This is a genomic window from Halopseudomonas maritima (assembly GCF_021545785.1).
GTDB lineage: Bacteria > Pseudomonadota > Gammaproteobacteria > Pseudomonadales > Pseudomonadaceae > Halopseudomonas > Halopseudomonas maritima.
Genome location: NZ_CP079801.1, coordinates 2,937,445 through 2,995,115 on the forward strand (window position 1 = coordinate 2,937,445; position 57,671 = coordinate 2,995,115).

A 57,671-nucleotide genomic window follows, 5' to 3' on the forward strand; every position below is an offset into this window, starting at 1 on the left:
GCGATCTGGAGTTCTACACCATGGACTACAAGGCTCAGCGCTTCTTCCCGATGACCGAAGACCTGACTCTGCGCCTGCATACTGACCTGGGCTTCGGTCGCGGGCTGGGTGGTACTGACCAGATGCCGTTCTATGAGCACTACTACGCCGGTGGTATCGGCTCGGTTCGTGGTTTCGAGGACGGTACCCTGGGTCCAAAAAGTACGCCTAACGCGGCTGACCCTGACCAGGAATCGCTGCCCTTCGGCGGTAACATCAAAATCACCGGTGGCGCTGAAGTGGTATTCCCGGCGCCTTTCGTAAAGGATCAGCGCTCTCTGCGTACTGCTCTGTTCTTCGATGTGGGTAACGTATACGATACCCAGTGCACGCGGAAGGTGACCGTTGAAGGCGACGCCAACCCCGGTTGTGGCGAAGTCGACCTTGGTGAACTGCGTTACAGCGTCGGTGTTGGTCTGTCCTGGCTGACCGCGTTGGGCCCGCTGGGCTTCAGCCTGGCCATGCCGCTCAACAGCGATTCGGGCGATGACACCCAGGTGTTCCAGTTCACCCTTGGTCAGTCGTTCTGACGTCAATCAAACAATATCGAGCAATCGTAATCAGGAGTAGCAGAGTGGGTAAGTTTACGCGCGTGGCTGTTATGTCAATGCTGGTCATGGCCAGCTTCCAGGTTTCCGCCGAAATGAAAATCGCTGTTCTTGATTATCAGATGGCGTTGCTGGAATCAGACGCGGCCAAGAAATACTCTGTTGATGCCGAGTCGCAGTTTGGCTCCCAGCTGCAGCGAGTAAAGAACCTTGAGGCCGAAGCCAAGCGTCTGCAGGAGCGCCTGCAGCGTGACGGGCAACAGCTGGCCCAGAGTGAAGCTGAAAAGCTGGATCTGGAGTTTCGTCAAAAGGCCCGCGAGTATCAGCTGGCTTCCCGCGAGCTGAACGAAGCCAAGGCCCAGTCTGATCGTCAGATGCTGGAAACGCTGAAGCCCAAGCTGGACGCTGCTGTTGAGGCTGTACTTAATGCAGGTAACTATGACCTGGTGCTGGACCGTGGCGGCGTAGTTGAAGTCAAGCCGCAGTTCGATATTACCCGTCAGGTTATCGAGCGCCTGAATAGCAGCCGCTGATGAGCGTTGATCAATCTCTGTCCCTTGCGCGCCTGGCTGAAGAGCTCGGCGCGCAGCTCGTTGGGGATCCGGAAATCCAGATCGTCGGCCTGTCGACGCTGCAGGACGCCGAACCCGGTCAGTTGACCTTTCTTGCCAATGCCCAGTACCGCAAATACCTGGCTGATAGTCGCGCCAGTGCCGTCTTGCTGACAGCGCAGGACGCCGATGGTTATGCCGGCAATGCGTTGATCGTTCCTGATCCTTACCTGGCGTACGCGCGGCTGTCTCACCGCTTTGATCGCAAACCACGCGCCGACGCGGGCGTGCATCCAAGTGCTGTGGTGGCTGACAGTGCCAGGGTTGATGCCACAGCCAGCATTGGCCCCGGTGCGGTTGTTGAGGCCGATGCAGTGATTGGTGCTGGTGTCAGCGTTGGCGCGCAGTGTTTTGTTGGGGCGCGCTCCTGTATCGGGGATGGCGGCTGGCTGGCGCCTCGAGTGACCCTGTATCACGACGTCAGTATCGGTGAACGGGTGGTCATTCAGTCAGGTGCGGTGATCGGTTCCGAGGGGTTTGGTTTTGCCAGTCAGAGCGGCACTTGGCAGAAGATTGCCCAGATTGGCGGCGTGCGCATTGGTGACGACGTTGAAATCGGCGCCAACACGACCATCGACCGCGGCGCGCTGGCAGATACTGTCATTGGAAACGGCGTCAAGCTGGACAACCAGATTCAGATTGCGCACAACGTCCAGATTGGCGATCACACTGCCATGGCGGCCTGTGTCGGTATCTCCGGTAGTACGCGCATCGGCCGGCATTGCATGATTGCCGGTGGCGTGGGCATGGTCGGGCATATTGAGGTGTGCGATAACGTCTTCGTCAGTGGCATGACCATGGTGACCCGCTCCATTACCGAGCCAGGGGCATACTCCTCCGGTACTGCGATGCAGCCAGCCGGCGAGTGGAAGAAAAGCGCCGCGCGTATTCGTCAGCTCGACGGCATGGCCAAACGTCTCCAGCAGTTGGAGAAACAGATCGAACAGGTGACTCAGGCGGCTTCTGATTCATCAAACGCCTGACCGGCGCCCGTATGGGCGCCTTTATTATTTTCTGCAAGGCCAGCGATACATGGATATCAACGAAATCAAAGAATACCTGCCGCACCGTTACCCTTTCCTGTTGGTGGACCGAGTGCTGGAGCTGGATCTTGAAGGCAAGCGCATTCGAGCCTACAAGAATGTCTCGGTCAACGAGCCCTTTTTCAACGGCCACTTTCCGCAGCACCCGATCATGCCTGGTGTGCTGATCATCGAGGCCATGGCGCAGGCGGCTGGCTTGCTGGGCTTTAAGATGATGGGTGTAAAGCCCTCTGAAGGCACGCTCTATTATTTTGTTGGTTCCGACAAGTTGCGTTTCCGCCAGCCGGTTGTGCCTGGCGACCAACTGCAGCTGGAAGCGACTTACCTGAGCGATAAGCGCGGCATCTGGAAATTTGCCTGCCGTGCTACCGTGGATGGTAAAGAGGCTTGCTCGGCCGAAATTATTTGTGCGGAACGCAAGATATGAGTCGTATTCACCCTCTGGCGATTGTTGACCCCGCAGCGCGGCTGGCCGACGACGTTGAGGTCGGTCCCTGGAGCCTGATCGGTGCGGACGTCGAGATTGGCGCCGGCAGTCGTATTGCCTCGCATGTGGTCATCAAGGGGCCCACTACCATCGGGCGCAACAACCGGATTTTCCAGTTTGCCTCGGTGGGTGAGGAGTGTCAGGACAAGAAGTACAACGGCGAGCCGACCCGACTGGTGATTGGCGACAATAACGTCATCCGTGAAGGCTGTACCCTGCATCGTGGTACGGTGCAGGACGAGGGTGTCACCCGTATTGGTAGCAACAATTTGCTGATGGCCTATGTTCATGTAGCGCACGACTGTGTGGTCGGCGACAACATCATCATGGCCAACAACGCGACCATTGCCGGCCATGTGCATATTGGTGATGGCGCCATTCTCGGTGGCTACACCACCGTGCACCAGTTCTGTCACATCGGCTCCTTTGCGATGAGCGCAGCCAATAGCGCCGTGTTCAAGGACATTCCAGCTTTTGTGATGGTGGGCGGTAACCCTGCCAGCGCCCACGGCATGAACTTCGAGGGCATGCGCCGTCGTGGCTACTCGCCCGAGCTGGTCAGCGCCCTGCGCCGTGCCTACAAGGTGGTTTACCGCCAAGGTCTGACAACCGCCCAGGCTATGTCCGAGCTGGCCGAGGCCGCCGCACAGTTCCCCGAAGTAGCGCTGTACTGCGCCTCAATCAACGAGTCGACCCGCGGCATCACGCGCTGACATGGCCGATACAGCTGTGCGCTCCGATAAACCCCTGTGTATCGCGCTGGTTGCTGGTGAAGCCTCCGGCGATACGCTCGGTGCCGGGTTGATCGCTGCACTGAAACAACGCTTCCCCAATGCACGTTTTATCGGTATCGGTGGTCCGCGTATGCTGGCCGAAGGTATGCAGACCCGCGTACCGATGGAGCGTCTGGCGGTGATGGGCCTGATTGAGGTGCTGGGTCGTCTGCGCGAGCTGCTGCGTATCCGTCGCGAGCTGGTGGACTACCTCAAGCAGGAACAGCCAGACGTTTTTATTGGCATTGATGCGCCGGATTTCACCCTGGGGGTTGAGCAGCGCCTGCGCGATGTGGGTATTCCCACCGTGCATTACGTCAGTCCGTCGGTGTGGGCATGGCGTGAAAAGCGGGTGCTGGGTATCGCCCAGTCTACCGACTTGATGCTGACCCTGTTCCCCTTTGAGGAAGAGGTGTATCGCCGCCACGGTGTGGCTGTGCGCTGTGTCGGCCACACGCTGGCTGACCGCATTGCGCTGGAGCCGGACCGGGCCGCTGCGCGCCAATCTCTGGGGTTGCAGCAAGACGCACGTATTCTCGCGCTGCTGCCCGGCAGCCGCAACGGCGAGCTGCGTAAGCTGGGGCGCGTCTTTCTTGAGACCGCTGCCTGGTGTCTTGAGCGCCAGCCGGAGCTGCAGTTCATCATGCCGTGCGCCAGTCCCGAGCGCCGGCAGCAGATGGAGACGATTCTGGCCGAGACCGGCCTTGAGCTGCCACTGACGCTCTATGATGGCCAGGCGCACGAGGTGCTGGCAGCCTGCGACGCCGTATTGATCGCCTCCGGCACCGCGACGCTCGAAGCCATGCTGTTCAAACGTCCGATGGTGGTGGCCTACCGCATGGCCGGGCTGACCTTCCGTATTCTCAAGCGCCTGGTCAAAGTGGGGCACGTGTCGTTGCCCAACTTGCTGGCCGGCCGTGAAGTGGCGCCCGAGTTTCTGCAGGATGCAGCCACTGCCGAGGCTATGGGGCCGGCGCTGCTGGAGCGGCTGTTGCCAACGGCCGAGCGGGTGGAAACCGAACAGACGTTCCTTGAACTGCACCAGATGCTGCGCCGTGATGCCGACCACAGCGCTGCCGAGGCCATTGCCGAGCTGTTAGGCGCGCGAGGTAAGCTGTGAGCCAGCTACTCATGGACTGGGCAACGCCGGCTGACGACGAGCTGGTGGCGGGGGTCGATGAGGTGGGCCGCGGCCCGCTGTGCGGCGCAGTTGTTACCGCCGCAGTTATCCTTGACCCGACCCGGCCGATTGAGGGGCTAAACGACTCCAAGAAGCTCACCGAGGCGCGTCGCGAGACGTTGTTTCCGCTGATTCAGGAGCGCGCACTGGCCTGGTGTATCGCCCGCGCCGAGGTAGACGAAATCGACCGTCTGAATATTTTGCACGCCACCATGCTGGCGATGCAGCGGGCGGTGGCCGGCCTGGATGTACAGCCGACCCTGGTGCTGGTCGATGGCAACCGCTGCCCGGTATTGCCGATGCGCAGTGAGCCGGTGGTCAAGGGTGACAGTCGTGTGCCGGCCATCGCCGCTGCCTCCATTCTTGCCAAGGTTGCTCGCGACCGCGAGATGCTAGAGCTGGATCAGCAGTACCCCGGCTATGGCATTGCCGGCCACAAGGGCTATCCCACGCCAGTTCACCTGGCCGCGCTGCGCGAGCTGGGCGCGACCCCCATTCACCGCCGTTCATTCGGCCCAGTGCGCAAGGCGCTGGAACAGTAACCCAGTTCTGCCTGCTGCGACTGGCCGCAGCAGTCCCCCGTCGCTACAATTCTCTGCCTGACATTCCGCCATCTGAAACAGGATTTCCATGTCACCTTCTTTCATTCACCTGCGTGTCCACAGTGAATATTCCCTGGTCGATGGGCTGGTCAAGGTTAAGCCCTTGATCAAGGCCGTCGGCGAGGCGGGCATGCCGGCGGTGGCGATCACCGACCAGAACAATATGTGCAGTCTGGTCAAGTTCTACAAAACCGCGACTGGCGCCGGTATCAAGCCGATCTCCGGGGTCGATCTGTGGCTGACCGATGCCGAGGATGACAGCGTCCTGACCCGTATCAGCCTGCTGGCGATGGACCCTAAGGGTTACCGCAACCTGACTGAGCTGGTGTCCCGCGGCTTTACCGAAGGCCAGCGCAACGGCTTGGTGACTGTTCGTCGTGAGTGGGTAGCCGAGGCCAGTGAGGGCGTGATTGCGCTGTCCGCGGCGAAGGAGGGCGAGGTGGGGCTGGCGTTGCTGTCCTCCAGCCCTGCGCGGGCTGATGATCTGCTGGCGTATTGGATGGGCGTGTTCCCCGGGCGTTTCTATCTGGAGCTGCAGCGCACCAGCCGGGTCAATGATGAGGAGCACGTGCACGCGGCGGTCGCGCTGGCGGCACGTAGCTGCTGTCCGGTGGTAGCGACCAATGACGTGCGCTTTCTCAAACGCAGCGATTTTGAGGCCCATGAGACACGTGTCTGTATCGGCGAAGGGCGCGCGCTGGATGATCCGCGCCGGGTCCGTCAGTACAGCGAAGAGCAGTACCTGAAAACGGCGGACGAGATGGCAGAGCTGTTCTCTGACATCCCCGAAGCGCTGGAAAACAGCGTCGAGATTGCCAAGCGCTGCAATATCGATGTGCAGCTGGGCAAATACTTCCTGCCGGACTTTCCGGTGCCTGAGGGGATGACCGAAGCCGAGTTCTTCAAGAAGGTCTCCTTTGAGGGGCTGGAGGAGCGCCTCAAGGTCATTCTGCCGCCGGGTACGCCGGACTACGACGCCAAGCGTCAGGTCTATATCGACCGTCTGAACTTCGAGCTCGATATCATCAATCAGATGGGCTTTCCCGGCTACTTCCTGATCGTGATGGACTTTATCAAGTGGGCCAAGGGCAACGGCGTGCCGGTTGGGCCGGGCCGGGGTTCCGGGGCGGGCTCGCTGGTGGCGTATTCGCTGCTGATTACCGACCTTGATCCGCTGGCCTATGACCTGCTGTTCGAGCGCTTCCTTAACCCCGAGCGTGTTTCCATGCCCGACTTTGACGTCGACTTTTGCATGGAAGGGCGCGACCGCGTTATTGACTACGTGGCGGATGCCTACGGCCGTAACGCGGTATCGCAGATCATCACCTTCGGTACCATGGCCGCCAAGGCGGTCGTGCGCGATGTAGCGCGGGTGCAGGGCAAGTCCTACGGTCTGGCCGACAAACTGTCGAAGATGATCCCGTTTGAGGTCGGCATGACGCTGACCAAGGCCTTCGAGCAGGAAGAGATGCTGCGCGACTTTCTTGCCAACGACGAGGAAGGCCAGGAAATCTGGGACATGGCCCTCAAGCTTGAGGGTATTACCCGTAACGTCGGTAAGCACGCCGGCGGTGTGGTTATCGCCCCGACCAAGCTGACCGACTTTGCGCCGCTGTACTGCGATGAGTCTGGTGGTGGTCTGGTTACCCAGTTCGACAAGGACGACGTTGAAGCGGCGGGCCTGGTGAAGTTTGACTTCCTCGGCCTGCGTACGCTGACCATCATCAAATGGGCGATGGAAACCATCCATCGCAAACAGCGTGAAGAGGGTGCGAGCGACGAAGAGCTGGTCAATATTGACCTGATCCCGCTGGACGATGCGCCGACCTACGCAATGCTGCAGAAGGCGGAAACCACGGCCGTTTTCCAGCTTGAATCGCGCGGCATGAAAGAGCTGATCAAGAAGCTCAAGCCCGACTGCCTGGAAGATATGATTGCATTGGTGGCCCTGTTCCGTCCGGGCCCGCTGCAGTCAGGCATGGTTGACGACTTCATTAACCGTAAGCACGGCCGCGAAGAAATTTCCTACCCGCACCCCAACTACCAGTACCCGGGTCTGGAGCCGGTGCTCAAGCCCACCTACGGCATCATCCTGTATCAGGAACAGGTCATGCAGATTGCCCAGGTGATGGCGGGCTACACGCTGGGCGGCGCGGATATGCTGCGCCGGGCGATGGGTAAGAAGAAGCCGGAAGAGATGGCCAAGCAGCGCGGCGGCTTCATCGAAGGCTGCGCCAACAACGGTATCGATGCGGATCTGGCTGGTAACATCTTTGACCTGGTAGAAAAATTTGCCGGTTACGGCTTCAACAAGTCGCACTCGGCAGCCTACGGTCTGGTGTCCTACCAGACTGCCTGGCTGAAGGCGCATTACCCGGCGCCTTTCATGGCGGCGGTGCTCTCGGCGGATATGCACAACACCGACAAGGTGGTGACGCTGATCGAAGAGTGTCGCAGCATGAAGCTGCGTATTCAGCCGCCGGACGTGAACGTCTCCGAGTACAAGTTCACCGTGGATGACGCCGGTGATGTGGTGTACGGCCTTGGTGCCATCAAGGGTGTCGGTGAAGGCCCGGTGGAGACCATCGTCGAGACGCGTCAGGCCGGTGGCCGCTTCAATGACCTGTTTGATTTTTGCGCCCGGGTAGACCTTAAGCGCATCAACAAGCGGGTGATGGAAGCGCTGATTCGCAGTGGCGCGCTGGATCGTCTTGGTCCCTTCTTTGCTGAAGAGCCGCAGGCCTACCAGAAACAGATTGATCGCAACCGCGCGGCCTTGATGTCGGCCATGGAAGAGGCGATTGCCTCGGCCGAGCAGACCGCCCGCAGCGCCGATTCCGGTCACGATGACCTGTTTGGCGATTTGCTCGGGCCATCTGCCGAGCGGGATGTTTACGAGGCCTACCGCACTGTGCGCGAGTGGAGCTTCAAGGAGCGCCTGCGGGGTGAGAAGGACACCCTGGGGCTGTATCTGACCGGTCACCCGATTGACGAGTACGAGCGTGAAATTCGCCGCTTTGCTCGCCAGCGTATTCTCGATTTGAAGCCTTCGCGTGATAGCCAGACCATTGCCGGCCTGGTGTTTGATCTGCGTGTAATGAAGAACAAACGCGGCGACAAGGTGGGCTTTGTCACCCTGGATGATCGCTCGGCGCGGATTGAAGTATCGCTGTTCTCCGAAGCCTATCTGGCGGCCCAGGCGCTGCTGCAGAAGGACGCCTTGCTGGTGGTTGAGGGCGAGGTGGCGGTGGATGACTTTTCCGGTGGCATGCGGGTGCGTGCCAAGCGCGTGATGAGTTTGGAAGACGCACGCACTGGTTTGCTGGACAGTGTGCGTATCAACATCGACAGCGCGCAGCACGGCGAAGATGCGCTCAACCGCATGGCCGGTCTGCTCAAGCAGTACCGTGGCGGTTGCCCGGTGACTATTGAGTACCAACGCGCTGACGCGGCAGCCTTGCTGCGCCTGGGGGATGACTGGAAGGTAGAGCCGGCTGACGACCTGTTGCAGGGGCTGCGTGACCAGTTGGGCAAAGACAGCGTCTCCTTGCACTATAGATAGCGCAAAGCCGGATGCTCGACGGGCGCCCGGCAATCCCGTAAGGTTATTTGCGACACTTTTTTGGATGCCCACGTTGGGCGCAAGCGGATGATGGATGCCTATGAGCAACAGCCAGAAATACTTGGAGTTTGAACAGCCGATCGCCGACCTGCAGGCCAAAATCGAAGAGCTGCGTCTGGTCGGCAGTGACAACGCGCTGAACATCACCGAAGAAATCAGCCGGCTGCAGGAGAAGAGCAAGTCCCTGACCGAGAGCATCTTCGGCAACCTGAGCAGCTGGCAGGTCGCGCAAATGTCGCGCCACCCGCAGCGCCCCTACACGCTGGATTACATTCGCCACATCTTTACCGACTTTGAAGAGCTGCACGGTGATCGCCACTTTGCTGACGACGCCGCTATTGTGGGCGGTATTGCTCGTCTGGACGGCCGCGCGGTCATGGTCATTGGTCACCAGAAAGGCCGTGACGTAAAGGAAAAGGTGCGCCGCAACTTCGGCATGCCCAAGCCTGAAGGCTACCGCAAGGCCTGCCGCCTGATGGAGATGGCCGAGCGCTTCAAAATGCCGATCGTCACCTTCATCGACACCCCCGGCGCCTACCCGGGTATTGACGCTGAAGAGCGCGGCCAGAGCGAAGCCATTGCCTGGAACCTGCAGGTGATGTCGCGTCTGAAGACACCGATCATCGCTACCGTTATCGGTGAAGGCGGTTCCGGCGGTGCGCTGGCCATCGGTGTTTGCGACCACCTGATGATGCTGCAGTACTCTACCTACTCGGTTATTTCGCCTGAAGGCTGTGCGTCGATTCTCTGGAAGAGCGCCGAGAAAGCCGCCGACGCGGCTGCCGCCATGGGTATCACCGCTGAGCGTCTGAAAGAGCTTGGCCTGGTGGATACGCTGATCCCCGAGCCACTGGGCGGCGCACAGCGCGCACCTCAGGAAACGGCCGAGCGCATCAAACAGCAGTTGCTGACCCAGCTGGCCAAGCTGGATGCCCATTCCAGTGATGAGCTGCTCGACGCCCGCTATCAGCGTCTGATGTCCTTCGGTATTCAGTGAACCCGCAGGGGCTGCTGGCGCAGCTCGGCCCCTGCATGGGCGCCCCGGCCTGGTGGCTGGGGTTGTCCGGCGGCCTGGATTCGATGGTTCTGCTGGAGCTGCTCAGCCAGGCCCGCCAACTCTCTGCTATTCCCCCGCTTCACGCCATTCATGTTCATCACGGATTGCATCCCGAGGCTGACGCCTGGGCGGCGCACTGCCAGCGTGCCTGCGATGCGCGCGGTGTGCCGCTGACGGTGGTGCGTGTGCAGGTGGGGCAGGGTGCGAGTATCGAGGAGGCGGCGCGTGATGCCCGCTACGCGGCTTTTGCTGAGGTGCTGGCACCCGGCGCCGAGTTGCTGCTGGCGCATCACCGCGATGATCAACTGGAAACGGTGATGTTTCGGCTGATGCGCGGCACCGGTGTGCGCGGGTTAAGCGGCATGCCAGCGCGCCGTGCGCTGGGTGCTGGCTGGCTGTCGCGCCCGCTGCTCGGCTGGCGGCGCAGTGAGCTGGAGGCTTGGGCTCGGCAGCGGGGGCTGGACTGGATTGAAGACCCGGCCAATGCCGATGAGCGCTTTGCGCGCACAGCCCTGCGCCACCGGGTTTTGCCGGGGTTGCGCCACGAGTGGCCGCAGCTGGATCGCAGCCTGTTGCGACTGGCCGAGCATGCCGAGGAGGCTAGCGCCTTGCTGGATGAGCTGGCGCTGGATGATCTGCAGCTGGTGGTAGATGTCAGTGCTGATCCGTGGCTGGCCTGCTGGTCGAGGCTGTTGCTGGCTCCGCTACTGAGCTTGTCGGCCGCTAGGCAACGAAATCTGCTACGCAGCTGGCTGCGCCAGCAGGCGGTGCGCATGCCGGATCAACGTCAGTTGCTGCAGATACAGCAGCAACTGGCTGCCGGCGCTGATGCGCAGCCGCAGCTGACACTCGATGGCTGCGCTCTGTACCGTTCGTCAGATCGTCTTTGGCTGGTTCCGGCGCAGTGGGCGCCGGCGCGCAGCGAGCAGGCTTTGTTGCCGCTGCGCGGGGAGCTGGCGCTGACGGGTAACGGCGCGCTGTCTTGTCGACCGCAGGCGGGTGGTTTACGTGACCCGGGCTCCGCGGGTTGGCAGGTGCGTTATCGTCAGGGCGGGGAGCAGATCAAACTGGCCGGGCGGCCGACTCAGTCAGTAAAACAGCTGCTGCAGGAGGCTCATATTCCTGTCTGGCTGCGCCCGTCAGTACCGTTGCTATACTCTGGCGGCGAGCTGGTGTCGGTGGCTGGGCGCTGGAACGCGGAGCGGGCTTTGGTCGAGGGTGCAGGCAATGGTTTTACGGTCAGTTGGAAGCCGGTTTCGGATTGAGCAAGCGGGGGCTGTCTGGTATCCTGACTTCCCATCTTGTCGAGACTTTGGCTGGCCGTTCAGGTCGCCGCTGACTCCCTTCGAATTCCTCGCGGTGCAAGCCGCTTAACTGTTCAATCTATGGGTTTTTCATGACGCGCTACATCTTCGTCACGGGTGGTGTTGTTTCTTCTTTGGGCAAGGGCATTGCATCGGCATCCCTCGCGGCGATCCTCGAGGCACGCGGTTTGAAGGTCACCATGCTCAAGCTGGATCCTTATATCAACGTGGATCCGGGCACCATGAGCCCCTTCCAGCACGGCGAAGTCTTTGTAACCCACGATGGCGCCGAGACTGACCTTGATCTGGGCCATTACGAGCGTTTCGTCAACGCCACCATGAGCCAGAACAACAACTTCACCACCGGCCGCGTCTACGCCGACGTGCTGCGTAAAGAACGCCGCGGTGATTATCTGGGCGCGACCATTCAGGTCATCCCGCATATCACCGACGAGATCAAGAGCCGCATCATCAAGGGTGCTGGCGATGCCGACGTGGCGCTGGTCGAGATCGGCGGTACCGTGGGTGACATCGAATCCCAGCCGTTCCTTGAGGCTATCCGCCAGCTGCGAGTAGAAGTGGGTGCCAAGCGCGCCATGCTGATGCACCTGACACTGGTGCCCTACATTGCTACCGCTGGCGAGACCAAGACCAAGCCGACCCAGCACTCGGTGAAGGAGCTGCGCTCCATCGGCCTGCAGCCTGACGTGCTGATCTGCCGCTCCGACCATCCGATCGATCTGTCCTCACGCCGCAAGATCGCGCTGTTCACCAACGTGGAAGAGCGTGCGGTTATCGGTCTGGAAGACGTTGATACCATTTATCGCATTCCCTCCGTACTGCACGCCCAGGGCCTGGACGACTTCGTTGTCGAGCGCTTTGGTCTGGAGTGCGGTTCGGCTGATCTGGCCGAATGGGAGCGCGTGGTCGATGCCAAGCTCAACCCTGAGCACGAAGTCACCATCGCTATGGTCGGCAAGTACATGGAGCTGCTGGATGCCTACAAGTCGCTGATCGAAGCGCTCAGCCATGCCGGTATTCAGGCGCGCACCAAGGTTAATGTGCGTTATATCGACTCCGAAGACATCGAGCAGCAGGGCCTGTCGCTGCTGGACGGCGTAGACGCCGTGCTGGTGCCGGGCGGCTTCGGCTCCCGTGGTGTTGAAGGCAAGATTGCCGCGGTGCGTTACGCCCGCGAGAACAAGATTCCCTACCTGGGCATCTGCCTGGGCATGCAGGTGGCCGTCATCGAGTACGCCCGCAACGTGCTGGGCTGGAACGATGCCAACTCCACCGAGTTCGACAAGACCTCCGGTCACCCGGTTGTCGGTCTGATCACCGAGTGGCAGGACGCATCCGGTGAAACCGAGCTGCGCACGGAGGCCTCTGATCTGGGCGGCACCATGCGTCTGGGCGCTCAGGAGTGCTCGCTGGAGCCGGGTTCCAAGGCCCACGCCTGCTACGGCAAGGACGTGATCGTCGAGCGTCACCGTCACCGCTACGAGGTCAACAACAACCTGCTGCCCGATCTGCAGGCCGGCGGGCTGCAAATCTCCGGTCGCTCCGGTGACGGCGCGCTGGTCGAGGTGGTCGAAGTGGGTGATCACCCGTGGTTTGTGGCGTGTCAGTTCCACCCGGAATTTACCTCCACGCCCCGGTACGGCCACCCGCTGTTCAGCGGCTTTATCGGTGCGGCGCTCAAGCAGCGCGGCTAAGCCCAGACAAACGTCCAGACAAGAGGCTGGTTCATGACACAGAAAATCGTGCGCGTTGGCGATATCGAAATGGCCAACGACAAACCTTTCGTGCTGTTCGGCGGGATGAACGTACTGGAGTCCCGTGATCTGGCCATGCAGATCTGTGAACGCTACGTCGAAGTGACCGAGCAGCTGGGTATCCCCTATGTGTTCAAGGCCAGCTTCGACAAGGCCAACCGTTCCTCGATCAACTCCTTCCGTGGCCCCGGCCTGGACGAGGGGCTGAAGATCTTTGAAGAGGTTAAGCGCACCTTCAACGTGCCGGTGATCACCGATGTGCACGAGCCCCATCAGGCTGCGCCGGTTGCCGAAGTCTGTGACATTATCCAGCTGCCGGCCTTCCTGTCCCGGCAGACTGATCTGGTTGTGGCCATGGCCAAGACCAATGCCGTGATCAACATCAAGAAGGCCCAGTTCCTCGCGCCGCAGGAAATGAAGCACATCCTCACCAAGTGTGAAGAGGCGGGCAATGACCGTCTGGTGCTGTGCGAGCGCGGTTCCTCCTTCGGCTATAACAACCTGGTCGTCGACATGCTCGGCTTCGGCATCATGAAGCAGTTCGAGTACCCGGTATTCTTCGACGTGACCCACGCCCTGCAGATGCCGGGTGGCCGCAGTGACTCGGCCGGCGGTCGTCGTGCCCAGGTTACCGATCTGGCCAAGGCAGGCATGAGCCAGGGCTTGGCCGGTCTCTTCCTTGAAGCACACCCTGATCCTGACAACGCCAAGTGCGATGGCCCCTGTGCCCTGCGCCTGGACAAGCTGGAGCCGTTCCTTGCCCAGTTGAAGTCGCTTGATGAGCTGATCAAGAGCTTCCCGACGCTGGAAACGGCTTGAGCCGCTACCGCTTTCACCCGATTGACTCGACATACGGAGCTAGCAAGTAAAGATGGCAAAAATCATTGATATCAAGGGACGTGAGGTTCTGGACTCGCGCGGCAATCCGACCGTTGAAGCGGACGTGATTCTGGAAGGCGGCATCATGGGCAGCGCCTGCGCACCCTCCGGCGCCTCCACCGGTTCGCGCGAAGCGCTGGAGCTGCGTGATGGCGACAAGAGCCGTTATCTGGGCAAGGGCGTGCTCAAGGCTGTTGCCAATATCAATGGCCCCATCCGCGAGCTGCTGGTTGGTCGTGATGCGACTGCTCAGGCTGAGCTGGACCGCGCCATGATCGAGCTGGACGGTACCGAGAACAAGGCTACGCTGGGCGCCAACGCCATCCTGGCTGTTTCCCTGGCTGCTGCCAAGGCCGCTGCTCAGGCCAAGGGCGTGCCGCTGTACGCGCACATTGCCGATCTGAACGGCACCCCCGGCGTTTACTCCATGCCGGTGCCGATGATGAACATCATCAACGGTGGTGAGCACGCCGACAACAACGTCGACATTCAGGAGTTCATGGTTCAGCCGGTTGGCGCCAAGAACTTCGCCGACGCGCTGCGTATGGGCGCTGAAATTTTCCACCACCTCAAAGCGGTTCTGAAGGCCCGTGGCCTGAACACTGCCGTGGGTGATGAAGGTGGCTTTGCGCCGAACCTTGCGTCCAACGAAGACGCACTGGCCGCCATCGCCGAAGCCGTTGCCAACGCCGGTTACACCCTGGGTGACGACGTTACGCTGGCACTGGACTGCGCTTCCTCCGAGTTCTACAAGGACGGCAACTACGATCTGGCTGGCGAAGGCAAGGTATTCGATGCTGCCGGTTTTGCTGACTATCTGGCGGGCCTGACCCAGCGCTACCCGATCATCTCCATCGAAGATGGCATGGACGAGTCCGACTGGGCTGGCTGGAAAGTCCTGACCGACAAGATTGGCGAGAAGGTACAGCTGGTTGGCGACGATCTGTTTGTGACCAACACCAAGATTCTCAAGCGCGGTATCGACGAGCAGATCGGCAACTCCATCCTGATCAAGTTCAACCAGATCGGCTCGCTCACCGAGACCCTGGAAGCGATCCAGATGGCCAAGGCTGCCGGCTTTACTGCCGTCATCTCGCACCGTTCTGGCGAGACCGAAGACAGCACCATCGCCGACCTGGCTGTGGGTACCGCTGCCGGTCAGATCAAGACGGGTTCGCTGTGCCGTTCCGACCGCGTTTCCAAGTACAACCAGCTGCTGCGTATCGAAGAGCAACTGGCTGGCAAGGCGCCCTACAAGGGTCGCGCCGAGTTCCGCGGCTGATCGCTCTGGCGGGTTACGCGCACGCGTACCCGCCGTTCCTCAACGGGAGCACCCGGCTTGAAATGGCTCTGGCTGATTACGCTGTCACTGTTGGCGGCACTGCAATACCGGCTTTGGGTTGGTGAGGGCAGTCTTGCCCATGTGTCGCAGCTCAAGCAGCAGATCGCCGCGCAAGCGCGCGAGAACGAGCAACTGCTGGAGCGTAACCGCGTGCTGACCGCTGAGGTCATCGAACTCAAGCAGGGGCTTGAGACCGTTGAAGAGCGTGCCCGCCGTGAGCTGGGTATGGTCAAAGAGGGTGAAACCCTGTTCCAATTGAGCGAGCCATGAGCGCCGCTACACCTGATTTCTGGGTAGTTCTGCCCGCCGCCGGCGTCGGCGCGCGCATGCAGGCAGATCGCCCCAAGCAATACCTTCTCTGGGGTCAACGCACCCTGATTGAACACACACTGGCCTGCTTCCTGGACCAACCGGGGCTGCGCGGGTTGGTGGTTTCCCTGTCTGCTGATGATGGCTGGTGGCCAACGCTGCCCTGCGCCCGGGATGGGCGTATTGCCCGTGCTGTCGGTGGGCGCGAGCGCGCCGATTCGGTGCTCAACGGCCTTATCGCACTGCGTGAGCTGGGTGCGGCCGATGACGATTGGGTGCTGGTGCACGATGCGGCCCGCCCCAATCTCACCGATGGCGACCTGCACAAGCTGCTGAGTACGCTGGCAAGTGATCCGGTCGGCGGCTTGCTGGCGGTACCGGTGCGCGACACCCTCAAGCAGATCGGCCCAGATGGGCGGGTTACGGCAACGCCGGACCGCAGCCAGTTCTGGCAGGCCTATACCCCGCAGATGTTTCGTCTCGGCCCCTTGCAGCAGGCGCTTAGCGCCGCGCTGGCAGCGGGTGCGCTGATTACCGATGAGGCTTCTGCCATGGAGTGGGCGGGGCAGGCGCCGTTGTTGGTTGAGGGGCGGGCTGATAATTTGAAGATTACTCGTCCTGAGGATCTGGAGTGGTTGCGTCAGCGGGATTGCTGATCCTGCTTGCCAGCGATTGAGCTGGCTTCCTTGCGTGGTATCGACGCCTTTCGGGCACAGCATGCTGTGCCCCTACGCCAATCTCGCGAATCTGCGCTGGCCCCCTCGCAGGGACGCGATATATCGCGTCCGCACCCTCGCTCTACTCCGTGCATAACCGATGCACGGCCACGGCATGCCGTGGCCCTACGCCCGCAGGCGTCGGCACCGCCTGCGACCTCCTGTGCCACGTATGCCCAAAGAACACCCACCCGTAGGGACGCGACATGTCGCGTCCGCAATAGACAATACCGCGTGCAGGCCACTCCTAGCGCCGTGATCGCAGACCGTTGGTCGTGCCTGTCTGTTTGCAATTGACCGATACCATGTGAATAAATATGCTGTACGTATATACAGTGTTTTGCTGAGGTTTTCATGGGCGCGGTGGTTGCACTTGATCGGTTGCTGGAGACGCGTCGTGTCTGGCGTGGGCGGCAGCGGAGTGAGCCGGTGGCTGAGCAGCCGACCGGGCATGCGGCGCTGGATGCGTTGTTGCCCGGTGGTGGCTGGCAGCTGGCGGCGCTGAACGAGATTCTGCTGGGCGCGCCCGGCAGTGGCGAATTGCAGTTGCTCTGGCCGCTGCTGGCGCGCTTGACCCAGGCGGGGGAGCGGGTGGTGCTGGTGGGGGCGCCGGCGATTCCCTTTGCGCCGGCCTGGCAGGCGGCGGGGGTGATGCTGGCACAGGTGTCGCTGCTGCAGGTCAGTGGTGCTGAGCGGCTATGGGCGGCAGAGCAGTGTCTGCGCTCGGGCAGCTGCGGCGCTGTGCTGTGCTGGCCGGAGCAGGTTGATGACCGCGCCCTGCGGCGCTTGCAGGTGGCGGCTGACAGCGGCCAGACCCTGGCTTTTGTGCTGCGTGATCGGCGCGCTGCAGACAACCCGTCGCCAGCGCCCTTGAGGCTGCTGCAGGAGCGCCAGCCCAGGCAGTGGCGGGTGCTCAAGTGCCGGGGCGGGGTGGCGCCGGTGCGGTCTGTGCCGGTTTCGCTGTGAGGCTGCCATGCGCTGGCTTTGCATTCTCTTTCCCCAGTTGGCACTGGATGCGGTGCTACGCAGCCGTGACGATCCAACGGCGCCGTTGGCGCTGCTCAGCGGGCCGCCGCAGCGGCGTGTGTTGCAGGCAGTCAATGAGTCGGCGCGTGCACAGGGACTACGTTCGGGGCAGAGTCTGACCCAGGCACGGACGCTGCTGGAATCCTTTGATACGGTTGAACACGACCCGGCGCAGACCGAGTATTGGCAGCAGTTTTTGGCCAGTTGGGCCTATGGTTTCAGCGGCCATGTGAGTTTGGATTTCCCGCGCACTCTGTTGCTGGAGGTGGCCTCCAGCCTGCGTCTGTTCGGCCCCTGGCCTGAGCTTGAACAACGCCTGCGCGCCGAGCTGCAGGCGCTGGGCTTTCAGCACCGGCTGGTGCTGGCGCCCAACCCCTTGGCAGCGCGGGTGCTGGCCAACGTGGCAGACGGTTTGGCGGTAGACGAGCTGGCGCTACCGGCCGAGCTGCAGCGTTTGCCGGTGGCGCGCAGTGGCCTGCCGGGCGAGCTAATTGAGAGCTTGCAGCGCATGGGCTTGCGCCGCCTGCAGCAGGTGCTGGAGCTACCGCGTGACGGGCTGGCCAAGCGTTTTCCGCCGCAGTTGCTGGCACATCTTGATCAGTTGCAGGGGCATCATCCGCTGGCGCTGAGTTGTTATCAGCCACCGGATCATTTTCGCCAGCGCATCGAGTTCAACTTTGATGTCGAGTCGAATACCTCGCTGCTGTTTCCGTTACGGCGTTTGATTGGCGATCTGGCGACCTTTCTGGCCGGGCGGGACTGTGGCGTGCAGCGCTTTGTGCTGCAACTGGAGCACCGCCGCCAGCCGGCCAGTGAGGTGTCGGTCGGTTTGTTGGGCGCAGAGCGTGACGGCGAGCGGCTGTTTGAATTGGCGCGGGGGCGGCTGGAGCGGTTGGAGCTTGCCGCACCGGTGCAGGCGCTGACCCTGCTGGCCGAGGACTTGCCGCGCTTTGTACCGGCCGCAGCAGAGCTGTTCAGTAACCGGCCACAGCAGTCGCAGAACTGGCTGCAGGTCTGTGAGCGACTGCGCGCGCGCCTGGGCGACAAGGTAGTGCAGCCGCTGGCGGCGGTGGATGAACACCGCCCCGAGCGCAGTTGGTTGGCGCAGGAGCGGGGTGACGCCGCCGCGCGTCCGGCCGGGCCGCGCCCCGGCTGGCTGCTGGCCGAACCGGTACTGCTCAATGATCTGTTCCCGCGGGTGCTGGCCGGGCCGGAGCGGATTGAGTCCGGCTGGTGGGATGGCGACGACGTGCGGCGTGACTACTACCTGATTGAAACCCGCGACGGGCGCCGGGCCTGGGCTTTTCATGCTGCCGGGCACCCCGGCCCGTTCTGGGTGCATGGGTGGTTTGCATGAGCACGGGCTACGCCGAGCTGCATTGTCTCTCCAACTTCAGCTTTCAGCGCGGGGCGTCCAGTGCGCAGGAGCTGTTTGCCCGCGCCCGCCAGCACGGCTATGACGCCTTGGCGATTACCGACGAGGCCAGCCTGGCCGGGATCGTCCGTGCCTGGCAGGCGGCGCATGAGTGCGGCCTGAAGCTGATTGTCGGCAGTGAAATTCAGCTGGAGCACGGCCCCAAACTGGTATTGCTGGTCGAGAGTCTGACTGGCTATCAGCGCCTCTGCCGCTTGCTGACCCTGGCCCGCCGCCGAGCTGAAAAGGGCGAGTACTGTCTGCGGCTTGAGGATTTGGCCGACGGACTCGACGGTTTGCTGGGCCTTTGGCTGCCGCGCCACGGCCAGGATGAGGAGCACGGTCGGCAATTGCAGCAGCTGTTGCCAGGCCGGCTTTGGCTGACGGTCGAGCTGCACCGTGGGCCGGATGATGCGTGCAAGCTGGATCAGTTGCAGGGGCTGGCCGCGCGGCTCGGCTTGCCCAGCGTTGCGGCGGGAGATGTGCACATGCATGTGCGCGGACGGCGCGCACTGCAGGACACGCTGACCGCGCTGCGTCATCACTGCACGGTCATGGAAGCGGGTAGCCGGCTGTTTGCCAATGGCGAGCGCCATTTGCGCAGCCTGTCGGCGCTGGCGGCGATCTATCCGCCTGCGTTGCTTGAGGAAAGCCGCCGTATCGCCGCGCGTTGTCAGTTCGACATGAGTGAGCTGCGCTACCAGTATCCGCGTGAGCTGGTGCCGGAGGGGCATACGTCGTCCAGCTGGTTACGTGAGCTGACCTGGCGCGGTGCGGCCTGGCGTTGGCCAAACGGCGTCAGTGACAAGGTGCGAACGCAGCTGGAGCACGAGCTGGCGCTGATTGCCGAGAAGGCCTACGACAGCTACTTTCTGACCGTGCAGGACATCGTCGCCTTTGCCCGCGAGCAGCAGATTCTCTGTCAGGGGCGCGGGTCTGCCGCCAACTCTGCCGTATGTTTTGCACTCGGCATTACCGAGCTTGATCCGTCGCGCAGCAACCTGCTGTTTGAACGCTTTATATCCCGTGAGCGTGACGAGCCACCGGATATCGATGTGGACTTTGAGCACGAGCGGCGTGAGGAGGTCATCCAGTACATCTTTCGCCGCTATGGCCGTGAACGCGCCGCGCTGACCGCGGTGGTCTCTCGTTATCTGTCGGCCGGTGCAGTACGTGATGTGGCGCGCGCGCTCGGGTTGCCGCAGGAGCAAATTGATCAGCTCGGGTGCTGCTGCAGTCGCTGGAGCAAGCAGCTGCCCAGCGCCGAGCGTCTGGCCGAGGCCGGATTCGACGTGAATAACCCCTGGCTGCATCGGGTACTGACGCTGGCTGGTGAGCTGATCGGCTTTCCCCGGCACCTGTCGCAGCATCCGGGTGGCTTTGTCATGTCCGATGCGCCGCTCGATACCCTGGTGCCGGTCGAGAACGCCAGCATGGCCGAACGCACGGTGATCCAGTGGGACAAGGACGACCTGGATGCGGTCGGCATGCTCAAGGTCGACGTGCTGGCGCTGGGCATGCTCAGCGCGCTGCGTCGCACCTTCGACCTGTTGCGGCGCCACCGTGGCCGGGATCTGACGCTGGCGAGCATTCCGCAGGATGATTTGCCGACCTACGAGATGATCAGCCGCGCCGATACCGTGGGTGTGTTTCAGATCGAGTCGCGGGCGCAGATGGCGATGCTGCCACGGTTGCGGCCACGCTGTTTCTATGACCTGGTGATTCAGGTCTCGATCGTGCGGCCCGGCCCGATTCAGGGCGACATGGTGCATCCCTTCCTGCGGCGCCGTAATAAAGAAGAAGCGGTCGACTATCCCTCACCTGAGCTGCGCAAGGTATTCGAGCGCACTCTGGGCGTGCCGCTGTTTCAGGAGCAGGTAATGGAGCTGGCGATTGTTGCCGCTGGCTACACACCGGGCGAGGCGGATGAACTGCGCCGCTCAATGGCCGCCTGGAAGCGCCACGGCGGGTTGGAGCACCACCGCCAGCGGCTGACCGAGGGCATGCTGGCGCGCGGCTACAGTCAGGCCTTCTCCGAGCGTATCTTCGAGCAGATCAAAGGCTTTGGCAGTTACGGCTTTCCCGAGTCCCACGCCGCCAGTTTTGCCTTGCTCAGCTATGCCAGTAGCTGGCTGAAGTGTCATGAGCCGGCGGCCTTTACCTGTGCACTGATCAACAGTTGGCCGATGGGTTTCTACAGCCCGGACCAGTTGCTGCAGGATGCGCGCCGCCACAAGATCGAGATTCGTCCGGTGGATGTGCGCTACAGCGACTGGGACTGCTCGCTGGAAGCGGTCGAGCAGGAGGGAGCGCAACCGGCCATTCGCCTTGGGTTGCGGCAGGTAAAAGGCCTGAATCGAAACGATGCCGAGCGGTTATTGCAGGCGCGCGCCCAGCAGCACTTTGTTGATGTCGCCGACCTGGCCCAGCGGGGCGGTTTTAGTAATCGTGCCCGTGCGCAACTGGCTGACGCAGGCGCGCTGCGCGGGCTGGCGGGTAATCGGTTTCGCGCACGTTGGGCCGTGGCCGGGGTTGAGCCGCAGTTGCCGCTCTTGCAGGCGCAGCATGACCAAACGGAAAGCCCGGCGGTGATCCCGCAGCCCTCGGTAGTGGAAGACATGGAGGCCGACTACGCGAGCCTCGGCACCAGCATGGGCCCGCATCCGCTGGCCTTGCTGCGCGAGCAGCTGCGTGAGCTGGGTTGTCGCAGCTCACGTGAGCTACTGGCGTTGGCGCCGGATCAGTCGGTGCGGGTGGCTGGTCTGGTGATCGGCCGCCAGCGCCCGCAGACGGCGACCGGGGTGACTTTTGTCACCTTGGAAGACGAGTTTGGCATGGTCAATGTGATTGTCTGGAACGACTTGGCCGAGCGGCAGCGCGCGGTGCTGCGCGGCTCACGCCTGCTGGAGGTGCGCGGTCAATTTGAGGCGCGCGATGGTGTGCGTCATGTGATTGCCCGGCAGCTGCATGATCGGACCGGGTTGCTACAAAAACTGGATGTGCGCAGCCGGGACTACCATTGAGCGTTTGTAGGCGTGGTGCTTCCTAAAGAGGTGTGCCCCGGTCACGGCATACCGTGACCGGGGGCTTTGTTACAGCAGCATGGTCCGAATGTCCCCCAGCAACTCACCCAGACGCTTGGTGAACTGCGCGGCCGCTGCGCCGTTGATGGCGCGGTGGTCGTAGGAGAGGGACAGCGGCAGCATCAGCTGCGGCTGGAAGCTGGCACCATCCCAGACTGGCTGCATGGTGGCCTTGGAGACGCCAAGAATCGCCACTTCCGGGCTGTTGACGATCGGCGTGAAGTAGGTGCCGCCGATGTGGCCCAGGCTGGAAATGGTGAAGCAGGCGCCTTGCATGGCGTCGGCTCCGAGCTTCTTGTTGCGTGCCTTGTCGGCCAGCTCGGCCGCTTCGGCTGCCAGCTGCAGCAGGCTCTTCTTGTCGACATCACGGATAACCGGTACCAGCAGGCCGTCCGGGGTGTCTACGGCAAAGCCGATGTGCACGTACTTCTTCTGAATCAGCTGCTTGCCACTGGCTGCCAGCGAGACGTTGAAGTTCGGCTGCTCACGCAGCAGATGGGCACAGGCCTTGAGCAGGAAGGGCAGTACGGTCAGCTTGACGCCGGCTTTCTCGGCAGCCGCTTTCTGCTCCTTGCGGAAGGCTTCCAGCGCGCTGATATTGGCCAGATCGAACTGGGTGACGTGCGGCACGTTGAGCCAGCTGCGGTGCAGGTTGCTGGCGCCGACCTGCTGCAGGCGGGTCATGTTCACGGTCTCGACTTCGCCAAAGCGCGAGAAGTCGACCTCCGGCACCGCTGGGATACCGCTGCCACCGGTTGCGCCGGCAGGGGCTGCCTTGCGTTGCTGCATGACGGCCTGCACATGTTTCTGTACATCTTCCTTGAGGATGCGGTCACGCGGGCCGGTGGGTTTGACGTCGGTCAGGTCGATGCCGAACTCGCGTGCCAGCATGCGTACCGCCGGGCCGGCGTGTACCTTGGCGCCTTCGCGGCTCGGGCCGCCGACCGGCGGCGGGCTGGCGGGCTCTTCGCTTGCGGTGTCGCTGCTGGCAGCAGCCGGGGCCTGCTTGGCGTCGCTCTGCTTGTCTTGCTGCCCAGCGGGCTGCGACTCTGCCTTGGTCTCGCCGTCGCCGCCACTGACCTGCATCTGCATGATCACATCGCCGGTTTTCACGTCTTGTTCCAGCTTGATGTCGATCGACTCGATGACACCAGAGAAGGGCGCGGGCAGCTCCATGCTGGCCTTGTCAGACTCCAGCACCAGCAGCGACTGGTCAGCCTCGACCTGGTCGCCCTTGCTGACCAGAATCTCGATCACGCGGGCGCTGTCGGTACCCAGGTCGGGCACCTTGACGGCTTCGCTGCGGCTACCCCCGCCAGCGGCCGGCTTTTGCTGCTCGGCGCTGGTGTCGGCTTTAGGCTCGGCGGGCTGCTCTGCCTTGCTCTCGGCTTTGGCAGGTTGCTTGCTGGTGTCGTCCTGCTTGGCTTGCTCGCCGCCTTCGACTTCCAGCTCGATCAGCGGGTCGCCTTCTTTCAGGCTGTCGCCCAGCTTGAACTTGATGGCTTTGACCGTGCCGGCCTTGGGCGACGGAATTTCCATGCTCGCCTTGTCAGACTCGACTACGGCCAGCGATTGTTCGGCTTCAACCTGGTCGCCTTCTTTGACCAGAATTTCAATGACCTCGCCTTCACCGCCGAGGTCGGGCACCTTGATGAGTTCACTCATGGGGTTCTCCTCAGCAGTCCAGCGGGTTGGTCTTGGCAGGGTCGATACCGAATGCCTTGAGCGCGTCGGTCAGCACCTTGGGCTTGAGCTTGCCTTGCTCCACCAGCGCGCTGAGCGCGGTGTAGGCCACCCAGTGGCGGTCCACTTCGAAGAACTGACGCAGCTTGCGACGGCTGTCGCTGCGGCCGAAACCATCGGTGCCCAGCACCTTGTACGGCGCCGGAACCCACTGGCGAATCTGGTCGGCATACAGCTTCATGTAATCGGTGGCGGCGATAACCGGCCCCTGACGCTTGTCCAGGCACTGCTCGACAAAGCTGGCCTTGGCCTTGCGGCTCGGGTGCAGACGGTTGTCGCGCTCGACTGCCAGGCCGTCACGGCGCAGCTCGTTGAAGCTGGTCACGCTCCAGATGTCGGCGGTAACGCCAAAATCGTCTTTCAGAATGGCGGCGGCTTCACGCACTTCACGCAGGATGGTGCCGGAGCCCATCAGCTGCACATGTAGATCGCCCGGTTTGCCGGTGGAGTCGAGCAGGTACATGCCGCGCATGATGCCGTCTTCCACGCCTTTGCCCTTGGGCATGGCCGGTTGGGCGTAGGCTTCGTTCATGACGGTCAGGTAGTAGTAGACGTTCTCCTGCTCCTCCATCATGCGGCGTGCGCCTTCGCGAATGATCACTGCCAGCTCGTAGCCGTAGGTCGGGTCGTAGCTGCGACAATTCGGGATGGTCGAGGCCAGCAGGTGGCTGTGACCGTCTTCGTGTTGCAGACCTTCACCGTTCAGCGTGGTACGGCCAGCGGTGCCGCCGATCAAAAAGCCCTTGGCGCGGCTGTCGCCAGCGGCCCAGGCCAGATCGCCGATACGCTGGAAGCCGAACATCGAATAGAAGATGTAGAACGGCAGCATCGGTTGGTTATGGGTGCTGTAGGCAGTACCGGCGGCAATCCAGCTGGACATGGCGCCGGCCTCGTTGATGCCTTCCTCGAGGATCTGGCCTTTCTTGTCCTCGCGGTAGAACATCACCTGATCCTTGTCGACCGGCTCGTACAGCTGGCCGACCGAGGAGTAGATGCCGAGCTGACGGAACATGCCTTCCATACCAAAGGTACGGGCCTCGTCCGGGACAATCGGCACAATGCGCGAGCCCAGCTCCTTATCTTTGACCAGCTGCGACAGGATGCGCACAAAGGCCATGGTGGTGGAGATCTCGCGGTCGCCAGTGCCGTCCAGAATCGCCTTCAGGGTGTCCAGCGGCGGGACCGGTACGCGCTGGCTTTCGACGCGGCGCTGGGGCATATAGCCACCCAGTGCTTCGCGGCGGGCGTGCAGGTACTTGTATTCTGCGCTGCCTTCTTCCGGCTTGTAGAAGGGCAGTTTCTCCAGCTGATCATCGTTGACCGGGATGTCGAAGCGGTCGCGGAATTTCTTCAGGCTGTCGATATCGACTTTCTTGGTGTTGTGCGCGGTGTTTTGGCCCTGGCCGGCGCCAGTGCCGTACCCTTTGATGGTCTTGGCCAGGATGACTGACGGTTGACCTTCGTGGTTGACCGCGTCGTGGTAAGCCGCATAGACCTTGTAGGGGTCGTGGCCGCCACGGTTGAGCTTCCAGATTTCTTCGTCGGAGAGGTCCTTGACCATCTCCTGCAGCTCGGGGCGGGTGCCGAAGAAGTGTTCGCGTACAAAGGCACCGTCTTTGGCCTTGTAGTTCTGGTAGTCGCCGTCGACGGCTTCTTCCATGCGCTGCTGCAGCAGGCCGTTGTCGTCCTTGGCAAACAGCGGGTCCCACATGCGGCCCCAGATCACCTTGATAACGTTCCAGTCGGCGCCGCGGAAGCTGCCTTCCAGTTCCTGAATGATCTTGCCGTTGCCCCGCACCGGACCGTCCAGGCGCTGCAGGTTGCAGTTGATAACGAAGATCAGGTTGTCCAGCTTCTCGCGACCGGCCAGCGAGATGGCGCCCAGGGTTTCCGGCTCGTCGGTTTCACCGTCGCCAACAAAACACCAGACCTTCTGCTTGCCGGGCTCGATAAAGCCGCGGTGCTCCAGGTATTTCATGAAGCGCGCCTGGTAGATCGCCTGAATCGGGCCCAGGCCCATGGAGACGGTCGGGAACTGCCAGAAGTCGGGCATCAGCCAGGGGTGCGGGTAGGACGACAGGCCCTTGCCGTCGACCTCCTGGCGGAAGTTTTCCATCTGCTCTTCGCTGATGCGGCCCTCAAGGAAGGCGCGGGCATAGATGCCGGGGGAGGCGTGGCCCTGGAAGAACACCAGGTCACCGCCATGCTCGTCGGTCGGTGCCTTGAAGAAGTAGTTGAAGCCGATGTCGTACAGCGTGGCGCTGGAGGCGAAGGTCGAGATATGGCCGCCCAGGTCCGGGTCTTGCTGGTTGGTACGCATGACCATTGCCAATGCGTTCCAGCGCACCATCGAGCGGATGCGGCGTTCCATGAACAGGTCGCCAGGCATGCGTGCTTCGTGGGTAACCGGGATGGTGTTGCGATACGGTGTGGTGATGGCGTAGGGCAGCGGGGTGCCGGTGCGGCTGGCCAGTTCACTCAGGCGGGTCATCAGGTAATGCGCGCGGTCTTCGCCTTCGTTGTCGAGCACGGATTCCAGCGCGTCGAGCCATTCCTGGGTTTCGAGCGGATCAATATCGTCTTGCTTCATTATGGTCTCCAGACCTTGTGGGCCTTGCAGATGTTGGAAGCTGCTATGTGCGTGCGGTCTGCAACGCGCCACAGCCTGTGCTTGCCAAACACCTGTGGGTGTTGTGACAGATCGGGGTAAGATTTAGTTCTGTAGTTTTACTACACAAATGCGGCTTTATCTAGTCCTTCAAAGGTCTAGTATGTAGCAATACTACATTTAGACTTGTCAGTCAGGGTTCTCGCTTTTCCCTTGTCGGCCAGCATGGCAAGCTGCGGTTTCGGTTCATGAACAGGATAGACCATGCCCTCCACACTGCCTCCGTTGCCCGCTTCACTGGAAGCGTCCCGTGATCACCACCTGGCCCAGTGGTCTGCTGCGCTGGCGCAGTCTGCCCTTGCGCCGCGCAGTGCTGAACTGGACGCGCGGTTTGAGCAGCAGCTGCCGTTGGTGCTGGCTGCCAGTGACTACGTTGCCGAGCAGCTGCGTCGGGACCCTGAACTGGCCTGGCGGCTGGAGGCAGAGCAGCGACTCTGGCGGCCTTTGGCTGATGGTGGAATGCGCGAGCTGCTGCAGTCAGCGCTCGCTGAGGTGGCTAACGAGGATCAACTGGGCCAGGCGCTGCGCCGGTTTCGCCAGTGGCAGCAGGTGCGCATCATCTGGCGTGATGTACTGGATTTGGCACCGCTGCAGGAAACCACGCGGGATCTGTCCGACATGGCGGACGCCTGCATCGACGAGGCCTATCAGTGGCTGTATCGCCAATGCTGCGCGAGTCTGGGTGAGCCGCGCAGCCGCGACGGCGAGCCGCAGCACATGGTGGTACTGGGCATGGGCAAGTTGGGCGCGGTGGAGCTCAACTTGTCCTCGGATATCGATCTGATCTTTGCCTACCCGGAGGCCGGCGAGACTGGCGGCGGGCGGCGCAGCCTGTCGAATCAGGAGTTCTTTATTCGCCTGGGGCAGAAGCTGATCAAGGCGCTGGATGCGCCGACGGTGGATGGCTTTGTGTTTCGCGTGGACATGCGCCTGCGCCCCTACGGCGACAGCGGGGCACTGGTGTTCAGCTTTGATGCGCTGGAGCAGTACTACCAGAGCCAGGGGCGCGACTGGGAGCGCTACGCGATGATCAAGGCGCGGGTGGTGGCCGGTGATCAGCAGGCTGGCGCCGAGCTGCTGGCCATGCTGCGGCCCTTCGTCTATCGCCGTTATCTTGATTTTGCCGCTATTGATGCGCTGCGTAACCTCAAGCAGATGATTCAGCGTGAGGTGCAGCGCAAAGGGCTGCAGGACAACGTCAAGCTGGGCTCGGGCGGTATCCGTGAGGTCGAGTTTATTGGTCAGGCCTTTCAGTTGATTCACGGTGGGCGCGACCGCAGCCTGCAGCAGCGGCCCATCCTGGGTGTGCTGCAGACCCTGGGCGCGAACGGCTATCTGCCGGAAGAAGCGGTGCGGGAGTTGGCGCAGGCTTATTGCTTCCTACGTGATACCGAGCACGCGCTGCAGGCTGTGGATGATCGCCAGACCCAGATGTTGCCAATTGATGCGCAAGGGCAGGCGCGTATCGCCTGGATGCTCGGGTTTGCCGACTGGGATTCGTTTCGTGCTCGCCTGGACGCCGAGCGGGCCTGCGTTGCCGGCCACTTTGCCGGAGTGATCGCTGACCCGGACGAGGACGAAGCCGACCTGCAGTCACCGCAGGCCGACTGGGTGCCGGTCTGGGATGGCACGCTGGACGAGCCGCAGGGGCTGGAACAGCTTGAGGTGGGCGGCTTTGCTGATGCGCCGTCTGCCTGGCGCCGGCTGCAGGGTCTGCAGGGTTCGCCACGGCTGAAAGCCATGCAGCGTGCCGGGCGGGAGCGGTTGGATATCTTTATGCCGCGCCTGTTGGCGATGGCCGTCGAGCAGGACAACCCTGACCTGGCGCTGGAGCGCGTGTTGCCGTTGATCGAAGCAGTGGCCCGGCGTTCAGCCTATCTGGTGCTGCTGACGGAAAATCCGGGCGCCCTGCGTGAGCTGTTGGTGCTCTGCGCGGCCAGTCCGTGGATTGCCGAGCAGATTGCCCGCTATCCGGTGGTGCTGGACGAGCTGCTCAATGCCGGTCGCCTGTACCGGCCGCCGGAAGCCAATGAGCTGACCGATGAGCTGCGCCAGCATCTGCTACGTATCCCCGAGGACGACCTTGAGCAGCAGATGGAAACCCTGCGCTATTTCAAGCGCGCCCATGTGCTGCGCATTGCGGCCTCCGAGATCGCCGGCACTCTGCCGCTGATGAAGGTCAGCGATTACCTGACCTGGGTTGCCGAGGCGATCCTGCAGCAGGTGCTGCTCTTGGCCTGGCGGGAAATGGTTGCGCGCCACGGGCGACCCGCACGGGCCGACGGCTCACGCTGCGAGCTGGACTTTATCGTGGTGGGCTACGGCAAGGTGGGCGGTATCGAGCTTGGGCACGGCTCGGATCTTGATCTGGTGTTCATCCACGATGGTGACCCGCAGCGCGATACCGATGGCGACAAACCTATCGAAGGTAGCAAGTTCTTTACTCGGCTGGGGCAGCGCATCATTCACATGCTCAACACGCAAACGGTCTCGGGGGCGCTGTACGAGGTCGACATGCGCTTGCGTCCCTCGGGGGACTCCGGTCTGCTGGTTAGCTCGTTGGCGTCCTTCTCGCGTTACCAGCGCGACGAGGCCTGGACCTGGGAGCATCAGGCGCTGGTACGTGCCCGGGCGCTGGTAGGTTGTCAGCAGTTGGCTGCGCGCTTTGATGCTCTGCGCGCCCAGGTACTGGGGCGTGAGCGTGATGAGCAGGCGCTGGCGCGCGAGGTGGGTGACATGCGCCAGAAGATGCGTGACAACCTGGGCACCTCGGCCACCCGGGCCGGTAGCACAGCGGAGGCGTTTACTGCTGCTCAGCTGTTTGATCTCAAGCAGGACCTAGGTGGTATCGTTGACATCGAATTTATGGTGCAATATGCGGTTCTGGCCTGGTCGTGCCGGTACCCCGAATTACTGCGCTACACAGATAACATCAGGATTCTTGATGAGCTGCAAAACGCCGGTCTGATCGCCGGTGAGGATGTCAGCGGCCTGCAGGAGGCTTACAAGGCCTACCGGGCTGCAGCTCATCGCCTGGCTCTACAGAATCAGCCGGGCAAAGTAAGCGGCGACCAGTTTCATGACTTCCGACACGGGGTCATCAAGCTCTGGCAGCAAGTGCTGCCTCCCCAGCAGCCAACCACCGAACCTCAGGGGTGATTGGCGCGGGCGCGCTCAGGCAGAACCCAAGAACGCATGACTGATTGAATAGATACGTATGGAGCTGGCTGCTATGTCGATGGCCGATCGTGATGGTCTAATCTGGTTTGACGGAGAAATGATTCCCTGGCGCGAGGCCAATGTGCACGTGCTGACCCACTCGCTGCACTACGGCATGGGTGTTTTTGAAGGCGTGCGCGCTTACAACACCCCGGACGGCACCGCCATTTTCCGTCTGGATGCACACACGGATCGCCTGTTCGATTCGGCTCACATCATGGGTATGAAAATTCCCTTTACCAAAGAGCAGCTGAACGAAGCCCAGCGCGCTGTGGTCCGTGAGAATAAGCTGGAAACTGCCTACATCCGCCCGCTGGTGTTCTACGGATCTGAAGGCATGGGTATCCGTGCTGACAACCTGAAAGTACACGTTGTTATCGCGGCCTGGCACTGGGGTGCCTACATGGGCGAAGAGGCGCTGGAGCGCGGCATCAAGATCCGCACCAGTTCCTTCACCCGTCACCACGTCAACATCACCATGACCCGCGCCAAGGCCAGCGGTGCCTACATGAACTCCATGCTGGCGCTGCAGGAAGCGGTCTCCGCCGGTGCTGATGAAGCGCTGCTGCTGGACCCGGAAGGCTACGTTGCCGAAGGTTCTGGCGAGAACGTCTTCATCGTCAAGAACGGCACCATTTACACGCCGGAAGTGACTGCCTGCCTGAACGGCATCACCCGCGCGACCGTACTGGCGCTGGCCTCCAAGTTCGACATTCCGGTGGTTGAGAAGCGCATCACCCGTGACGAGGTCTACATCGCTGATGAAGCCTTCTTCACCGGTACTGCCGCTGAAGTAACGCCGATCCGCGAGCTGGACGGCCGTCAGATCGGCGCCGGCCGTCGTGGCCCGATCACCGAGAAGCTGCAAAAGGCGTACTTCGATCTGGTTACCGGCCAGACCGCAGAGCACGCCGAGTGGCGGACGCTGGTAGGTTAAGGACCGCTGAAGGCTTTAGGCTGAACGCTGGAAGGTCAGCTTCCGCGTTCAGCTTCTAGCTTTTAGCCTCCAGCCTAGGGCGGCATTTTATGAATATCCTGATTATCGGTCCCAGCTGGGTCGGCGACATGGTGATGGCGCAAACGCTGTTCACCTGCCTGAAGCAGCGACACGGCGATGACTGCATGATCGATGTGCTGGCGCCCGACTGGAGCCGGCCAATCCTTGAGCGCATGCCTGAGGTTCGTCAGGCCCTGAGCTTTCCTTTGGGGCATGGCGCGCTGGAGCTGCGCACCCGGCGTGAGATAGGCCGTGGCCTGCGTGGCCAATATGATCAGGCCATTCTGCTGCCCAATTCTCTGAAATCGGCACTGGTGCCTTTTTTTGCCGATATTCCCTTGCGTACCGGCTGGCGTGGCGAAATGCGCTACGGCCTGCTTAATGACGTGCGCAAGCTCGACAAGCAGGCTCACCCGTTGATGATCGAGCGCTTTATGGCGCTGGCCTATGAGCCGGGTATCGAACTGCCTAAACCTTATCCACGCCCGGCGCTGCAGATCGACCCTGCCTCACGCGAGCAGGCCTTGCAGCATTTTGCCCTGGAGCTGGATCGCCCGGTGCTGGCGCTCTGTCCCGGCGCCGAGTTTGGCGAGGCCAAGCGCTGGCCGTCCGAGCACTACGCGGCGGTGGCCGATGCGCATATCCGCCAGGGCTGGCAGGTCTGGCTGTTTGGCTCGAAGAAAGACCACGCAGTGGCCGAGCAGATTCGCGGTCGACTGATTCCGGGCTTGCGTGAGGAGGCGACCAACCTCTGCGGTGATACCAGCCTGGCGCAGGCCATTGACCTGCTGTCTTGCGCCGATGCGGTGGTCAGCAATGACTCAGGGCTGATGCACGTAGCCTCTGCGCTCAATCGTCCGCTGGTTGCAGTCTACGGTTCTACCTCGCCCGGTTTTACGCCGCCGCTGGCTGATCGGGTAGAGACCTTGCAGCTTGGGCTTGATTGCAGCCCCTGTTTTGATCGGACCTGCCGTTTTGGCCATTACAACTGCCTGCGTGATCTGATGCCCGGGCAGGTCAATGCGGCGCTGGACCGGCTGGTCGGCAACCCGCTGTCTGATCCCCAGGACAACTGAAGCGCATGCGTGTTCTGCTGATCAAGACGTCCTCGCTGGGGGACGTCATTCATACCCTTCCGGCGCTGACCGATGCGGCACGTGCCATCCCCGGTATTCGTTTCGATTGGGTGGTGGAGGAGGGCTTTGCCGAGATACCGTCCTGGCACCCGGCCGTGGATGCCGTTATTCCCGTTGCTATCCGGCGCTGGCGCAAGAAACCGCTGCAGGCGGTGCGCAGTGGTGAGTGGGGCAACTTCAAGCGCCGCCTGCGCGAGACCCCATACGACCTGGTGATTGACGCCCAGGGGCTGCTCAAGAGCGCCTGGCTGACCCGTTACGCGCGCGCCGAGGTGGTCGGCCTGGACAAGAGTTCAGCGCGAGAGCCGCTGGCTGCGCGCTTCTACCAGCGCCGCCTGGCGGTTGCCTGGGGCCAGCACGCGGTAGAGCGGACTCGCCAGCTGTTCGGTCAGGCGTTGGGTTATACGCCAGCCGAAGGGCTGGGTGATTACGGGCTGGATCGTGGTGCGCTGGGCGCCGAGGTGGCAACCACGCCGTATGTGGTGCTGCTGCACGGTACCACCTGGGTCACCAAGCACTGGCCTGAGGTGTACTGGCGCCAACTGGCCGAGCAACTGGTGGCTGCCGGTGTCGAGGTGCGTTTGCCCTGGGGCAGTCTGGATGAGCAGGCCCGTGCCCTGCGGATTGCCGAAGGGCTCGAAGGCGCGGTGGTCTTGCCACGCCTGCCGCTGCGCGACGTTGCCCGGCAATTGGCGGGTGCCAGCGCCTGTGTGGCCGTCGATACCGGCCTGGGGCATCTGGCTGCGGCGCTGGATGTGCCCACAATATCGCTGTTCGGCCCGACCAATCCCGGCTTTACCGGTGCCTACGGCGCGGTGCAGCAGCATCTGGCCAGTGACTTTGCCTGCGCGCCCTGTTTGCGCAAGCAGTGCAGCTATCAGCCCACCCCGGAGGATGCTCGTCGGTTCGACCTGACCCGCGAGCAACCGCTATGCTTTACCCGTCTGAACCCGGATCGGGTTATGCAGCAATTGCAGTCGTTGCTGCCCAACAAGAGAGTTGTCTGATGCAGCTGGCGTTTGTGCTCTACAAGTATTTTCCCTTTGGCGGGCTGCAGCGCGATTTTATGCGTATCGCCAAGGTCTGCCAGGAGCGTGGACATGCCATTCGCGTCTACACGCTGATCTGGGAAGGCGATATCCCCGAGGGGTTTGAGGTGTTGGTGGCGCCGGTCAAGGCACTCAGCAATCACCGCCGCAACGAGAAATTTACCGCCTGGGTCGAAGCCGATCTGGCCAAGCGTCCGGTTGACCGGGTGATCGGCTTCAACAAGATGCCGGGCCTGGACGTCTATTACGCAGCCGACCCCTGCTTCGAAGACAAGGCGCAGACCCTGCGTAACCCGCTGTACCGTTTCTCAAGCCGTTATCGGCACTTTGCCGAATACGAAAAGGCTGTGTTCTCGCCAGCCGTGAACACGCAGATCCTGATGATTTCCGAGGTACAGCAACCGCTGTTCACCAAGCACTACAAAACGCCGTTGCATCGCTTCCACCTGCTGCCGCCCGGCATCGCGCCGGATCGTCGGGCACCGGCCAACGCGGCTGAGGTGCGTGCCGCGTTTCGTGCCGAATTCGGGCTGGCGGACGATGAGTTGCTGTTGGTGCAGATCGGCTCGGGCTTTATCACCAAAGGAGTTGATCGCTCGATTCGTGCGGTGGCAGGCCTGCCGGCCGAGCTGCGCAAGCGCACCCGGCTGATGGTGATTGGGCAGGATGATCCGGGCAGTTTTCAGCGCCTTGCCCGCTCGCTGGCGGTGGATGACCGGGTGACCTTTATGAAGGGGCGCAGCGATGTGCCACGGTTTTTACTCGGCGCTGATCTGCTGATTCACCCAGCCTACAACGAGAATACCGGCACCGTGCTGCTCGAAGCACTGGTCGCCGGGCTGCCGGTACTGGTGACGGATGTGTGTGGTTATGCCCACTACATCAGCGAGGCGGACTGCGGTCTGGTGGTGCCTACGCCCTTCAAGCAGGAGCAGCTCGATCAAATGCTGGCAGACATGCTCAACAACGACACGCTGCGCAAGGAGTGGCAAGCTAACGCCCTGCGCTTTGCCGATCAGGCTGATCTCTACAGCCTGCCGGAGCATGCCGCCGACGTGATTCTCGGGGAGGGCGCTTGAGCCAGACGCTGACACTGCAAGAACCCTTTACCAGCCTGTGGGCCGGGCAGGATGCCTTTGTAGCCGTCGAGGCGCTGCAGGGCGAGGTATTCCGCGAGCTGGAAGCGCGTCGCACCCTGCGCACCGAAGTCGACGGCAAGGGCTACTTCGTCAAGATTCATCGTGGTGTGGGCTGGGGCGAGATACTCAAGAACTGGTCCACCCTCAAGCGCCCAGTATTGGGTGCGGGGCAGGAATGGCTGGCTATCAAAGCCCTCACTGCCGCCGGTATCGATACCATGACCGCCGTTGCGTTCGGCGAGCGCGGCAGCAACCCGGCCGCGCAGCACTCGTTCATCATTACCGAAGAGTTGGCGCCGACCATTAGTCTGGAAGACTACAGCCGAGACTGGAAACGTACTCCGCCGTCGGCACCCTTGAAGTGGGCGATGATCGAGCGTGTGGCCAGCATGACGGCGGCCATGCATCAGGCCGGCGTCAATCACCGCGATTGCTACATCTGCCACTTTCTCTTGCACACCGACAAGCCTGTGAGCGGCAGGGATTTCAAGCTCTCGATCATTGACCTGCATCGCGCCCAGATTCGGCCCCAGGTGCCGCGCCGCTGGCGCGACAAGGATCTGGCCGGGCTGTATTTCTCAGCGCTGGATATTGGCCTGACCCGCCGCGATAAGCTGCGTTTTTTGCGCCGCTACTTTGCCGCACCGCTGCGCGATACGCTGCGAGACGAGGCGCCGCTGCTGGCGCGGCTTGAGCACAAGGCGCAGCAGCTGCAAGCGCGCTTTGCGCGCAAATACGCCCCAGGGGCTGATGCATGAAACGCTGGACCTTGAACCCCGAGTACGCCACCGGGGAAAGCGGGCGACTATTTGCTGATCTGGAGGCCGTGTTTGGGCTAGAGGGTGAGTTGATCACCTACAGCCCCATCAGCAGCGTGCATAAGGTCTGGGTCGGCGATAGGCACTATTACGTCAAGCGCTATACCAAGAATGGCAAGGGCCTCAAGCAGTATCTGGGGCGTTGGCGTGTGCAGGCAGAGTGGGAGAACCTGCTGCGCTTTCACGCCTGGGGGATACCCTCGGTTCAGGTGGTGGCGTTTGGCCTTGAACGCCGAGCTGGGCGTTTCGTTCGTGGCGCGCTGGTCACAGAAGACCTGCCAGCCACGCGCGACCTGGCAGATCTCGCCGTAAACGCGGATGTGCGCCTGCGTAGACTTGACTGGGTAAGGCACGTTTCTCTTCAGGTCGCGCGGGCCACCCGCATGATGCACGATCAAGGCTTTACCCATAATGACCTGAAGTGGCGTAACCTGCTGGTAGATGATCAGGCGCTGGCCAACGTCTACCTGATTGATTGCCCGGCTGGCAGCTTCTGGTGGGGCCCCATGCTGCGGTATCGCATCATCAAGGACCTGGCCTGTCTCGACAAGCTGGCCAAGCATCACCTCAGCCGCAGCAGGCGGCTGGCTTTCTATAAGATGTATCTGGGCAAAGCTCGCCTGGGCAGCGAGGACCGTAAGCAGCTGCGTGCGATCCTCGCGTTTTTCGAGGGACGAGAATGACCCGCAAGACCTTTATTGCTGTCAACGCACACGAAGTACTACAGCGCCACGGACTCGACTCGATGGACGCATTGTGGGCGCTACAGCTCGAGGCTGTGGATGTGCCAAATACCGGCAGGGGAGGTTGGAGCAGTGTGCACCGGCTGGAGCTGGACGACGCCAACGGTACGTCGCAACACTTCTATCTCAAGCGCCAGGAAAACCACTGCACGCGCACATTGCATCGCCCCCTGGGTGAACCGACCTTTGCCCGCGAGTTCCGCGCGATCCAGCAGTACGCCCGCGAGGGTATTCCCGCGCTGGAGGCGGCCTTCTTTGCCGAGCGCCGTGTTGATGGCCGCGCGCAGGCGGTTTTGCTGACCCGCGCGTTGGATGACTATGCGCCGCTGGATGAATGGTTTGCGCGCTGGGACAGGCTCGCCGTTGAGGATGTTCGCATGCTGATTCGCTCGGCGGCGGCGCTGGTGCGAGCACTGCACAACGCCGATCGCATTCACAACTGCCTGTATCCCAAGCATGTGTTTCTCAAGTTACATACTGATGGCGCCGGCGCCCGTTTTATCGATCTAGAAAAAACCCGCCGCGCGCTGTTCGGCGAGCGTGATCGCATTCGGGATCTTGAAACCCTGCACCGACGCAGCGCCGAGCCCAGTCGCAGTCAGCGCCTGCGCTTCGTGCTGGCCTATCTGGGCAAGACGCGGCTGGATGATGAGGCGCGCCGTTTCATCAACCGGCTGTTGCAGCGTAGTGCCGGCAAGGGAGCCCGCGCGTGAGTCTGCAAGCCCGGCTGCGAGCTGCCGGCCGCGAGCCGCCGTTGCCATGTGACTTCACGCTGCCGCAAGGTCCTGTGCGGGTGTTGCGTTGGCTGCGCGTGTTGCCGGGCAAGCGACTGGTCGCAGAGGTAGACTGCGCCGGTCAGCCTGGGTTGCTGAAACTGTTTATTGCCGCTGGCGCGGAGCGCCATTGCCAGCGTGAGGTCGACGGGCTACTGGCGTTGCAGGCCCAGGGCGTTACCACGCCTGCGTTGTTGGGACACGGGGCGTTGCCTGACGGCGGGCACTATGTCCTGACCGCTTATTTGGCCGGAGCGAGTACGCTGCAGCAGTGCTGGGAGCTTTTGAATAGTCGTGCACCCGGCGATAGCGGGGCGATGGCGTTGCTGGGACAGGCGCTGGCGCTGATCGCCGCGATGCACCGCGCCGGCCTGGTGCAGACCGATCTGCATCTGGGCAATTTTCTGCTGCACGAGCGACTGCTGTACGTCATTGATGGTGATGCGGTTGAGGGCTTGTCACCCGGCCAGCCGCTGACCGCCGCGCAGGCTGAAGACAACCTGGCGATCTTCCTGGCCCAGCTTGATCCTGAATGGGACGCGCTGGGGGAGCTGTTGCTGGTCGACTATCTGCAGCACAATCCCCTGGCCCTCAACCCGGACCGCCTGGCTCAGCTGGTGGCGCAGGTGCGTCAGCGCCGGCTGGATGACTACCTGGGCAAGACCCTGCGCGATTGCACGACCTTTGCGGTGCGTCGCAGCTGGTCACGTTTTTGTGCGGCGCTGCGCAGCGAAGTGGACAGCCTCAGCGCCTTGCTTGCGCGCCCGGATGACGCTCTGGCCGCGCAGCCGCTACTCAAGGATGGCGGTAGCAGTACGGTTGGGCGCACGTGTGTTCAGGGCCGCGAGCTGGTCATCAAGCGCTACAATATCAAGAGCTTTGGCCACTGGCTGAAGCGTTTTTGGCGCCCCACACGTGCCTGGCACTCCTGGCTGGCAGCGCACCGGCTGCAGTTTCTCGGGATTGCCACGCCGGCGCCACTGGCGATGATTGAACAGCGCTTTGGTCCCTTGCGTCACCGCGCCTGGCTGGTTACCGAGTATTGCGGCGGGGTCGACCTGTTGCGTTACCTGGGCGAGGATGGACAGCATCTACCTGCGCCAGAGGTGGCTGATGCCTTGCTTGCCGTGTTTGATCAACTGGTGCAGGCACGCATCAGTCACGGTGACTTCAAAGCGACCAACCTGCTTTGGCATGCTGGGCGTGTGTGGCTGATTGACCTGGACGCGATGCAGGCACATCGCAGCGAGCGCAGCTGGCAGGCAGCCTGGCAGCGTGACCGTCAGCGCTTTGTGCGCAACTGGCCTGCCGAGAGCCCGCTGGCTGCATGGCTGGATGAGCGCCTGCCGCGAGGCTGAACTTCATTTTTGACTGAATAGACGAGGACTACCGTGGGACTTACCGTATTGGGCCTTTCCGGCGCACTGAGTCACGACCCCTCCGCCGCACTTTATATCGACGGCAAGCTGATTGCGGCCGTTGAGGAAGAGCGTTTCGTGCGCGACAAGCACGCCAAGAACAGAATGCCCTACGAGTCCGCCAAGTTCTGTCTTGAGCAGGCCGGTATTCAGCCGGCGGATGTGGATATCGTCTGTATCCCCTTTGCCCCGATCAGCCTGTTTGGCAGCAACGCCCGTTGGCACTACGCCAAGCGCTATTGGTATGCGCCTGATCGTTCGCTCGATGCCATCCTGACCGGTAACCGCCGTTTCAAGCGTTACCGCAAGAAGATCCTTTGGTGTCTGGAACAACTGGGTTTTGATGCCAAGAAAGTCCGTCTTGAGCCGGTTGAGCATCACCTGGCGCATGCCTCCAGCGCCTACCACTGCTCGGGTTTCACCGAGAAGACGGCGATCCTGGGGATCGACGGCAAGGGTGAGTACGCCACCACCTTCTTCGGCTGGGGTGAAAACGGCAAGATCCACAAGATCAAAGAGTTCTACGACCCGGATTCGCTCGGCGGTCTGTATGGTGCGATCACCGAATACCTCGGCTTCGAGATGCTCGACGGTGAGTTCAAGGTCATGGGCATGGCGCCCTACGGTGACGCCGCCAAGTACGATTTCTCCCGCTTGGCCACGTTCGAAAACGGCGAGCTGATCATCAACACCGATTACGCCAACGTTATTGGCTTCCGCCGTTACAAGGAAAAGGGCAAGGGCTACTATTTCTCGCCCAAGCTGATCGAATGGCTGGGGCCCAAGCGTGAAGGCGACATCGCTGATGACCCCTACATCCATTACGCGGCGGCCATGCAAGCGCTATTCGAGAAGCTGGCGCTGGAGATGATCGACTACTATCTCGGCGACATTCTCAAGGAAACCGGTCGCCTGGCCTTTGCCGGTGGCTGTGCCCTGAACGTCAAACTCAATCAACGCATTATTGCGCGCCCGGACGTGAAAGAGCTGTTCGTACAGCCGGCTTCTGGTGATGCTGGGACTGCGGTTGGCGCTGCCTCGTACATTTCGGTCAAGAACGGCGTGCCCGTCGAGAAGATGGAACACGTCTATCTTGGCCCCTCTTACAGCAACGAAGACATCATCGCTGCCTGCGCGCGCCACCCGAACCAGCCGCAGTGGCAGAAGATCGATGACGTACCCCAGGAAATCGCCAAGGTGCTGGTCGAGGGCAACCCGGTTGCCTGGTTCCAGGGCCGCATGGAATTCGGCCCGCGCGCTCTGGGTGGGCGCTCCATTATTGGCTGCCCCAGCGTTGCCGGTGTGGCCGACCGTATCAACGAGCAGATCAAGTTCCGCGAGCGTTGGCGGCCGTTCTGCCCGTCCATGCTCGATACCGTGGCGCCGCAGATGCTCAGTGTTGATCATCCGTCACCCTTCATGACCTTCACCTTTGACGTCAAGGAAGGCTGGGCTGAACGCGTGCCAGAGGTGGTACACGAGGACGGCACCGCCCGAGCCCAGGTGCTCAAGCGTGACTACAATCCGCGCTACTACGACTTGATGAAAGAGCTGGAAGTCATGACGGGCAATGGCGTGGTGCTCAACACCTCGCTTAATCGTCGTGGTGAGCCCATGGTGTGCTCGCCGACCGATGCGCTGAACATGTTTTTTGGGTCTGACCTGCAGTTCTTGATCATGGAAGATATTCTGGTGATGAAGGCTAAGGGCGGCGGGAACTGACCCATGGCAGCCGATGGCGTTGTCTACTTTTCCAAGATGTTCCAGGCTGTTCCCCACCTGGCGCAGGTGGCGCGTGCGCTTCCAGGTACCTTTGTGTCCAGTCGTGTCTCTACGCTGCGCGCTTTTCAGCGCCTGTATCCTGACCTTGACCTAGCACGTTACTCCAAGCGTTTCGGGTTTCTGGTACGCGGTAATCGCTTATTGAAGGGCGCCGGCGCCATTGTGACCGGCTCCCCTTATGGCAGCTTTTTGAAGCCTTACGCGGCGAAAAAGGCCACGGTGTTTCATGGTACCTACATGATGCTCAGCAAGGATGCCTTGCTGCGCAACAGTCACTTTGACCTGCTGTGCGTCATCGGTCCGCGAATGAAAGGCATGCTGGAGCGCTTCCCTGAAGCAGAGCGGCTGAACATTGTCGATACCGGCTTCCTGCCGTTTTGCGAATACCCTGAGCGTTCGGCTCAGCAACGCGCGGCGGTATTGCAGCGTCTGGGCCTCGACCCGCAGCGTCAGACAGTGCTGTACACCTCCAGCCGGCGCGGGTTTGGCTCATGGCAGCGCGCAGCTGAGCAATTGGTGAGTACGGCGCCGCCGCATTTCAATTTGATCCTGCGTCCTCATCCGAGCCAGTCGTTGACTTCTCGCCGCGCCGACAGGGACAGCTTCAAGCGAGTGCGCGCTCTGATTCAGGCACGAGGCAATGCCTTTCTGGATTTGAGTGAATGCGCGCTGTCCGAGGTGCTGTCTGTCTCGGATCTGGTGGTCTCGGATGCCAACTCGCCCAGCGAAGAGGCGCTGTTTTATGATATTCCGCAGTTGATGATAGAAACGCCCGAATGCTCGCGAGACGTCATACGCCAGATTGGCGAGCGTGAAGCCATGCATCCCGACGACCTGTCGCAGTTGCTGACGCTGTATGATTGCGGTCCTAATCTGTATATCGGTGATCAGACACCGGATTTTTCAACTGTACTGGACAGGGCCCTGACCGATCAGACTGCCTATGCCGCCCAGCGTGAGGGTTATTTCTCCTGGGTGTTTGGCTCTCGTGATCGCATGGCCAACGAGCGGGTCGCTCGTGCCATCCAAACGCATCTGCTCTGAAGGGGATTCCCATGCTGACCAACAAGACCATTCTCATTACCGGCGGCACTGGCTCGTTCGGCAACACCTTTGTCCCCATGACGCTGGAGCGCTTCAATCCGAAGAAAATCATCATTTTCTCCCGTGATGAGATGAAGCAGTGGGATATGGCCAAGAAGTACGAGGGCGATCCGCGCCTGCGTTTCTTTATTGGCGATGTGCGCGACAAAGACCGCCTCTACCGGGCGCTGGATGGCGTGGACTACGTGGTCCATGCTGCCGCAACCAAGATTGTGCCGACCGCCGAGTACAACCCGTTTGAGTGCGTGAAGACCAACATCAACGGCGCGATGAATTTGATCGACGCCTGTATCGACAAGGGCGTCAAGGGCGTCGTTGCTCTGTCCACCGACAAGGCCAGCTCGCCGATCAACCTGTACGGTGCGACCAAGCTGGCGTCCGACAAGATGTTTGTTGCCGGCAACTCCTACTCCGGTGAGCACGGCACCCGTTTTTCCGTTGTTCGCTACGGTAATGTCATGGGCTCGCGCGGCTCGGTCATTCCGTTCTTCATGTCGATCAAGGACAAGGGCGTGCTGCCGATCACCGATGAACGCATGACACGTTTCATGATCTCCCTGGAAGAAGGCGTTGAGCTGGTCTGGCATGCCTTTGCCGACATGGAAGGGGGCGAGATCTACGTCAAAAAGATCCCTTCGATGAAAGTGACCGATCTGGCGCGGGTGGTTGCGCCGGATGCCCGTCAGGAGGTTATCGGTATTCGCCCCGGCGAGAAGCTGCACGAGCAGATGATCAGTGCTGAAGATGCCTACTACACCTACGAGTACCCCGAGCACTTCAAGATTCTGCCAACCATCCACGAGTGGGCTACCTGCCCTAAGCGGATCAAGGATGGCAAGAAGGTGCCCGAGGGCTTTGTCTACGCCAGTGACAACAACAGCGAGTGGATGACCGACGCTCAGTTGCAGGAGTGGATCGATGTTAACCGCGAAAAGATCGGGAGTATCTGATAGATGATCCCCTACGGACGCCAGGAGATCAGCGAGCAGGATATCGAGGCGGTGGTTGCTGTCCTGCGCTCGGATTTTCTGACGCAAGGCCCCATGGTGCCGCAGTTTGAACAGGCGCTGGCCAGCAAGGTCGGTGCGACCCACGCGGTGGCGGTCAACAGTGCGACCTCGGCGCTGCATATCGCCTGTCTGGCATTGGAGCTGGGGCTGGGCGACTGGCTGTGGACCACTCCGGTAACCTTTGTGGCATCGGCCAACTGCGCTCTTTACTGTGGGGCGCAGGTGGATTTTGTCGACATCGATCCGCGTACCTACAACCTGTGCCCGGTGGCGCTTGAGCACAAGCTGGTTGAGGCCGAGAAGCAAGGGCGGCTGCCCAAGGTGGTGGTGGCGGTGCATTTGTGCGGCCAGCCCTGTGACATGCAGGCCATCGGCGCGCTGGCCAAACGCTTCGGCTTTGCCGTGATCGAGGATGCCTCGCACGCCATCGGCGGGCGCTATCAGGGTGACTATGTTGGTAGCGGTCGCTTCAGCGACATCACTATTTTCAGTTTTCATCCGGTGAAAATCATTACCAGCGCCGAAGGCGGTATGGCGGTCACCAATGATGAAACGCTCGCGGAGCGCATGGCGCTGTACCGCAGTCACGGTATTACCCGTGATCCGTCGCTGATGGTCGGTGAATCCGACGGGCCCTGGTATTACCAGCAGATCGAGCTGGGCTTCAATTACCGCATGACCGAGCTGCAGGCGGCGCTGGGCGTCAGCCAGCTGGCTCGGCTGGACGACTTTGTTGCTCGCCGCCACGCGCTCGCCCGCCGCTATGACCAGTTGCTGGCAGCGCTGCCCGTCACCTGTCCCTGGCAACACGCCGACAGTTACTCCGGTCTGCATCTCTACCCAATCCGTCTGCAGCTGGAGAAGATTGCCTTGAGCCACCGTGAGGTCTTCGAGCAGCTGCGTGAGCGTGGTATCGGGGTGAATCTGCACTACATTCCGGTACACACCCAGCCGTATTACTCGGCCATGGGCTTTGCTGCCGACGATTTTCCGCAATCGATGGCGTATTACCGAGAAGCTATCAGCTTGCCGATGTACCACTCTCTGACTGAAGCGCAGCAGGATGAAGTGGTCGCGACGCTGACTGAGGTCTGCCATGGCTGAACTCGCCACCGAGCGTGTCTACCTGCGCCCGTTGAGTGCACAAGATGCCACCCAGACCTATGCGGACTGGATGAATGATCCGCAGGTGAACCAGTACCTCGAGACCCGGCACAGTCCGCAGAGCGTTGAAAGCTGTCGTGCGTTTATCGAGCACTGCAATGCGGACCCGGCCAGCCATCTGTTCGGCATCTTCCTGCGACAGGGCGATCGACACGTGGGCAACGTCAAGTTGGGCTTCGTCAACAGCCACTACCAGCGCGGTCAGGTCAGCCTTTTTATTGGCGACAAGGCATGTTGGGGACAAGGGCTGTCCAGTGAGGTCGTGCGTTTGATTACGGCCTATGGCTTCGATTCGCTGGGTTTGCATCGGCTGGAGGCTGGCTGCTACGAGGATAATCTGGCGTCGCTGCGTATCTTCCTCAAGGCCGGTTACACGGTGGAGGGTTTCATGCGCGAGCATGTCACCCTGAACGGTCGACGTATGGGCTGTTTCTGGCTCGGGAAACTGCACAATGAGCATGCGTGAAGTAACTGGCAAGCTGGCACTGGGCACTGTTCAGTTCGGCCTGTCCTATGGCATTGCCAACCAGCAGGGCCAGGTGAGTGTCGAGGAGGTAGGGCAGATTCTCGAGCGCGCGCGTGAGGCCGGGGTTGATACCCTGGATACGGCGATTGCTTACGGTGAGAGCGAGCGTGTGCTGGGCGAGTTTGATCTGAGCAGCTTTAAGGTGGTGACCAAGCTGTCGGCCATCCCCGATGCCTGCGACGACGTGTCCGGCTGGGTGGAACGCCAATTGGCCGAATCGCTTGCTCGGCTCGGGCTGCAGCGCGTTGATGCTGTGTTGTTACACCGTCCGGCGCAACTGCTGGAGCCGCAGGGTGACGCGCTCTACGCTGCGCTGCTGGGGCTCCGTGATCAGGGCCTAGCAGGGCGTATCGGAGCGTCGGTCTATGATGGCGAAGAGCTGGAGCGTCTGTGCCAGCGGTTTGCGCTGGATCTGGTGCAGGCACCCTACAACATTATTGATCACCGTCTTGATGAGTCCGGTTGGTTGCAGCGCCTGTCTCAGCAGGGCACCGCGCTGCATGTGCGTTCGGTTTTTCTGCAGGGGTTGCTGTTGATGAACCGCGAGCAACGTCCTGCCAGTTTTGAGCGCTGGCAGTCACTCTGGCACTGCTGGGACAGTTGGCTGGAAGAGCACCAGCTGTCGCCGCTGCAAGCCACCCTGCGTTACGCGCTCAACCAGCCGCTTATCGAACGTGTGGTGGTGGGTGTAGATAGCGCACAGCAGTGGCAGCAGATACTTCAGGCGGCCGCAGGTAACTGCCCGCCGGTGCCCGCCGAGCTTGGCACTACCGACCCGGCATTGCTAAACCCCGCACTGTGGAAAACAGCATGAAAACCGTTGCAATCGTCCAGGCTCGCATGGGCTCGACCCGCCTGCCTGACAAGGTAATGAAGCCCATCGGCGGCGTGCCCATGATCGAGCTGCTGCTGACGCGCCTGGCACGTGCCCGCGAGCTCGATCAGATTGTAGTAGCGACCTCGGTGGGTGCGCGTAACCAGCCGCTGGCTGACTGTGTACGTCAGCTCGGTTTTGCCTGTGTTCAGGGCGACGAACAGGATGTCATGGCGCGTTATCTGCAGGCTGCGAGGGCACATCAGGCGGACGTCGTCGTGCGTATCACGGGTGATTGTCCGCTGGTTGACCCCGAATTGGTCGATCAAATGATCAGGGGCTATCGCGCTGCAGGCGTGGATTATTACAGTAACGTCGCTCCGCCGAGCTATCCGGACGGTCTGGATATCGAGATATTTAGCTTGCGTGCGCTGGAACAGGCCAGTGAGCAAACGGATGCGGCCTTTGATCACGAGCACGTAACACCTTACCTGCGCGAGTCGGGGCACTTTCGCGTGGGCGCAGAGCAGAATGAACAAGACCTGTCCGGCTGGCGCTGGACGGTGGATGAGCCGGCGGACCTGGAGGTGATTCGCCGCGTGTTCGCGCACTTTGCGCCGGATATTCACTTCAGCTGGCAACAGGTCAAGGCATTGCAGGAGAACAGCCCGACGCTGTTCACAGACAATCAAACGCTGATACGTAACGAGGGGGCCACCATGGGCACCGGTCAGAAATTGTGGAAACGCGCCAAACAGGTCATTCCTGGCGGCAATATGCTGTTGTCCAAGCGCGCAGAGATGTTCCTGCCTGAGCAGTGGCCAGCTTATTTCAGCAAGGCCAAGGGTTGCACCGTCTGGGATATGGACGGCAAGGCCTACACCGACATGTGCATCATGGGCGTGGGCACCAATATTCTTGGCTACGGTCACCCCGAGGTCGACGACGCCGTGCGCGGCACCATCGACAACGGCAACATGTCGACGCTGAACTGCCCCGAGGAAGTCTGGCTGGCAGAAAAGCTGATCGAGCTGCACCCCTGGGCAGACATGGTGCGCTTTGCCCGCTCCGGCGGTGAAGCCAACGCATTGGCGATCCGTATTGCTCGGGCCGCTACCGGCAAGGATAAGGTGGCGGTCTGTGGCTACCACGGCTGGCACGACTGGTATCTGTCAGCCAACCTGGGCGATGACGAGAACCTGGCCGGTCATCTGTTGCCGGGGCTTGAGCCCAACGGTGTGCCGGGCAACCTTAAGGGCACCGTGTTCCCCTTCAACTACAACAACTACGCCGAGCTGGAAGCTTTGGTCAATCGCCACGATATCGGCGTGATCAAGATGGAAGTGGTGCGTAACATGGGGCCGGAAGACGACTTCCTGCATAAGGTGCGCAAGCTGGCCACTGATCGTGGCATCGTGCTGATCTTTGACGAGTGCACATCCGGCTTCCGGCAAACCTTTGGCGGGCTGCACAAGATGTACGGCGTTGAGCCTGATATGGCGATGTTCGGCAAAGCGCTGGGCAACGGTTACGCCATCACGGCGACGATAGGCCGGCGTGAGATCATGGAAGCGGCGCAGACCACCTTCATCAGCAGCACCTTCTGGACCGAGCGCGTTGGCCCGACTGCAGCGCTGAAAACCCTCGAAGTGATGGAGCGCGAGCGCTCCTGGGATTACATCACTCAGACCGGTCTGTCGATTCGTGATGGCTGGCAGAAACTGGCGGATCGTCACGGCCTGCAAATCGATCACTGGGGTCTCCCGGCGCTGACCGGATTCTCGTTCCGCAGCCCCAACGTGCTGCAGTATAAGACGCTGGTCAGCCAGGAGATGCTGGCCAAGGGATACCTGGCCAGCAACGCTGTATACGTCTGTATGGAGCATAGCCAGGACGTGATTGATGGCTACTTTGACGCTCTGGACCCGGTTTTTGCCCTGATCAGCGAGTGTGAGCAGGGGCGTGATGTTGGCGCGTTGCTTAAGGGGCCGGTGTGTCATGGTGGGTTCAAGCGGCTGAACTGATGGGCCTGCAGATCTGTTTTCGTACCGATGCCGCCTTGTGGATCGGTACGGGACATGTCATGCGTTGCCTGACGCTTGCCGATGCTCTCAGCGCGGCCGGGCATGACTGTCATTTCATCTGCCGCAGCCATCGCGGCCACCTGCTGGATGTCATTCATGGCCGCGGTCATACAACGACCGCGCTGCCTGCGGCGCTGCAGCAGGCTGAGCCGGTGGCCGGCTCACATGCTCATTGGCTCGGCGTCAGTGCAGAACAGGATGCCGCTGATACGGCTGTAGTCTTGCAGTCGAAGGGCTGTGACTGGCTGGTGGTCGATCATTACGCGCTCGACGCGCAGTGGGAAGCGCACATGCGGGCATGCTCTCGTCACGTCTTGGTGATTGATGACCTGGCTGATCGCGCGCACGACTGCGACCTGCTGTTGGATCAGACGTACAGCAGACGACCAGAGGACTACCTCTCGCTGGTTCCGGTCCGTGCCCGGTTGCTATGCGGCAGTGCCAACGCGTTGCTGCGTCCGGATTTTGCCGCGCAGCGTGACGCCTCATTGCCCAGGCGCGCTGCTCAGCCATACCCGCTGCAGAAGATTTTGGTCTCCATGGGCGGTGTTGACGCTGACAATGCCACCGCTGAGGTGCTGCGTGGGCTCGCAGCGACGCCGGGCGCTGGCTCTCTGGCGGTGACAGTTATCATGGGCGGGCAGGCCCCTTGGCTGGGCGAGGTCCAGCAGTTGAGCCAGTCTTTGGCGCTTGATGTGACGGTGCTGGTCGATGTGAATGACATGGCCTCTTTGATGGCGCAGGCTGACCTGGCCATTGGCGCCGCTGGCGCGACAGCCTGGGAGCGCTGCTGTCTGGGTTTACCCACCTTGATGGCTGTATTGGCGGATAACCAGCGACTGGTTGCAGAGGGGCTGCGCGCTGCTGGTGCGGTGCAATTGTTGCCAGCGGTTCACCGTCTGGCTGCGTCTCTACCTGGTTTGCTTGAGGGGTTGGTCGCCGATCCCGAGCAGCTCCGGCAGATGAGCCGCCGCGCGGCCGCGCTGGTTGATGGCAGTGGCGCCAGACGGGTTGTGGAGACCATGGAGATGATGTCATGAGTGGCGTGATTGCAGGTAATCTGCGACCGCTGGCTGAGCCTGATCTGGCGCTGGTGCGCAGCTGGCGTAACCATGAGTCGGTACGTCGTTATATGTATACGCAGCACGAAATTGCCGAACAGGAGCATCGTGACTGGTTTGCCCGCTGCGAACAGGACCCGTTGCGCCACCTGCTGGTCTATGAATGTGATGACCAGCCCTGCGGATTTGTACACTTCACTGTGCAAACTGCTGGCAAGGTAGCGGACTGGGGGTTCTACATCGCGCCTGAGGCGCCGCGTGGTACGGGCACAGGGTTAGGCCGTCAGGCGTTGGAATATGGCTTTCAGCGTCTGGCGTTGCACAAGATTTGTGGTCAGGCGCTGGGTTTTAACCAGCGTTCAATCGATTTCCATCGCAAGATGGGCTTCTGCCAGGAGGGGGTGCTGAGAGATCAGCATTTCGATGGGCAGCAGTTTCATGATGTCATTTGCTTTGGCCTGCTCGATTCCGAGTGGCAGGTACGGGGCTGAAGGAGGCTTTTCATGTCTGGTACACCCAGTATCTCCATCGCAGGGCGGCGCATTGGGCTTGACGCGGAGCCCTACATCATTGCCGAGCTGTCGGCTAACCATAATGGGCGCCTGGAGACGGCGCTGCAGATTGTCGAGCAAGCCAAGCATGCCGGTGCCGATGCGATCAAGCTGCAGACCTACACCGCTGACACCATTACCCTGAACTGCGACGCCGAGGATTTTCAGATCCGTGGCGGGCTGTGGGATGGCCAGTCCCTGTATGAACTCTACCAGCAGGCGCACATGCCCTGGGAATGGCACAAACCGCTTTTCGAACACGCACGAAAGCACGACATCACGATCTTCAGCTCTCCCTTCGACTTCACTGCGGTGGACTTGCTGGAGGATCTGAACGCGCCTGCCTACAAGATCGCCTCTTTCGAGGCTATCGACTTGCCGCTGATCCGTTATGTCGCGGCAACGGGCAAGCCGATGATCATTTCCACCGGCATGGCAGATGGCGACGAGATCGCCGAGGCGGTGGAGGCAGCACGCGAGGGTGGTTGCCGCGAGCTGGCCATTCTTCACTGCGTCAGTGGCTATCCGGCACCCGCCGAAGACTACAACCTGCGTACATTGGCAGACATGCGTGAGCGCTTTGGCTTGGTGACTGGCTTGTCGGATCATACGCTGGACAACACCACGGCGATTGCCAGTGTGGTCCTGGGGGCTTCTATCATTGAAAAGCACTTCACTCTAGACCGCAGTGGTGGTGGTCCTGACGACAGCTTTTCGCTGGAGCCAGCCGAACTGCAGGCGCTGTGCCGCGACAGCAAGACGGCGTGGCGAGCTCTGGGGCAGGTGGATTACGGTCGCAAGTCCAGTGAGCAGGGCAATGCGCGCTTCCGGCGCTCGCTCTACGTTACGCGGGATATGAAGGCTGGCGAGCTGTTCACCGCGGATAACGTGCGCAGCGTGCGCCCGGGTTTTGGCCTGCCGCCCAAAATGCTGGATAAGGTGATCGGTCGTCGCGCCAGCTGCGATATTGCCTTTGGTACTGCGCTGAGTCAGGAACTGCTGGACTGAGCCCTGCGCAAACCGGCAGGTTTCAGTCCGCCGGGGCTTGGTGTTCGGTGCGGTTGGGGTAGATGTGATTGTCTTTGCGGGTGATGTAGGTGACATCATCCGGCACATCCTTGTTGATAAAGCTCATCGCGCCGATGCGCACATTGTTGCCGATGCGAATGCCGCTGCCGATGATGCAGCAGTGCGCGCCAATATCAACGTTGTCCCCGAGCTCGATGGGTTTGTTATTGGCCTCGACCGAGCCGATGGTGGTGCACTGGCGCAAGTTGCAGTCACGTCCGATGCGGACACCAGAATAGACAGTGATTGACGTCGGGTGGCCGAGCCATAGCCCCTTGTCGATTTCGGCGCCCAGCATGATTTCTACGCCGTACTTGCGGGCCAGTCCCTTGTTAATACGCTTGGCTATTGACAGGGTAGTGCGTCCCGGACGCGTGTGCAGGTATTGCGACAGGCGCAACCAGAACAGGCAATTGTATGAGTTGTTACGTGCAACGCGGCGGCGTAGCTTGCGCCAGGAAAACCGCTTGTCCTCACCCAGAATCTCGTAGTGCCAGAAGGCCTTCAGTTCGGCAAAGGTGGTCAGCATCGAGGGCTCAGCTCCTTGAGGAAAACGACGGAAAAAGTGAGCGCGCTGCTGCATCGACGAGCGCCCAATCCTGTTCGTAACGCAGCAAGTGTCGATAATTGCGGTTGCGCATGCGGCGCGACAGCGGTTTGCCCAGGCAACGCAGGTCGGAAATGTCGATTAGACCGAGCTGGCCGTCGGGTGTCAGCACGATATTACCCAGATGCAGCGAGCGAAAGTAGACGCCCTTGTCGTGCAGACTGGTGATGAATTCGGCCAGTTGTGCAAATAGCTCGAGTTGCTCCAAGGAGTGCTCGGCGTTTAGCAGGCCGCGCAGGGTTTCACCGGCCAGCGGGTGGTAGTGCACCACACTGCGGTAGGGGTTGAGCAGCTTGTAGGTGGCGATGATTTGCGGGCAGGGAATGTCCAGTTTGCTCAGCGCAACGGCGTTGTCGGCGAAGCGCTGGGCCGGCGGGAAAAACACGGTCTTGGAGAACCAGCTTTTGCGGCGAAACAGCTTGAGCATGGTGCCGTCGGCCAGCAGTAGCACCTTTTCTCCGTGGTGGTCCTGTTCCAGTACATTGGCGTCTGCGCGCCATTGTTGAAATTGTGAATCGCTGAGGCGTTGCATCAAGGCAGTCCGGGGGCAAAAAGCGCAGTTTATCCTACTTTGTGATGGCGGGCTGTGGCGTCAAGCGCTTGTGTTAGACTTCAGCGCTACTGTCTCAGCTTTGAAGGCCCCATGACTGATACGCCCCAAGAAAGCTTTGCCCGCTCAAGCGCGCGCATTTACGCGCGCCTATTGACCTATGTAAAACCCTACTGGAAGGCCTTTGCCGTCAGTATTATCGGCTTCGCCATTTTTGCGTCGGCTCAGCCGGCCATGGCGTGGGTGCTGAAGTACTTTGTCGATGGCCTGGCCGAAGGTGCGGATGCCTTGTTCTTTGGCGTTCCGCTGATCTGGGGGTTTCCTGCCTTTATCGTGCTAATCGCCTTCTATCAGGGGATCGGCTCTTATCTGGGTAACTATTTCATTGCCAAGGTGTCGCTCGGCGTGGTGCATGACTTGCGCACGGCCTTGTTCGACAACCTGCTGACCTTGCCCAATCGCTATTTTGACCTGAACAACTCAGGGCATCTTGTGTCGCGCATTACCTTCAATGTCACCATGGTGACCGGCGCTGCGACCGACGCGATCAAGGTGGTGTTTCGTGAAGGGCTGACGGTGGTTTTTCTGTTTGCCTACCTGTTGTGGATGAACTGGATGCTGACGCTGGTATTGATCGCGATCCTGCCGGTGATTGGCCTGATGGTGAACAGCGCGAGCAAGAAGTTTCGCAAGCAGAGCAAAAAGATCCAGACGGCGATGGGTGATGTGACCCACGTTACTTCCGAGACCATTACTGGTTTTCGTGTCGTGCGCAGCTTCGGCGGCGAGCGCTACGAGTCAGATCGCTTCCACTCGGCGAGTGAAGCAAACCGTCAGCGCGGGTTGAAGATGATTCGCACCGGTGCGGTATTCACGCCGACCCTTCAACTGGTGACCTATGGCGCGATGGCGACGGTGATGTTTCTGGTGCTGTTTCTGCGCGGTGATGCCACTGCCGGTGACTTGGTTGCCTACATTACTGCCGCCGGCCTGCTGCCCAAGCCGATTCGCCAGCTATCAGAGGTCAGCGCCAATATTCAGAAGGGCATAGCAGCAGCAGAGAGCATTTTCGAGCAGCTGGATGAGGTGCCTGAAGTAGATACCGGCACATTGGAAAGCGGGCGGGTAGGCGGTCGTCTGGAGGTGAATAACCTGACGTTCTACTATCCTGGCACCAGCAAACGGGTTCTCAATGACATCAGTTTCCGCGTCGAGCCGGGACAGATGGTGGCGCTGGTTGGGCGCTCGGGGAGTGGCAAGTCCACACTGGCCAACCTGATTCCGCGTTTCTATCAGCACGAGGAGGGTGAGATTCTGCTTGATGGCATGCCGCTGCAGAACTTTACCCTGCGCAACCTGCGTAGACAGATCGCCCTGGTCAGCCAGAATGTCACGCTGTTTAACGATACCGTGGCCAACAACATCGCCTACGGTGATCTTGCCGGTGCCCCCCGTGACAGCATCGTGGCTGCGGCAGAGGCGGCTTATGCGAAGGAGTTCATTGACCTACTTCCCGAGGGCTTTGACACCTTGGTCGGTGAGAACGGCGTACTGCTTTCCGGTGGTCAGCGCCAGCGCCTGGCGATTGCCCGGGCCCTGCTCAAGGACGCGCCGCTGCTGATTCTGGATGAGGCTACCTCGGCGCTGGATACCGAGTCCGAGCGGCATATCCAGGCGGCGCTGGACCGGGTTATGCAGGGGCGTACCACGTTGGTTATTGCGCACCGCCTGTCGACCATCGAGAAAGCGGATGTGATCATGGTCATGGATCAGGGGCAGATAGTCGAGCGCGGCACTCATAAGGAGTTGCTGGCGCTCAACGGTTATTACGCCAAGCTGCACAGCATGCAGTTTGAGGAAGAGCAGGCCTAACAGGTTTAATGCGTGGCTGTCAGCTGGGCCGCCACTACAGGTGATGAAGACAATGAAATTGAGCATGCCCCGATTCGACTCTGCCCCGGTTCTGGTGGTTGGTGATGTAATGCTGGATCGCTACTGGCATGGGCCGACCAACCGTATTTCACCGGAGGCGCCGGTGCCGGTGGTCAAGGTTGACCAGATCGAGGACCGCCCGGGTGGGGCAGGGAACGTCGCCCTGAATATCGCGGCGCTGGGCGCGCCAGCCTGGCTGGTTGGGGTGACTGGCAAGGATGAAGCGGCCGACAGTTTGCAACAGCGCCTGAACGCCGCGGGCGTCTACTGCGATTTTCAGCAGCACGCGGCGCAGCCGACCATCACCAAGTTGCGCGTCATGAGCCGCCACCAGCAATTGATTCGGCTGGATTTTGAACAGGCTTTTGAGACTGATGCCCAGGCGCTGCTCGAGTCGGTGGCGGCGCTGCTGGACAAGGTCAAGGTGTTGATCCTCTCGGACTATGGCAAGGGCGCGCTGGTTAACCATCAGGCGCTGATTGCGCTGGCCCGCGAGCGCGGCGTGCCGGTGCTGGCCGACCCCAAGGGTAGCGATTTCTCGATTTACCGTGGGGCCAGCCTGATTACCCCCAATCTGTCTGAGTTTGAAGCGGTGGTGGGGCGCTGTGAGACCGAGCAGGCGCTGGTCGATAAGGGCATGGCGCTGATTGACGAACTGGCGCTCGATGCGCTGCTGGTAACCCGCAGCGAGCAGGGCATGACGTTGTTGCGCAAGGCCGAGGGTGCGCTGCACCTGCCGGCGCGCGCGCGCGAGGTGTTTGATGTCACCGGCGCAGGCGACACCGTAATCTCTACCCTGGCTGCCGCCTTGGCGGCCGGTGAGGCGCTGCCGCAGGCAGTGGCACTGGCCAACCACGCGGCCAGTATCGTGGTGGGCAAGCTCGGCACCGCCGCGATCAGTGCGCCCGAGCTGCGCCGTGCGGTGCAGCAGGAACAGGGCAGCGGCAGGGGTGTGCTGGGTGTCGAGCAGTTGCTGCAAGCGCTCGAGGATGCGCGAGCCCATGGCGAACGGATCGTCTTCACCAACGGGTGTTTCGACATCATCCACGCCGGCCACGTCGGTTACCTGGAAGAGGCGCGCGCTCAGGGTGATCGGCTGATCGTCGCTATCAATGACGACGCCTCGGTAAGCCGGCTGAAGGGGCCGGGGCGGCCGATTAACAGTGTCGAGCGACGGATGACGGTGCTCGCCGGGTTGGGGGCGGTTGATTGGGTGATCAGCTTCAGCGAAGACACGCCTGAGCGCCTGCTCGAACAGGTCAAGCCGGATGTACTGGTCAAGGGTGGCGATTACAGCGTTGATCAGGTGGTCGGTGGGCCGATTGTGCAGGCCTACGGTGGTGAGGTGAAGGTGCTCAACTTTGTTGAAAGCTGCTCAACCACCGCAATTGTTGAGAAAATCCGCGAGCGTGGCGACGACTGAATTTTCTTAACGCTCTGCCGTCGTTCGTTCGTGAACGGCGGCGCTGTCGCTGCAGCCACTCAGAACCTCTTTATAGCCCGTCTGATAGCGCGCAATTGCCCGCCGCTACCAGCCAGCCCTGTTGTGGCGCAAACGCCTCGCTGAGCAGAAGGTCTTCGGTGGGCTGGGCAACCAGCTCGCCCTGCTGCAGGCAGAACAGCTCGCCAGTGGCGTGATGGTTGCGGTACTCGGCCAGAAACAGCTCGGGGCGCTGGGTGTCCATCCGTGCGATCAGCTCGCCGCTTTCCTCATCCAGAAACTCGTCCGCATGTAGCAGGGACAGGTTGCGCAGCGTCTGCGGCAGTTGCAGGGTCATGCTGTAAACCAGCTGCAGCGAACTGCTGGGCAGGTGCACATAGGCGCGTGGCCGCTCCAGCAGGTTCAGTTCACGACACAGCACCGCCCGTGCGGCGCCACTGCGGGTGCCCAGACTAAAACTCTGCTCGTCGTCCAGTGGCAGGCTGTCGGCGTAAGGTGTGGGCAGCCAGGTATCCTGATAGCGGCCCTGCAGCCAGCCGCTCTCGCTGTGTATCAGCAGCTCCTCGGCGACCTCGGTCATCAGGGTCAGCAAGGGGACCCGCAGCTCGTGGGCTGGGACATACCCTGATAGCAGTTTCAGCACGCGGTCGCCGTGATCTGGGCGATCCTGACGCACCAGCAAACGAAAGTCGCGGCCCTGCCACTGCAGGTGCAGGTCGACCGAAACGCCCAGATTGGCCAGGGTGACCTCGAAACGATGGGGGTCATCCAGCGCTAGTGGTTGCCGCCGCGCTTGCATCTGCTCAAAGCTCAGCGGGCTGCCGACCGGTTCGTAACGCAGCACTTCCGGACTGGCGGCCACAGCGATGGCCTGGGTCTTGAAAGCGACGGGGTTCTTCCGGGCGACAATCTGGGTCATGCCTTACTCCATCTGCGTGAGTACCGAAATGGCAGCCTCGACGTTCTGCGCCAGGTGCGCGGGGTTAATGGTGCCGATGATGGCGCTGGTGACCCCCTGATGGCCGAGTACCAGCTCAAGGCCGGCGCGTACCGGGTCTTCGCCATCCAGGCACAGGTGTCCGCTGGCCAGCGCCTTTTTGATCAGAATGCCCTTGTTGTGTTGCAAGGCAAAGTCCAGCACCGAACGTTCAGCTTGCTCGCGCAGGTTGTAAGTGACCATGGCGCAGTCGCCCTGCTGCAGGGCGCGCAAGCCGCCTTTGACGGTCTTGCCGGAGAATCCGTAGGCCAGAATCAGACCCTCTTGCTTGAGCTGGGCAAGTGTTGGGTAGACCTCCTGGTCGAGCACCTCGAGATCATTACCGTCCGAGTGCACCAGTACCAGTTCCAAACGATCAGTGCCCAAGCGTTGCAGGGAGCGTTCGACTGAGCGGCGGGTGTGCTCGGCGGAAAAATCGAAGTGTGACTGCCCGTCAGTGAACTCCTCGCCAACCTTGCTGCAGATCACCCATTGATCGCGCTGGCCTTTGAGCAATGGGCCAAGGCGTTGCTCGCTAGTGCCGTAGGCCGGCGCAGTGTCGAGCAGGTTGATACCCAAATCGCGGGCCTGCGCCAGCAGATTAAGCACGGCGCCGTCATCCGGCAGTTCGAACCCGCTGGGGTACTTCACGCCCTGATTGCGTCCGATCTTGACGGTCCCTAACCCCAGTGGTGACAGCTGCAGGCCGGTGCTGCCGAGTGTGCGGTAAAACGGTTGCAGGGTGCTCATCGGAAACACATGTCCCACACCGGCTCGGCGACGCGAGGGCGCGGCAGATCGTCCGGTAGCGACGGGTAGTTCTGCGGCTTGATCTGCTGGCGTGTCAGCTCCTCAAGCACCAGATCACTGAGGTTGGGGGCCAGCGCCAGTTTGGTTGGCCAGCTGATCAGCGCATTGCCCTTGGCCTGCACGTAGGCGTTGTCGGGGCGCACCAGCCCACTTTGCGCCGGTTCTGCACGGTTTACCGGCAGAGTGGTCCACTGGCAGTTCTCGAGGTTGATCCAGGGTAAGAGTTCGGCCAGCTCGCGTTTGGCGGCGGCGATCAGCGCGTCGGCGGTCTGGTTGACGCCCTGTTCAGCCAGTTCGCCACCCAGATACCAGCACCACTGGCCGTCTTCACAGGGATGGGTAGTGACGGTCAGCCGTGGCTTGGGACTGGCACCCAGGCAGTGGGCATACAACGGTGGCAGTTGAGGACCCTTGACCAGCACCATCTGCAGCGGGCGGCGCTGCATTGCGGGCTCGCTTTCGCCCCAGTCCTGCAAGAGCGCGTCAGTGCCTTCGCCAGCGGTCAGCACATAGCGCTGGGCGCGGATGCTGGCGCCCTGCAGCTGTACACCGCTGATACTGCCGTCGTCGGCGCGCAGCAGGTGCGGGCTGCTGTCGGCAATCAGACCATCACCGCTCAGCTCGGCGAGCCGCTCAATAGCGGCCGGCACGTCCAGTACCAGCTCGCCTAATTGGTAAACCTTGCCGCGAAAGGCCGGGTTGTTGAACACCTTCGGCAATGCCTTGCCTTTGACCTGGTCAACCCGTCCGCGCAGGGCCTTGCTGGCGAAAAAGCCGGCCAGATTGCTGATCAGGCTGCCGGGGGACCACAGGTAGTGGTGCTCGGACAGTACCCGCACGCCGCGCAAGTCCAGCTCACCCTGGCCGGCCAGACAGCTGCGCCAGCGCTCGGGCATGCCGGCGATGGCTTCGGTAGCGGCGTTGAGCTTGCCGCCCAACGCGTACTTGATACCGCCGTGGATGATGCCCTGGGATTTCACGCTCTGGCCGCCGCCGAGCGCGCCGCGCTCCACCAGCAATGTGTGGTAGCCCGCCTGACGCAGCCGGGCATTGAGCCACAGGCCGGCGATGCCGCCGCCGAGAATGCAGATGTCGGTATCGAGGGTTGTACTCATGGGCTCCCGCTGAAGGTTCAATAAAGGCTCCCTAGTATAGTCTTTGGCGGCGGGCTGGGTCACACTTGCAAGCCATGGCCATTCAAGGCTCTACCTCAGGAGATTCCATGGCGCGTCGTTTCTATTCCCTGCTGTTCTTCCTGTGCATGCCGCTGGTGCTGTTGCGGCTCCTGTATCGTGCGATAAAGGCGCCAGCGTACGCTCGCCGCTGGGCTGAGCGTTTTGCCCTGGGGGGAGACGTGCGCGCAGGTGGTATCTGGGTGCACGCGGTGTCGGTGGGAGAGAGCATCGCCGCCGCTCCCATGGTGCGCGAATTGATGCGCCGCTATCCCGAGTTGCCGATCACCATCACCTGCATGACGCCGACCGGGTCCGCACAGATCCGCAAGCTGTTCGGCGCCCAGGTAGGACACGCCTATCTGCCGTACGACCTGCCGTGGCTGCAACGCCGCTTGCTGCGACGTTTGCAGCCGCGCGTCGGGATTATCATGGAAACCGAGTTGTGGCCCAACTTGGTAGCAGAAGCCAAGCGTGCCCAGGTGCCCCTGGTGCTGGCCAATGCGCGGTTGTCAGAGCGCTCTGCCCGCGGCTATCAGCGCGTTGCACCCCTGGTTCGCCCCATGTTTGCCGCGCTGGACTGGGTCGCGGTGCAAAGCCAGGCTGAAGCGCTGCGTTTTGTCACGCTGGGTGTGGTGCGTGAACAGCTGCAGGTGACCGGCAGCATTAAGTTTGACTTTCGCCCGGACCCCATGTTGTTGCAGCAAGCAGCGGATCTGCGTGCACGCTGGGGTGAGCGGCCGGTGTGGATCGCCGCCAGTACCCACGCAGGCGAAGATGAACAGGTGCTGCGGGCTCATCAACAGGTGTTGCGGCACCGTCCCGATGCCTTGCTGATTCTGGTGCCGCGCCATCCCGAGCGCTTTGATGCGGTGACACGTCAGGTGCAAGACGCGGGGCTGGCCGCGGTCCGGCGCAGTAGTGGCCAGTTGCCGGCGGCTGATCAGCAGGTACTGGTGGGCGACACCATGGGCGAGCTGGTGCTGCTGTACGCCTGCGCCGATCTGGCCTTCGTTGGTGGGTCGCTGGTGCCCAACGGCGGGCACAACTATCTGGAGCCGGCCGCCCTGGCCTTGCCGGTACTGTCTGGCCCGCACCGTTTCAACTTCACTGAAATCAGTGAACTGCTGGAAGGCGCCGGCGCTCTGCAGGTGGTCAACGATGAGGCTGCTTTGGCTGTGGCGGTGCAGGGGCTGCTGGACGACGAAGCTGCTCGCCGGCACGCCGGAGCCGCCGGCAAGGCGGTAGTAGAGGATAATCAGGGGGCGCTTGAACGGTTGCTGGCCGGAATCGCACGCTTCTTGAGTTAAGAAACAACAACGGCGCCTGCAGGCGCCGTTGTTGTTTGTGGGGTGTTCAGAAGGTGGTGCTGTCGGGGTCGCTCGGCAGTGACGGGGCTGGGGCCGGACGACCGCCCAGGGACATCTGCTCCAGCTCTTCGGGCGTCGCCTGGGGGATGAAGTCGCGGTCCGGGTCGTAATTGGGGTTCAGCCACTGGGACAGGTC

At 61.5% G+C, this 57,671-nt stretch carries 48 protein-coding genes (2 of these 48 only partly in view); 40 read left to right on the forward strand and 8 right to left on the reverse strand.

Features of this window, described 5'->3' with window-relative positions; translation table 11 throughout:
• From bamA to HV822_RS13675, 18 genes are all read left to right on the forward strand, one after another.
• Positions 1 to 569 carry the 3' end of an outer membrane protein assembly factor BamA gene (bamA, locus tag HV822_RS13590; RefSeq protein WP_238870700.1) on the forward strand. It extends 1,783 nt beyond the left edge of the window, so 569 of the gene's 2,352 nt are visible here — the last part of the coding sequence; its start codon lies off the left edge, out of view; the stop codon is at positions 567 to 569.
• 71 nt (positions 570 to 640) lie between these two features.
• A complete protein-coding gene (locus tag HV822_RS13595) occupies positions 641 to 1,120 on the forward strand; it encodes an OmpH family outer membrane protein (protein ID WP_396265164.1) in 480 nt (159 codons plus the stop codon).
• Positions 1,120 to 2,181, forward strand: a complete 1,062-nt coding sequence (gene lpxD / locus HV822_RS13600) for a UDP-3-O-(3-hydroxymyristoyl)glucosamine N-acyltransferase (RefSeq protein ID WP_238870702.1) — start codon at positions 1,120 to 1,122, stop codon at positions 2,179 to 2,181. Before HV822_RS13595 ends, lpxD begins: the two co-directional genes overlap by 1 nt.
• A gap of 49 nt (positions 2,182 to 2,230) precedes the next feature.
• Complete coding sequence (gene fabZ, locus HV822_RS13605) at positions 2,231 to 2,668, forward strand: 3-hydroxyacyl-ACP dehydratase FabZ (protein WP_238870703.1); 438 nt, start codon at positions 2,231 to 2,233, stop codon at positions 2,666 to 2,668.
• Positions 2,665 to 3,441, forward strand: coding sequence for an acyl-ACP--UDP-N-acetylglucosamine O-acyltransferase (lpxA, locus tag HV822_RS13610; RefSeq protein WP_238870704.1), 777 nt, complete (start codon positions 2,665 to 2,667; stop codon positions 3,439 to 3,441). Before fabZ ends, lpxA begins: the two co-directional genes overlap by 4 nt.
• 1 nt (position 3,442) lies before the next feature.
• Positions 3,443 to 4,621 carry a lipid-A-disaccharide synthase gene (gene lpxB / locus HV822_RS13615; RefSeq protein WP_238870705.1) on the forward strand — a complete coding sequence of 393 codons (1,179 nt, stop codon included), beginning with the start codon at positions 3,443 to 3,445 and terminating at the stop codon, positions 4,619 to 4,621.
• An 11-nt stretch (positions 4,622 to 4,632) separates the two neighbouring features.
• Complete coding sequence (gene rnhB / locus HV822_RS13620) at positions 4,633 to 5,223, forward strand: ribonuclease HII (protein WP_238873611.1); 591 nt, start codon at positions 4,633 to 4,635, stop codon at positions 5,221 to 5,223.
• Between the two features lie 88 nt (positions 5,224 to 5,311).
• Complete coding sequence (gene dnaE / locus HV822_RS13625; protein WP_238870706.1) at positions 5,312 to 8,845, forward strand: DNA polymerase III subunit alpha; 3,534 nt, start codon at positions 5,312 to 5,314, stop codon at positions 8,843 to 8,845.
• Positions 8,846 to 8,945: 100 nt separating this feature from the next.
• The gene (gene accA, locus HV822_RS13630; RefSeq protein WP_238870707.1) at positions 8,946 to 9,902 is read left to right on the forward strand and encodes an acetyl-CoA carboxylase carboxyl transferase subunit alpha; all 957 of its coding nucleotides are present in this window, start codon (positions 8,946 to 8,948) and stop codon (positions 9,900 to 9,902) included.
• Positions 9,899 to 11,227, forward strand: a complete 1,329-nt coding sequence (gene tilS / locus HV822_RS13635; RefSeq protein WP_238870708.1) for a tRNA lysidine(34) synthetase TilS — start codon at positions 9,899 to 9,901, stop codon at positions 11,225 to 11,227. The genes accA and tilS overlap by 4 nt, the downstream gene beginning before the upstream one ends.
• A 131-nt stretch (positions 11,228 to 11,358) precedes the next feature.
• Positions 11,359 to 12,981, forward strand: a complete 1,623-nt coding sequence (locus HV822_RS13640) for a CTP synthase (protein ID WP_238870709.1) — start codon at positions 11,359 to 11,361, stop codon at positions 12,979 to 12,981.
• Between the two features lie 33 nt (positions 12,982 to 13,014).
• A complete protein-coding gene (gene kdsA, locus HV822_RS13645) occupies positions 13,015 to 13,860 on the forward strand; it encodes a 3-deoxy-8-phosphooctulonate synthase (protein WP_238870710.1) in 846 nt (281 codons plus the stop codon).
• A 52-nt stretch (positions 13,861 to 13,912) separates the two neighbouring features.
• Entirely contained in the window at positions 13,913 to 15,202 is a 1,290-nt protein-coding gene (gene eno, locus HV822_RS13650) for a phosphopyruvate hydratase (protein ID WP_238870711.1), read from the forward strand.
• Positions 15,203 to 15,259: 57 nt separating this feature from the next.
• Entirely contained in the window at positions 15,260 to 15,532 is a 273-nt protein-coding gene (ftsB, locus tag HV822_RS13655; protein WP_083724522.1) for a cell division protein FtsB, read from the forward strand.
• Positions 15,529 to 16,227, forward strand: a complete 699-nt coding sequence (ispD, locus tag HV822_RS13660) for a 2-C-methyl-D-erythritol 4-phosphate cytidylyltransferase (protein WP_238870712.1) — start codon at positions 15,529 to 15,531, stop codon at positions 16,225 to 16,227. Before ftsB ends, ispD begins: the two co-directional genes overlap by 4 nt.
• Positions 16,228 to 16,641: 414 nt before the next feature.
• On the forward strand, positions 16,642 to 17,253 hold the full coding sequence (gene imuA / locus HV822_RS13665) for a translesion DNA synthesis-associated protein ImuA (protein ID WP_238870713.1): 612 nt from the start codon (positions 16,642 to 16,644) through the stop codon (positions 17,251 to 17,253).
• A 7-nt stretch (positions 17,254 to 17,260) separates the two neighbouring features.
• A complete protein-coding gene (locus tag HV822_RS13670) occupies positions 17,261 to 18,670 on the forward strand; it encodes a Y-family DNA polymerase (protein ID WP_238870714.1) in 1,410 nt (469 codons plus the stop codon).
• Positions 18,646 to 21,750 (forward strand): error-prone DNA polymerase, encoded by a 3,105-nt coding sequence (locus tag HV822_RS13675; RefSeq protein ID WP_238873612.1) that lies wholly within the window; start codon positions 18,646 to 18,648, stop codon positions 21,748 to 21,750. The genes HV822_RS13670 and HV822_RS13675 overlap by 25 nt, the downstream gene beginning before the upstream one ends.
• Before the next feature lie 69 nt (positions 21,751 to 21,819).
• Here HV822_RS13675 and aceF read toward each other — a convergent pair whose 3' ends face one another.
• A complete protein-coding gene (gene aceF, locus HV822_RS13680) occupies positions 21,820 to 23,475 on the reverse strand; it encodes a dihydrolipoyllysine-residue acetyltransferase (protein WP_238870715.1) in 1,656 nt (551 codons plus the stop codon).
• A 10-nt stretch (positions 23,476 to 23,485) separates the two neighbouring features.
• Positions 23,486 to 26,143 carry a pyruvate dehydrogenase (acetyl-transferring), homodimeric type gene (aceE, locus tag HV822_RS13685; protein WP_238870716.1) on the reverse strand — a complete coding sequence of 886 codons (2,658 nt, stop codon included), beginning with the start codon at positions 26,141 to 26,143 and terminating at the stop codon, positions 23,486 to 23,488.
• A 282-nt stretch (positions 26,144 to 26,425) separates the two neighbouring features.
• Here aceE and glnE point away from each other — a divergent pair, with 282 nt between their 5' ends.
• The 19 genes from glnE to pseI all read left to right on the forward strand — a co-directional run bounded on the left by glnE (position 26,426) and on the right by pseI (position 48,617).
• The gene (gene glnE / locus HV822_RS13690) at positions 26,426 to 29,380 is read left to right on the forward strand and encodes a bifunctional [glutamate--ammonia ligase]-adenylyl-L-tyrosine phosphorylase/[glutamate--ammonia-ligase] adenylyltransferase (protein WP_238870717.1); all 2,955 of its coding nucleotides are present in this window, start codon (positions 26,426 to 26,428) and stop codon (positions 29,378 to 29,380) included.
• A gap of 73 nt (positions 29,381 to 29,453) precedes the next feature.
• Entirely contained in the window at positions 29,454 to 30,377 is a 924-nt protein-coding gene (locus HV822_RS13695) for a branched-chain amino acid transaminase (RefSeq protein ID WP_238870718.1), read from the forward strand.
• Positions 30,378 to 30,466: 89 nt separating this feature from the next.
• Entirely contained in the window at positions 30,467 to 31,513 is a 1,047-nt protein-coding gene (gene waaF, locus HV822_RS13700; protein WP_238870719.1) for a lipopolysaccharide heptosyltransferase II, read from the forward strand.
• Between the two features lie 5 nt (positions 31,514 to 31,518).
• A complete protein-coding gene (waaC, locus tag HV822_RS13705; protein ID WP_238870720.1) occupies positions 31,519 to 32,580 on the forward strand; it encodes a lipopolysaccharide heptosyltransferase I in 1,062 nt (353 codons plus the stop codon).
• The gene (locus HV822_RS13710) at positions 32,580 to 33,701 is read left to right on the forward strand and encodes a glycosyltransferase family 4 protein (protein WP_238870721.1); all 1,122 of its coding nucleotides are present in this window, start codon (positions 32,580 to 32,582) and stop codon (positions 33,699 to 33,701) included. Before waaC ends, HV822_RS13710 begins: the two co-directional genes overlap by 1 nt.
• The gene (gene rfaP, locus HV822_RS13715) at positions 33,698 to 34,519 is read left to right on the forward strand and encodes a lipopolysaccharide core heptose(I) kinase RfaP (protein WP_238870722.1); all 822 of its coding nucleotides are present in this window, start codon (positions 33,698 to 33,700) and stop codon (positions 34,517 to 34,519) included. The genes HV822_RS13710 and rfaP overlap by 4 nt, the downstream gene beginning before the upstream one ends.
• The gene (locus HV822_RS13720) at positions 34,516 to 35,262 is read left to right on the forward strand and encodes a lipopolysaccharide kinase InaA family protein (protein ID WP_238870723.1); all 747 of its coding nucleotides are present in this window, start codon (positions 34,516 to 34,518) and stop codon (positions 35,260 to 35,262) included. The genes rfaP and HV822_RS13720 overlap by 4 nt, the downstream gene beginning before the upstream one ends.
• Entirely contained in the window at positions 35,259 to 36,035 is a 777-nt protein-coding gene (locus HV822_RS13725; protein ID WP_238870724.1) for a lipopolysaccharide kinase InaA family protein, read from the forward strand. The genes HV822_RS13720 and HV822_RS13725 overlap by 4 nt, the downstream gene beginning before the upstream one ends.
• On the forward strand, positions 36,032 to 37,453 hold the full coding sequence (locus HV822_RS13730; RefSeq protein ID WP_238870725.1) for a lipopolysaccharide kinase InaA family protein: 1,422 nt from the start codon (positions 36,032 to 36,034) through the stop codon (positions 37,451 to 37,453). The genes HV822_RS13725 and HV822_RS13730 overlap by 4 nt, the downstream gene beginning before the upstream one ends.
• A gap of 33 nt (positions 37,454 to 37,486) precedes the next feature.
• Positions 37,487 to 39,235: a carbamoyltransferase family protein gene (locus HV822_RS13735; protein WP_238870726.1), complete on the forward strand. Its 1,749-nt coding sequence runs from the start codon at positions 37,487 to 37,489 to the stop codon at positions 39,233 to 39,235.
• A gap of 3 nt (positions 39,236 to 39,238) precedes the next feature.
• Positions 39,239 to 40,339 (forward strand): CDP-glycerol glycerophosphotransferase family protein, encoded by a 1,101-nt coding sequence (locus HV822_RS13740; protein ID WP_238870727.1) that lies wholly within the window; start codon positions 39,239 to 39,241, stop codon positions 40,337 to 40,339.
• Between the two features lie 11 nt (positions 40,340 to 40,350).
• Positions 40,351 to 41,349, forward strand: a complete 999-nt coding sequence (gene pseB, locus HV822_RS13745; protein WP_238870728.1) for a UDP-N-acetylglucosamine 4,6-dehydratase (inverting) — start codon at positions 40,351 to 40,353, stop codon at positions 41,347 to 41,349.
• A 3-nt stretch (positions 41,350 to 41,352) separates the two neighbouring features.
• Positions 41,353 to 42,513 carry a UDP-4-amino-4,6-dideoxy-N-acetyl-beta-L-altrosamine transaminase gene (pseC, locus tag HV822_RS13750; RefSeq protein WP_238870729.1) on the forward strand — a complete coding sequence of 387 codons (1,161 nt, stop codon included), beginning with the start codon at positions 41,353 to 41,355 and terminating at the stop codon, positions 42,511 to 42,513.
• Positions 42,506 to 43,039 carry a GNAT family N-acetyltransferase gene (locus HV822_RS13755; RefSeq protein ID WP_238870730.1) on the forward strand — a complete coding sequence of 178 codons (534 nt, stop codon included), beginning with the start codon at positions 42,506 to 42,508 and terminating at the stop codon, positions 43,037 to 43,039. The genes pseC and HV822_RS13755 overlap by 8 nt, the downstream gene beginning before the upstream one ends.
• A complete protein-coding gene (locus tag HV822_RS13760) occupies positions 43,026 to 43,913 on the forward strand; it encodes an aldo/keto reductase (RefSeq protein WP_238870731.1) in 888 nt (295 codons plus the stop codon). The genes HV822_RS13755 and HV822_RS13760 overlap by 14 nt, the downstream gene beginning before the upstream one ends.
• Complete coding sequence (locus HV822_RS13765) at positions 43,910 to 45,937, forward strand: aminotransferase class III-fold pyridoxal phosphate-dependent enzyme (RefSeq protein WP_238870732.1); 2,028 nt, start codon at positions 43,910 to 43,912, stop codon at positions 45,935 to 45,937. Before HV822_RS13760 ends, HV822_RS13765 begins: the two co-directional genes overlap by 4 nt.
• On the forward strand, positions 45,907 to 47,037 hold the full coding sequence (pseG, locus tag HV822_RS13770) for a UDP-2,4-diacetamido-2,4,6-trideoxy-beta-L-altropyranose hydrolase (protein WP_238870733.1): 1,131 nt from the start codon (positions 45,907 to 45,909) through the stop codon (positions 47,035 to 47,037). The genes HV822_RS13765 and pseG overlap by 31 nt, the downstream gene beginning before the upstream one ends.
• A complete protein-coding gene (gene pseH / locus HV822_RS13775) occupies positions 47,034 to 47,549 on the forward strand; it encodes a UDP-4-amino-4,6-dideoxy-N-acetyl-beta-L-altrosamine N-acetyltransferase (protein ID WP_238870734.1) in 516 nt (171 codons plus the stop codon). The genes pseG and pseH overlap by 4 nt, the downstream gene beginning before the upstream one ends.
• 12 nt (positions 47,550 to 47,561) lie before the next feature.
• The gene (gene pseI / locus HV822_RS13780; RefSeq protein WP_238870735.1) at positions 47,562 to 48,617 is read left to right on the forward strand and encodes a pseudaminic acid synthase; all 1,056 of its coding nucleotides are present in this window, start codon (positions 47,562 to 47,564) and stop codon (positions 48,615 to 48,617) included.
• Between the two features lie 22 nt (positions 48,618 to 48,639).
• Here pseI and HV822_RS13785 read toward each other — a convergent pair whose 3' ends face one another.
• Both HV822_RS13785 and HV822_RS13790 read right to left on the reverse strand, forming a co-directional pair.
• Positions 48,640 to 49,206 carry a serine acetyltransferase gene (locus tag HV822_RS13785; RefSeq protein WP_238870736.1) on the reverse strand — a complete coding sequence of 189 codons (567 nt, stop codon included), beginning with the start codon at positions 49,204 to 49,206 and terminating at the stop codon, positions 48,640 to 48,642.
• 7 nt (positions 49,207 to 49,213) lie between these two features.
• Complete coding sequence (locus HV822_RS13790) at positions 49,214 to 49,816, reverse strand: lipopolysaccharide kinase InaA family protein (RefSeq protein WP_238870737.1); 603 nt, start codon at positions 49,814 to 49,816, stop codon at positions 49,214 to 49,216.
• Positions 49,817 to 49,927: 111 nt separating this feature from the next.
• Here HV822_RS13790 and msbA point away from each other — a divergent pair, with 111 nt between their 5' ends.
• Together msbA and hldE are read left to right on the forward strand one after the other, a co-directional pair.
• Positions 49,928 to 51,706 (forward strand): lipid A export permease/ATP-binding protein MsbA, encoded by a 1,779-nt coding sequence (msbA, locus tag HV822_RS13795; RefSeq protein WP_238870738.1) that lies wholly within the window; start codon positions 49,928 to 49,930, stop codon positions 51,704 to 51,706.
• Between the two features lie 52 nt (positions 51,707 to 51,758).
• Positions 51,759 to 53,189 carry a bifunctional D-glycero-beta-D-manno-heptose-7-phosphate kinase/D-glycero-beta-D-manno-heptose 1-phosphate adenylyltransferase HldE gene (gene hldE / locus HV822_RS13800; RefSeq protein ID WP_238870739.1) on the forward strand — a complete coding sequence of 477 codons (1,431 nt, stop codon included), beginning with the start codon at positions 51,759 to 51,761 and terminating at the stop codon, positions 53,187 to 53,189.
• Positions 53,190 to 53,259: 70 nt separating this feature from the next.
• Here hldE and HV822_RS13805 read toward each other — a convergent pair whose 3' ends face one another.
• From HV822_RS13805 to HV822_RS13815, 3 genes are read right to left on the reverse strand one after another with little or no spacing between them, the layout of a single operon-like run.
• The gene (locus HV822_RS13805) at positions 53,260 to 54,126 is read right to left on the reverse strand and encodes a metal ABC transporter ATPase (protein WP_238870740.1); all 867 of its coding nucleotides are present in this window, start codon (positions 54,124 to 54,126) and stop codon (positions 53,260 to 53,262) included.
• A gap of 3 nt (positions 54,127 to 54,129) precedes the next feature.
• Positions 54,130 to 54,933, reverse strand: a complete 804-nt coding sequence (locus HV822_RS13810; RefSeq protein WP_238870741.1) for an aldo/keto reductase — start codon at positions 54,931 to 54,933, stop codon at positions 54,130 to 54,132.
• Positions 54,930 to 56,108, reverse strand: a complete 1,179-nt coding sequence (locus HV822_RS13815; protein ID WP_238870742.1) for an NAD(P)/FAD-dependent oxidoreductase — start codon at positions 56,106 to 56,108, stop codon at positions 54,930 to 54,932. The genes HV822_RS13810 and HV822_RS13815 overlap by 4 nt, the downstream gene beginning before the upstream one ends.
• Positions 56,109 to 56,215: 107 nt before the next feature.
• Between HV822_RS13815 and waaA the strand changes: the two genes are divergently transcribed.
• Entirely contained in the window at positions 56,216 to 57,475 is a 1,260-nt protein-coding gene (gene waaA / locus HV822_RS13820; protein WP_238870743.1) for a lipid IV(A) 3-deoxy-D-manno-octulosonic acid transferase, read from the forward strand.
• Positions 57,476 to 57,521: 46 nt separating this feature from the next.
• Here the strand turns inward: waaA and HV822_RS13825 are convergent, their stop codons facing one another.
• On the reverse strand, positions 57,522 to 57,671 hold the 3' end of the coding sequence (locus HV822_RS13825; RefSeq protein ID WP_238870744.1) for a TolC family outer membrane protein. The gene runs 1,290 nt beyond the window's last position; the window shows 150 of its 1,440 coding nt (coding positions 1,291–1,440); its start codon lies beyond the right edge, outside the window; its stop codon occupies positions 57,522 to 57,524.

Coding starts and splice junctions, on each gene's coding strand:
- HV822_RS13595 (WP_396265164.1), top strand. CDS start 641: ATGTCAATGCTGGTCATGGCCAGCTTCCAGGTTTCCGCCGAAATGAAA.
- lpxD (WP_238870702.1), top strand. CDS start 1,120: ATGAGCGTTGATCAATCTCTGTCCCTTGCGCGCCTGGCTGAAGAGCTC.
- fabZ (WP_238870703.1), top strand. CDS start 2,231: ATGGATATCAACGAAATCAAAGAATACCTGCCGCACCGTTACCCTTTC.
- lpxA (WP_238870704.1), top strand. CDS start 2,665: ATGAGTCGTATTCACCCTCTGGCGATTGTTGACCCCGCAGCGCGGCTG.
- lpxB (WP_238870705.1), top strand. CDS start 3,443: ATGGCCGATACAGCTGTGCGCTCCGATAAACCCCTGTGTATCGCGCTG.
- rnhB (WP_238873611.1), top strand. CDS start 4,633: ATGGACTGGGCAACGCCGGCTGACGACGAGCTGGTGGCGGGGGTCGAT.
- dnaE (WP_238870706.1), top strand. CDS start 5,312: ATGTCACCTTCTTTCATTCACCTGCGTGTCCACAGTGAATATTCCCTG.
- accA (WP_238870707.1), top strand. CDS start 8,946: ATGAGCAACAGCCAGAAATACTTGGAGTTTGAACAGCCGATCGCCGAC.
- HV822_RS13640 (WP_238870709.1), top strand. CDS start 11,359: ATGACGCGCTACATCTTCGTCACGGGTGGTGTTGTTTCTTCTTTGGGC.
- kdsA (WP_238870710.1), top strand. CDS start 13,015: ATGACACAGAAAATCGTGCGCGTTGGCGATATCGAAATGGCCAACGAC.
- eno (WP_238870711.1), top strand. CDS start 13,913: ATGGCAAAAATCATTGATATCAAGGGACGTGAGGTTCTGGACTCGCGC.
- ispD (WP_238870712.1), top strand. CDS start 15,529: ATGAGCGCCGCTACACCTGATTTCTGGGTAGTTCTGCCCGCCGCCGGC.
- imuA (WP_238870713.1), top strand. CDS start 16,642: ATGGGCGCGGTGGTTGCACTTGATCGGTTGCTGGAGACGCGTCGTGTC.
- HV822_RS13670 (WP_238870714.1), top strand. CDS start 17,261: ATGCGCTGGCTTTGCATTCTCTTTCCCCAGTTGGCACTGGATGCGGTG.
- aceF (WP_238870715.1), bottom strand. CDS start 23,475: ATGAGTGAACTCATCAAGGTGCCCGACCTCGGCGGTGAAGGCGAGGTC.
- aceE (WP_238870716.1), bottom strand. CDS start 26,143: ATGAAGCAAGACGATATTGATCCGCTCGAAACCCAGGAATGGCTCGAC.
- glnE (WP_238870717.1), top strand. CDS start 26,426: ATGCCCTCCACACTGCCTCCGTTGCCCGCTTCACTGGAAGCGTCCCGT.
- HV822_RS13695 (WP_238870718.1), top strand. CDS start 29,454: ATGTCGATGGCCGATCGTGATGGTCTAATCTGGTTTGACGGAGAAATG.
- waaF (WP_238870719.1), top strand. CDS start 30,467: ATGAATATCCTGATTATCGGTCCCAGCTGGGTCGGCGACATGGTGATG.
- waaC (WP_238870720.1), top strand. CDS start 31,519: ATGCGTGTTCTGCTGATCAAGACGTCCTCGCTGGGGGACGTCATTCAT.
- HV822_RS13710 (WP_238870721.1), top strand. CDS start 32,580: ATGCAGCTGGCGTTTGTGCTCTACAAGTATTTTCCCTTTGGCGGGCTG.
- HV822_RS13720 (WP_238870723.1), top strand. CDS start 34,516: ATGAAACGCTGGACCTTGAACCCCGAGTACGCCACCGGGGAAAGCGGG.
- HV822_RS13725 (WP_238870724.1), top strand. CDS start 35,259: ATGACCCGCAAGACCTTTATTGCTGTCAACGCACACGAAGTACTACAG.
- HV822_RS13740 (WP_238870727.1), top strand. CDS start 39,239: ATGGCAGCCGATGGCGTTGTCTACTTTTCCAAGATGTTCCAGGCTGTT.
- pseB (WP_238870728.1), top strand. CDS start 40,351: ATGCTGACCAACAAGACCATTCTCATTACCGGCGGCACTGGCTCGTTC.
- pseC (WP_238870729.1), top strand. CDS start 41,353: ATGATCCCCTACGGACGCCAGGAGATCAGCGAGCAGGATATCGAGGCG.
- HV822_RS13755 (WP_238870730.1), top strand. CDS start 42,506: ATGGCTGAACTCGCCACCGAGCGTGTCTACCTGCGCCCGTTGAGTGCA.
- HV822_RS13760 (WP_238870731.1), top strand. CDS start 43,026: ATGAGCATGCGTGAAGTAACTGGCAAGCTGGCACTGGGCACTGTTCAG.
- HV822_RS13765 (WP_238870732.1), top strand. CDS start 43,910: ATGAAAACCGTTGCAATCGTCCAGGCTCGCATGGGCTCGACCCGCCTG.
- pseH (WP_238870734.1), top strand. CDS start 47,034: ATGAGTGGCGTGATTGCAGGTAATCTGCGACCGCTGGCTGAGCCTGAT.
- pseI (WP_238870735.1), top strand. CDS start 47,562: ATGTCTGGTACACCCAGTATCTCCATCGCAGGGCGGCGCATTGGGCTT.
- HV822_RS13785 (WP_238870736.1), bottom strand. CDS start 49,206: ATGCTGACCACCTTTGCCGAACTGAAGGCCTTCTGGCACTACGAGATT.
- HV822_RS13790 (WP_238870737.1), bottom strand. CDS start 49,816: ATGCAACGCCTCAGCGATTCACAATTTCAACAATGGCGCGCAGACGCC.
- msbA (WP_238870738.1), top strand. CDS start 49,928: ATGACTGATACGCCCCAAGAAAGCTTTGCCCGCTCAAGCGCGCGCATT.
- hldE (WP_238870739.1), top strand. CDS start 51,759: ATGAAATTGAGCATGCCCCGATTCGACTCTGCCCCGGTTCTGGTGGTT.
- HV822_RS13805 (WP_238870740.1), bottom strand. CDS start 54,126: ATGACCCAGATTGTCGCCCGGAAGAACCCCGTCGCTTTCAAGACCCAG.
- HV822_RS13810 (WP_238870741.1), bottom strand. CDS start 54,933: ATGAGCACCCTGCAACCGTTTTACCGCACACTCGGCAGCACCGGCCTG.
- HV822_RS13815 (WP_238870742.1), bottom strand. CDS start 56,108: ATGAGTACAACCCTCGATACCGACATCTGCATTCTCGGCGGCGGCATC.
- waaA (WP_238870743.1), top strand. CDS start 56,216: ATGGCGCGTCGTTTCTATTCCCTGCTGTTCTTCCTGTGCATGCCGCTG.